Source organism: Maribacter aquivivus, from assembly GCF_900142175.1.
GTDB classification, from domain to species: Bacteria; Bacteroidota; Bacteroidia; order Flavobacteriales; family Flavobacteriaceae; genus Maribacter; species Maribacter aquivivus.
Window position 1 is genome coordinate 1,384,113 of the sequence record NZ_FQZX01000001.1, and the last position, 57,671, is coordinate 1,441,783.

At 32.9% G+C, this 57,671-nt stretch carries 41 protein-coding genes and 1 tRNA gene; 17 read left to right on the forward strand and 25 right to left on the reverse strand.

Annotated features, from left to right (window positions below):
• The first annotated feature begins 33 nt into the window (after positions 1 to 33).
• From BUC31_RS05845 to BUC31_RS05875, 7 genes are all read left to right on the forward strand, one after another.
• On the forward strand, positions 34 to 726 hold the full coding sequence (locus BUC31_RS05845; RefSeq protein WP_073242104.1) for a 4'-phosphopantetheinyl transferase family protein: 693 nt from the start codon (positions 34 to 36) through the stop codon (positions 724 to 726).
• A 203-nt stretch (positions 727 to 929) separates the two neighbouring features.
• Complete coding sequence (locus tag BUC31_RS05850; protein WP_073243782.1) at positions 930 to 1,721, forward strand: polysaccharide biosynthesis/export family protein; 792 nt, start codon at positions 930 to 932, stop codon at positions 1,719 to 1,721.
• 111 nt (positions 1,722 to 1,832) lie between these two features.
• Complete coding sequence (locus tag BUC31_RS05855; RefSeq protein ID WP_073242114.1) at positions 1,833 to 4,151, forward strand: GumC family protein; 2,319 nt, start codon at positions 1,833 to 1,835, stop codon at positions 4,149 to 4,151.
• Between the two features lie 382 nt (positions 4,152 to 4,533).
• Entirely contained in the window at positions 4,534 to 5,451 is a 918-nt protein-coding gene (locus BUC31_RS05860) for a hypothetical protein (RefSeq protein ID WP_139251899.1), read from the forward strand.
• A 6-nt stretch (positions 5,452 to 5,457) separates the two neighbouring features.
• Positions 5,458 to 6,825 (forward strand): oligosaccharide flippase family protein, encoded by a 1,368-nt coding sequence (locus BUC31_RS05865; RefSeq protein WP_073242118.1) that lies wholly within the window; start codon positions 5,458 to 5,460, stop codon positions 6,823 to 6,825.
• 23 nt (positions 6,826 to 6,848) lie between these two features.
• Positions 6,849 to 7,733 carry a glycosyltransferase family 2 protein gene (locus BUC31_RS05870; RefSeq protein ID WP_073242120.1) on the forward strand — a complete coding sequence of 295 codons (885 nt, stop codon included), beginning with the start codon at positions 6,849 to 6,851 and terminating at the stop codon, positions 7,731 to 7,733.
• A gap of 74 nt (positions 7,734 to 7,807) precedes the next feature.
• Positions 7,808 to 8,665: a nucleotide-diphospho-sugar transferase gene (locus BUC31_RS05875; protein WP_211573847.1), complete on the forward strand. Its 858-nt coding sequence runs from the start codon at positions 7,808 to 7,810 to the stop codon at positions 8,663 to 8,665.
• A 41-nt stretch (positions 8,666 to 8,706) separates the two neighbouring features.
• Here the strand turns inward: BUC31_RS05875 and BUC31_RS05880 are convergent, their stop codons facing one another.
• Entirely contained in the window at positions 8,707 to 10,161 is a 1,455-nt protein-coding gene (locus BUC31_RS05880) for a right-handed parallel beta-helix repeat-containing protein (RefSeq protein WP_073242124.1), read from the reverse strand.
• Between the two features lie 429 nt (positions 10,162 to 10,590).
• On the opposite strand from BUC31_RS05880, the gene BUC31_RS05885 reads away from it, so the two are divergent.
• Positions 10,591 to 11,349: a WecB/TagA/CpsF family glycosyltransferase gene (locus BUC31_RS05885; protein ID WP_211573848.1), complete on the forward strand. Its 759-nt coding sequence runs from the start codon at positions 10,591 to 10,593 to the stop codon at positions 11,347 to 11,349.
• Positions 11,350 to 11,455: 106 nt separating this feature from the next.
• Here BUC31_RS05885 and BUC31_RS05890 read toward each other — a convergent pair whose 3' ends face one another.
• From BUC31_RS05890 to BUC31_RS05975, 18 genes are all read right to left on the reverse strand, one after another.
• The gene (locus BUC31_RS05890; protein WP_139251900.1) at positions 11,456 to 13,576 is read right to left on the reverse strand and encodes an Ig-like domain-containing protein; all 2,121 of its coding nucleotides are present in this window, start codon (positions 13,574 to 13,576) and stop codon (positions 11,456 to 11,458) included.
• Between the two features lie 823 nt (positions 13,577 to 14,399).
• A complete protein-coding gene (locus tag BUC31_RS05895) occupies positions 14,400 to 16,127 on the reverse strand; it encodes a PQQ-dependent sugar dehydrogenase (RefSeq protein ID WP_073242128.1) in 1,728 nt (575 codons plus the stop codon).
• Positions 16,128 to 16,160: 33 nt separating this feature from the next.
• The gene (locus BUC31_RS05900) at positions 16,161 to 17,126 is read right to left on the reverse strand and encodes a glycosyltransferase family 2 protein (RefSeq protein ID WP_211573849.1); all 966 of its coding nucleotides are present in this window, start codon (positions 17,124 to 17,126) and stop codon (positions 16,161 to 16,163) included.
• Positions 17,066 to 17,617, reverse strand: coding sequence for an LbetaH domain-containing protein (locus BUC31_RS05905; protein WP_073242132.1), 552 nt, complete (start codon positions 17,615 to 17,617; stop codon positions 17,066 to 17,068). The genes BUC31_RS05900 and BUC31_RS05905 overlap by 61 nt, the downstream gene beginning before the upstream one ends.
• Before the next feature lie 19 nt (positions 17,618 to 17,636).
• Positions 17,637 to 18,422 (reverse strand): glycosyltransferase family 2 protein, encoded by a 786-nt coding sequence (locus BUC31_RS05910; protein WP_073242134.1) that lies wholly within the window; start codon positions 18,420 to 18,422, stop codon positions 17,637 to 17,639.
• Between the two features lie 5 nt (positions 18,423 to 18,427).
• Positions 18,428 to 19,600: a glycosyltransferase gene (locus BUC31_RS05915; RefSeq protein ID WP_073242136.1), complete on the reverse strand. Its 1,173-nt coding sequence runs from the start codon at positions 19,598 to 19,600 to the stop codon at positions 18,428 to 18,430.
• Positions 19,597 to 20,586, reverse strand: a complete 990-nt coding sequence (locus BUC31_RS05920; RefSeq protein WP_073242138.1) for a glycosyltransferase family 4 protein — start codon at positions 20,584 to 20,586, stop codon at positions 19,597 to 19,599. The genes BUC31_RS05915 and BUC31_RS05920 overlap by 4 nt, the downstream gene beginning before the upstream one ends.
• Positions 20,587 to 20,597: 11 nt before the next feature.
• A complete protein-coding gene (locus BUC31_RS05925) occupies positions 20,598 to 21,968 on the reverse strand; it encodes a phenylacetate--CoA ligase family protein (protein WP_073242140.1) in 1,371 nt (456 codons plus the stop codon).
• Positions 21,969 to 22,071: 103 nt separating this feature from the next.
• A complete protein-coding gene (locus BUC31_RS05930; protein WP_073242142.1) occupies positions 22,072 to 23,331 on the reverse strand; it encodes a WcaI family glycosyltransferase in 1,260 nt (419 codons plus the stop codon).
• 392 nt (positions 23,332 to 23,723) lie between these two features.
• The gene (locus BUC31_RS05935) at positions 23,724 to 24,845 is read right to left on the reverse strand and encodes a glycosyltransferase (protein WP_084134953.1); all 1,122 of its coding nucleotides are present in this window, start codon (positions 24,843 to 24,845) and stop codon (positions 23,724 to 23,726) included.
• 90 nt (positions 24,846 to 24,935) lie between these two features.
• Positions 24,936 to 26,510, reverse strand: a complete 1,575-nt coding sequence (locus BUC31_RS05940; protein ID WP_073242146.1) for a hypothetical protein — start codon at positions 26,508 to 26,510, stop codon at positions 24,936 to 24,938.
• A complete protein-coding gene (locus BUC31_RS05945; protein WP_073242148.1) occupies positions 26,503 to 27,540 on the reverse strand; it encodes a CgeB family protein in 1,038 nt (345 codons plus the stop codon). The genes BUC31_RS05940 and BUC31_RS05945 overlap by 8 nt, the downstream gene beginning before the upstream one ends.
• Position 27,541: 1 nt before the next feature.
• A complete protein-coding gene (locus BUC31_RS05950) occupies positions 27,542 to 28,915 on the reverse strand; it encodes a lipopolysaccharide biosynthesis protein (protein WP_073242150.1) in 1,374 nt (457 codons plus the stop codon).
• 229 nt (positions 28,916 to 29,144) lie between these two features.
• Positions 29,145 to 31,343, reverse strand: a complete 2,199-nt coding sequence (locus BUC31_RS05955) for a GumC family protein (RefSeq protein ID WP_073242152.1) — start codon at positions 31,341 to 31,343, stop codon at positions 29,145 to 29,147.
• Between the two features lie 179 nt (positions 31,344 to 31,522).
• The gene (locus BUC31_RS05960) at positions 31,523 to 38,653 is read right to left on the reverse strand and encodes a beta/gamma crystallin-related protein (protein WP_073242154.1); all 7,131 of its coding nucleotides are present in this window, start codon (positions 38,651 to 38,653) and stop codon (positions 31,523 to 31,525) included.
• A gap of 151 nt (positions 38,654 to 38,804) precedes the next feature.
• Complete coding sequence (locus BUC31_RS05965; protein ID WP_244534007.1) at positions 38,805 to 40,088, reverse strand: exopolysaccharide biosynthesis polyprenyl glycosylphosphotransferase; 1,284 nt, start codon at positions 40,086 to 40,088, stop codon at positions 38,805 to 38,807.
• A gap of 251 nt (positions 40,089 to 40,339) precedes the next feature.
• The gene (gene gmd / locus BUC31_RS05970; RefSeq protein WP_073242158.1) at positions 40,340 to 41,452 is read right to left on the reverse strand and encodes a GDP-mannose 4,6-dehydratase; all 1,113 of its coding nucleotides are present in this window, start codon (positions 41,450 to 41,452) and stop codon (positions 40,340 to 40,342) included.
• 494 nt (positions 41,453 to 41,946) lie between these two features.
• Positions 41,947 to 42,426: a UpxY family transcription antiterminator gene (locus BUC31_RS05975; protein ID WP_073242160.1), complete on the reverse strand. Its 480-nt coding sequence runs from the start codon at positions 42,424 to 42,426 to the stop codon at positions 41,947 to 41,949.
• Between the two features lie 246 nt (positions 42,427 to 42,672).
• Here BUC31_RS05975 and BUC31_RS05980 point away from each other — a divergent pair, with 246 nt between their 5' ends.
• Positions 42,673 to 42,942: a hypothetical protein gene (locus BUC31_RS05980; RefSeq protein ID WP_073242161.1), complete on the forward strand. Its 270-nt coding sequence runs from the start codon at positions 42,673 to 42,675 to the stop codon at positions 42,940 to 42,942.
• A 170-nt stretch (positions 42,943 to 43,112) separates the two neighbouring features.
• Here the strand turns inward: BUC31_RS05980 and BUC31_RS05985 are convergent, their stop codons facing one another.
• The 5 genes from BUC31_RS05985 to dnaE all read right to left on the reverse strand — a co-directional run bounded on the left by BUC31_RS05985 (position 43,113) and on the right by dnaE (position 49,584).
• Positions 43,113 to 43,376, reverse strand: coding sequence for a GIY-YIG nuclease family protein (locus BUC31_RS05985; RefSeq protein WP_073242163.1), 264 nt, complete (start codon positions 43,374 to 43,376; stop codon positions 43,113 to 43,115).
• Positions 43,377 to 43,425: 49 nt separating this feature from the next.
• Positions 43,426 to 43,499 (reverse strand) — tRNA-Asp (locus BUC31_RS05990).
• Between the two features lie 73 nt (positions 43,500 to 43,572).
• Positions 43,573 to 44,502 (reverse strand): DUF58 domain-containing protein, encoded by a 930-nt coding sequence (locus BUC31_RS05995; protein WP_073242164.1) that lies wholly within the window; start codon positions 44,500 to 44,502, stop codon positions 43,573 to 43,575.
• A 117-nt stretch (positions 44,503 to 44,619) separates the two neighbouring features.
• Positions 44,620 to 44,937, reverse strand: a complete 318-nt coding sequence (trxA, locus tag BUC31_RS06000; RefSeq protein WP_024481982.1) for a thioredoxin — start codon at positions 44,935 to 44,937, stop codon at positions 44,620 to 44,622.
• A 210-nt stretch (positions 44,938 to 45,147) separates the two neighbouring features.
• The gene (gene dnaE / locus BUC31_RS06005; protein WP_073243786.1) at positions 45,148 to 49,584 is read right to left on the reverse strand and encodes a DNA polymerase III subunit alpha; all 4,437 of its coding nucleotides are present in this window, start codon (positions 49,582 to 49,584) and stop codon (positions 45,148 to 45,150) included.
• Positions 49,585 to 49,770: 186 nt separating this feature from the next.
• On the opposite strand from dnaE, the gene BUC31_RS06010 reads away from it, so the two are divergent.
• The 8 genes from BUC31_RS06010 (at position 49,771) to BUC31_RS06050 (ending at position 56,168) form a co-directional block, all read left to right on the forward strand.
• On the forward strand, positions 49,771 to 50,628 hold the full coding sequence (locus tag BUC31_RS06010; protein WP_139251901.1) for a hypothetical protein: 858 nt from the start codon (positions 49,771 to 49,773) through the stop codon (positions 50,626 to 50,628).
• Between the two features lies 1 nt (position 50,629).
• A complete protein-coding gene (locus tag BUC31_RS06015; protein WP_139251902.1) occupies positions 50,630 to 50,851 on the forward strand; it encodes a hypothetical protein in 222 nt (73 codons plus the stop codon).
• A gap of 331 nt (positions 50,852 to 51,182) precedes the next feature.
• Positions 51,183 to 51,758 (forward strand): 30S ribosomal protein S16, encoded by a 576-nt coding sequence (locus BUC31_RS06025; protein WP_073242169.1) that lies wholly within the window; start codon positions 51,183 to 51,185, stop codon positions 51,756 to 51,758.
• Between the two features lie 13 nt (positions 51,759 to 51,771).
• Positions 51,772 to 52,299, forward strand: a complete 528-nt coding sequence (rimM, locus tag BUC31_RS06030) for a ribosome maturation factor RimM (RefSeq protein WP_073242171.1) — start codon at positions 51,772 to 51,774, stop codon at positions 52,297 to 52,299.
• 115 nt (positions 52,300 to 52,414) lie between these two features.
• Entirely contained in the window at positions 52,415 to 53,500 is a 1,086-nt protein-coding gene (locus BUC31_RS06035) for a sensor histidine kinase (protein WP_084134956.1), read from the forward strand.
• Positions 53,497 to 54,210 carry a LytR/AlgR family response regulator transcription factor gene (locus tag BUC31_RS06040; protein WP_073242173.1) on the forward strand — a complete coding sequence of 238 codons (714 nt, stop codon included), beginning with the start codon at positions 53,497 to 53,499 and terminating at the stop codon, positions 54,208 to 54,210. The genes BUC31_RS06035 and BUC31_RS06040 overlap by 4 nt, the downstream gene beginning before the upstream one ends.
• Before the next feature lie 10 nt (positions 54,211 to 54,220).
• Positions 54,221 to 54,934 carry a tRNA1(Val) (adenine(37)-N6)-methyltransferase gene (locus tag BUC31_RS06045; RefSeq protein WP_073242175.1) on the forward strand — a complete coding sequence of 238 codons (714 nt, stop codon included), beginning with the start codon at positions 54,221 to 54,223 and terminating at the stop codon, positions 54,932 to 54,934.
• Positions 54,935 to 54,989: 55 nt separating this feature from the next.
• Positions 54,990 to 56,168 (forward strand): acyl-CoA dehydrogenase family protein, encoded by a 1,179-nt coding sequence (locus BUC31_RS06050; protein WP_073242177.1) that lies wholly within the window; start codon positions 54,990 to 54,992, stop codon positions 56,166 to 56,168.
• A 133-nt stretch (positions 56,169 to 56,301) separates the two neighbouring features.
• Here BUC31_RS06050 and BUC31_RS06055 read toward each other — a convergent pair whose 3' ends face one another.
• Positions 56,302 to 57,639, reverse strand: coding sequence for a GH1 family beta-glucosidase (locus BUC31_RS06055; protein ID WP_139251903.1), 1,338 nt, complete (start codon positions 57,637 to 57,639; stop codon positions 56,302 to 56,304).
• Positions 57,640 to 57,671 lie beyond the last annotated feature (32 nt).

A 57,671-nucleotide genomic window follows, 5' to 3' on the forward strand; every position in this document is an offset into this window, starting at 1 on the left:
AGAAAGATTTAGAAAATAGATATGACTATTTAGATGACACATTTATTGTTTACTTATTTAACCGATGAAGGCAACGATTCTTTTTTTGCTGAAGCAAAGCATCGTTTCTCGACGGAGTTTGTAAACAAGTTTTCTAAATATAAACGTTGGCAAGATGCAAAATCTACCATTCTTGGTAGGTTGTTATTAGCTTACGGATTAAAGAATTTGTATCAAGTAGATATAAATAACCTCAAGATGAATTTCTCTAAGGATAAAAAACCCTTTTTAGAAAATTCATCTATTCAATTCAACATTTCACACTCCAATGATGTAATTGTTTGCGCAATTACATCGGTGGGTGATATAGGCGTTGATATTGAGAAAATCAGTGATATCAATATTCATGATTTTATAGATCAATTCTCTCAGTCAGAATACGAAGCAATCATAAGTTCGTCAAATGTACAGGAGCAGTTTTATAGATTTTGGACCCAAAAAGAGGCTATTGTTAAGGCAAATGGTTCTGGTTTGCATATACCTTTGAATTCATTTGAAATAAATAACCATCAAGCAACAGTTGCGGATCAATGTTATTTTTTGAAGGAAATACCTCTCAATCCCCAGTATATATGCAATGTAGCCACCCAAAATATAATATCCGATAACGTAATGACGTTAACAAGTCTTAATACGGAATTAATTACAGGTTTTGGGTCATGTAACAATTTTAAATCTTTTTGCTAATAGCGGTGTATGCCTTGTATGGCCGTTAAAGTGCTTTCGTTTATATCTAATCTGCTTAGGCGGTAATTGTGATATAGATAGATTTCTTAATTACGACGATTATATAAACGATGACGTCGGAATTTATAAGCAATCAATTTTTGTTTGATTTAATTTTGACCCTTACCATGTACAATAACTATAAGCTACAAACTTTACTATTTATGAAAGCTGATATTTCCCCATTTAATTTTAAGAACATAAGAAATTCATTGTTTAGATTTTCTTTACTATTACTAGTTGCATTACAAATTTCATCTTGTGGTAGTGCAAAAAAGTCTTCTTACTTTAATGAAGTAGGTAACAATTCATTTGCTACTTATTTTGAACCATTAGAACCAATATTACAGAAGAATGATTTGTTGAGCATAAACATTACCAGTTTAAATGCAGAAGTAACAGAGATGTTCAACCTAGCCAATAACGCTGGTGGTGCGCAACCTACAGGGTATTTAATTGATCAAGATGGTTTCATACGTTTTCCGGTTTTAGGTAAAATAGAAGTTTCTGGGTTGACCAAAAAAGAGCTAAGAGAGTATATTAGAGGAGAATTAATTTCGAAAAAGTTATTAATGGAGCCCATTGTAGATATTCGATTCATGAACTTTAAGGTTTCTGTTTTAGGCGAAGTAAATCAGCCTGCAGTTTTTACCATTCCAAATGAAAAGGTAACATTACTTGAGGCTTTAGGGATGGCAGGTGATATGACCATTTATGCACAGAGAAATAATGTTTTGTTGATTAGTGAAGAAGATGGAGTTAAGAGTACAAAAAGAATTGATTTGACATCAGACGAATTATTTACCTCTCCGAACTACTACTTAAGACCAAATGACATCGTTTATGTTCAGCCTAACGATAGAAAGGTTAGAAACACCTCTAATGCTGCCCAGTGGTTTTCAGTAATACTAGGTTCTTTATCATTAGCGGTTATTTCTATTTCTACTTTTAAGTAAACTCAACAATATATCTTTAAAAAAAAAACAGTTTACTTAAGTCTTAATGTTTTATAACCACCATAACCTGGTTATGTATACTGAAGCTTAATTACCCTAAAATTGAATGTAATGACTGAAAAGGAATATTTCGATTCACAAATGTCTTCCAAAGAAAATGGAGAAAATTTTGATTTGAAAGCACTGTTTGCCAAATACCTTAAATCGTGGAAACTTTTTCTGATTTCTCTGATTGTATTTTTGGCTTTAGCTGTGGCTGCCTTACAATTTGTTCGTACGTCTTATAATGTTACTAGTAAAATACTATTAAAGAACGAAACAGCTACTATTGATGCATCAGGTAATAACTTGGTGAACAATAACCCTTTTAGTAACTCTGAAAAGGTAAACAACGAAATTGAAGTACTTACTTCTGTGCATTTAATGCGGTCGGTGTTAGATAGTTTGTCGTTACAAGGCAAGGTTATAGCTCCTGATGTTTTTCCTGAGACAGAATTATATGGTTCTGAACTGCCTTTTAAGATTGTAGTTGATACCCTATTTCCACTTGCTTATGAAACTACTTTAAAAATTAAAATTGAAGGTGCAGATAGCTTTAGTATTACTGAAGAGTTTGAAGATGCTTTAACAGACTCTAGTACTTCAAGTTCTTCTTATGGCTATAATACCTATAATTATGGTTATAAAATTGAAAAACCATACGGTATTTTTCATATTGTTGAGAATGAAAAAACGACTTCAAAAGATGCTGAGTTCGTTGTTGAATTTAGAGATATTGATGAATTAGCACATGACTATGTAAAAAAGGTATTAAATATTTATGTAGTTAATAAAGATGCTTCGGTTATAAATATTGAATTGAAAGAATCAAATCCAGAAAAGGGTGAAGATATTATTAATGGTCTAGTTGAAATGTACGGTTATAAAGCATTTTTAGAAAAGAATGCTGTAGCATTAGAAAATGTAAAATTTATTGATAATCGTTTAAATACGCTTTCCGTAGAGCTTAGTGAAGTAGAAATGAACGTGGCACAGTTTAAAACAGAAAATGAACTTGCCAATGTTGAGTTTGATGCCAATTCTTTTGCTGCACAAGAAATAGATTATGGTAGAAAATTGACCGAGTCTGAAATCGAATTAAAGGTTCTTAGTGCTATCGAGCGTAATTTAAAAAGAGGAGATAGTGAATCTACCATAAATTCGTTGAGTGTTACAAGCGCAAATTTAATCTACCTAATTGATAGTTATAATAAATTATTAATAGATAAGAAAAGTCTACAAAGAACCGTACCTGAGAACAATCCTAGAATGATTGATATTAGGGGTCAATTAGAACAGCTTAGGAGAAATATACTTGGTAGTCTTTCTACATCTAAGCAAAGCTTGAGAACTACTATTAATAGTATTAAAGGTAGGTCGGATCAATTTGTTGAAAAGAAGCAACGTATACCGAATATGCAAAGGCAGTTATTAGAAATTAGCAGAGAGCAGGGTATTAAAGAGAATTTATTTTTATATCTATTGCAAAAAAGAGAAGAAGCAGCTTTAATGGTTGGTGTTAGAAATGATAATTTCACAATCATTGATAGAGCAATAACCGATTTTGAATCTGGCTCGCCTAGTAAAAAATCATTTCTTTTAATTTCCTTTTTAATGGGACTTATAGTTCCAATAGGTTTTATACATTTAAAAGATGCACTTAACTCTAAAGTCACTAATAAGAAAGATGTCGAGGCAAAGTTAAATGTGCCGGTTATAGGCGAGATTGTACATAATAAATCTAAAAATAACCTAATAGAAAAAGGGGAAGAAGAAAGTGCATTAGGACAGAGTTTTAGAATGATGAGAATGAATCTAGACTTTATGCTCTCTAAAAAGAAAGTGCAAACGGTTCTAGTAACTTCGGCAATTAAAGGTGAGGGAAAAACTTTTTTCTCTTCAAACATGGGTGTCGCTTTGGCTTCATCAAGTGCTAAGGTTTTAATACTAGAATTAGACAAACACAATCCTGAATTGATTGAAGCTTTGGGAGAAACCAAAAAAGAGTATGGTATTTCTAATTATTTAAACCAAAATCATAATACTATAACCGTTAATGATCTTCTAATTCCGGTAAATAATAATCCAAATCTTTTCGCAATTGGTTTGGGGTCTGAAAATATTGACGGGCTAGAGTTTTTCAATTCGAATAGAATGGAAATATTAATGAATAATTTAAAACAAGAATTCGATTATATATTAATTGATTCAGCACCAATAGGTAAATTGGCAGATACTTTTGCACTTTCGAGATTTACAGACTGTTGTATTTGTATGGTTAGGGAAAATCACTCTAATCTAGAAGATTTAGCGATAATAGAAGATCTTAAGGTGAACAAAAAGTTTAAAAACCCAATGGTGGTTTTAAACGATGTAACTTCTAACGAATAGGTGATTTATTTCACACAAAATTACTACACAGGATAAAACAACAATGAATATATATTATATTATTACTTTGTTTTTTTTACTATTTGCTTCTAAAGCCAATTTTTTAGTTCAATCTAATTTAGCGTGGTTTGGTTTTGAAGTGTGTATGATATTTGTTGCCTTTTATTTTAAAAGGGTGAAGAAAAAAGATGTGCAGTTTTTTTTAATAAGTGCTGGAGTTTATTTTGTTTACATTTTATTTCGATTCAAATTAAATCAGTTACCCAGCGATTATTTTAAGAGTGATGTATTTTACTTTTTCAAATTTGTACTTACTTCTTATTTGTTCTGTTTGATATTAAAAGAGAAGACTCTTTATTATTTAGTGAAAGTCATTTCACATTTGGCACTGATATCCATTGTTTTTTATGTCATTCAATTTTATCAAAACGGGGCTATAGTTAAAGCGATAGGCAATACGTTCGAAAGCCTAACGGTCAATGATGAATCATCTAGGTATACTAATTTTTTAATATTTACCTATGATACTATTCATTACTACAGGAACTCGGGATTTTGTTGGGAACCAGGGGCTTTTGGTTCATTTTTGACTTTAGCACTTTTGTTCAATTTTTTAATGAATGATTTTAAGTTAAATAAAGAAGCATTTATTATTACACTTGCTATTTTAACAACGGTATCCACTACTGCCTATTTGGGTGTATTTCTATTATTTTTCTTGAGATATCGTGTTTTAAACAAGGGTAGTAAAGTAGCTATTATCGCCTTTGCTATAATTTTTGCATTAGCAATACCTAATGTACCATTTTTAGGAGACAAAATAGTTGAGATTTATGATCAGGATATTAAGGATCTTAAAAGAATTGAGCAATTGTCTACTTATTATGATGATGTGCAAAGACAAATTCCTTTGAATAGATTTGCTAGTGCAATATTTCTATATGAACAATTTGATTGGAAATTGTTTTTAGGTGTTAGTAACCAATATGATGAATATTACATACATGAATATAATATTAATATTTCTAATGGAATCATGGACTTTATTACCAAATTTGGAGTCGTAGGTCTTTTTGTTTTGTTGTATCGTTATGGAGCTGTGTGTAAGGTGTATCTCCGTAAAACGGAATATGTGATCTATTCCATATTAATTTTAATAATTCTAAGTTTTGGGGAACCTATATTGATGCTGCCTATTTGTGTCATATTCATGTTTTTACCCAAATTTAAGAATCAGGATTTTTCGGCATTATCTTATGCTTATAAAACTAAATATTTAAAAGTAGCAAATACCCAATAACCGATAATGATAAAAGCATACAATACAGTAAGGGTATTTATTAAATCTTATTTCGAAGGAAATTCAAGAACTAATTTGTTGGTTAAGAATGTGTTTTCTTCTTTGATATTAAGAGGTTTGGGGACTGCCATTAACTTTCTCTTTGTTCCTTTGGTTATTAATTTTGTGAATGCTGAACGTTATGGAATTTGGTTAACATTAAGTTCAGTATTAACCTGGTTTACACTTTTGGATATAGGTTTTGGAAATGGATTGCGAAATAAGTTTTCTGAGGCGGTCGCATTAGATGATATTAAAGAACAACGAAAGTTAGTACATACTACAGCAGCTGTTTTAATACTTATTTCAGCCCTCATCTTTATCCTTAATATCATATTTACCGATCAAATAAAATGGGATGAGTTTTTAGGTGTTGATGCTTCGTACAGAACGGAGTTGCAGCAGCTTGTATTTTTACTGATTTCCTTTTTTAGCTTACAGTTTATATTTCAAATTTATAATCCTATACAGTACGCATTACAAAAACCGGCAATGATTGCGAGAACAATTTTGGTAGGTAACGCGCTGGGTTTAATAGGTATTCTGTATTTAAGAGAATTTTCTGAGCCTTCATTGTTTAATTTGGGTTTTGTAGTTATGGGTAGTAATGTGCTTTCCATATTTTTATTTACAGCATATTTCTTTATCGTTCAAAGACGAGATTTAATTCAAAAAATAGAAAGACCTACACTAGATACTTTAGGGTCTATTTTTTCTCTTGGTATAAAGTTTTTCTTTTTAAACATTGCATATATGGTGCAATTTCAAACAAGTAACTTTTTAATCAGTAAATATTTTACACCAGAAAAGGTTACGGAGTTCAATATCGCTTTTAAGCTGTTTAGCGTGGCTTCTCTAGTTTTTGGTATCATACTTAGTCCGGTGTGGAGTTCGGTTACCAATGCCCAGGTAAATAACGATTATACCTGGATCAAGAAGTTAATTAAGAAGTTGCTACTAATCTGGGGTATTATTGCTGTAGGAAGTATTATTGTTTTAATGATTGCACCTACCATTTATCACTTATGGATTGGTGATATTATTACGATACCGTTCATAACATCATTAGGTGTGTTGCTTATTGTACTATCTAATTGTTTTTCTTCAATTTTTATTAGTGTCCTAAACGGTATGGGTAAAGTAAACCTGCAATTTTACATTTCCATTTTTGTTATCATATTTTTTGTACCCATAGCTTATTTTCTATCGGTAGAGATGAGTTACGGTATTTTTGGAATATGTATGGCAATTGTCATTACAAATGTGAACGGTTTAATAGTAGCACCATATCAGGTGTACGTAGAAATGAGAAAAAATCGAAAATTACCAGCTTAAAAAGTTGTAATAAACTAGAGATGATGTCAACTAATGAAAAGAAATTAATTACTGTTTTACTTACGGTTCACAATCGTAAGATGAAAACGTATAGCTGTTTGCAAGCATTATCTAAATGTATTTTAGATGATGGTTTCGAGTTGAATATATTCTTGGTAGATGATGGTAGTACTGATGGTACGACCGCGTATTTGCAGGATAAGTTTGATAATCTTCGGATTATACAAGGGTCAGGAAGTTTATTCTGGGCCGGTGGTATGCGAGCTGCCTGGAAATATGCCAATGAGCATGAAAAAAATACAAATTACTATTTGCTATTAAATGATGATACCATTGTTTTTGAAGATACTATTACCAGATTGTTCAGTGATTTGAAAGCTACTAATGAGCCGAAGAGTATTATAGTGGGACCAACTATGGATCCAGATACAAAAAAGATATCCTATGGCGGACATCAACTATTAAATAGACTGACTTTTAAAAGTAAAATGTTAATACCTAATAATGAGTTTCCTCAAAAATGTGAGTTAGGTAATGCCAATATAATGTTGGTACCTAAAGAGGTATTTGTCGAAATTGGATCACTAACAGAAAATTATACACATGGTATAGCGGATTTTGACTACACTCTGAAAGCTTTAAAAAATGGTATCAATACCTATATTTCTAGTTCTTACTGTGGCTATTGTATTAATGACCACGGAGTAAGTTGGTTAAGTCAAAAAAGTAATTTAAAAGATCGTTTAAAGTATTTGTATAGTCCTACAGGATTATCATATAAAGAATATTTACAATTTGTAAAAACACATTTTCCATTACATCTACCACAAGCCTTTTTATTGTTGTGGTTTAAAACCTTATTTCCTATTGTTTGGCAATTATTTAAAAATGAAGAATATTTAAAATGAATACGGATTTGTCCATATCCCCCTTACTTTTTATTATTTTTAATAGACCGGAACAAACAAGAAAGGTCTTTGAAATGATAAAAAAGGCTAGACCTAAAAAACTGTATGTTGCAGCAGATGGACCTAGACAAAATAGTACTGATGAGCAACGTTGTAAAGAGACTAGAGCTATCATAGATTTAGTGGATTGGGACTGCGAGGTTAAAACACTTTTTAGAGAAGAAAATATTGGTTGCGGCTTAGGACCAAAAAAAGCAATTGATTGGTTCTTTGAAAATGAAGAAGAAGGTATCATTTTAGAAGATGATTGTTTGCCTTCAGAAAGCTTTTTTAAATTCTGTTCAGAACTGTTAGAAAAATATCGAGATAATAGCCAGATAATGCATATTGGAGGTTCTAATTTTCAGAACGGATATGTTTCAGATTCTGATTACTCGTACTACTTCTCTTATTTCAGTCATGAATGGGGTTGGGCTAGTTGGAGAAGAGCTTGGAAACATTATGATTATGAAGTGTCAACGTATCCGGAGTTAAAAAAGAAAGGATATTTCGATAAGTACTTTTCTAATTTTATTGAAAAGAAATACCGACTTAGCAAGATTGAAAAAACAATTAATGCAGAAGAAGTTACTTGGTGGGATTATCAGTGGGATTATACCAAATTAATCAATTCAGGATTATCTATAATTCCGCATCAAAACATGATTAAGAATTTAGGTTTTGGTGAAGATGCTACACATACTTTAAGTGCTAATGATGAAAGGCAAAAAAATGAAGCTCATGAATTAAAATTTCCCTTAGCACATCCTAGTTTTGTAATTAGAGACATAAAAGCAGATAAGAAATATTTTAATTGGTTTTTTAAAACCACAGTTCTACGTAGAAAAATATTAAGCTTCTTGCGATTTCCAGGATATTCAAGCTTAGGCTAATTTTAAACGAATTGGGTCAATGGTATTGATTTTGTTGCAGATTAGTTATCAGAATTACAGTTGAAATCAAGTAAAATAGGTTCTCTCGGTTCAAAATCGATATCATCTCTATAGTCTACAACTTCAAAACTATATTCTGGCCAAATGATATTGGTAGGATTACATGATTCATAAACTAGGCAGTCAGTTATTTTATTGCCACCAGAAGTATCAAAAGCTGCAAATATTAATGAGTTAGATGCTGGTAGCCCTCTGTCTTGTCCTAACTCTCCACATATAATTTGCTTCGCACGTAATCTGTTAAAAGTTACATTCCCAGAACCTTCAACTGAAGATGCAACACCATTTCCCATCTCTAAAAAGTCAACATCTTCAACAAGTCCGCCCGTACCTCCACGTGCACCTTCAGTATTTTGATCTTCAAACATTACACCAACACCCCTAGGGCTATTGTTGCCAACTATCAAACCTTTTTTAATCTGTTGTCCCGCACTTTTGTAAATACTAATATTGTCTTCGGTCCATGCAATTTCTCGGTCATTTATTACTGAAAAATTCTCCAATAATCCTCCAATACATTTATCGTATTGTACTAATTGTCCTCTAGGAAAAGGACCTCTCATATTGTGACCTTCAATATAGGTCAATACAGACTCATCGCATTGATCTAATCGAATACCGGTAGAGCCATCTTCTACTTTTACATGGGTAATTACTAAATTCTCAGTATCAAATCCCTCAATACAATTTCTGGTAGCATCTGGTAAAGGACCACTAGAAGGGGCATCTGTATATTTAATGGAACAGTTTTCTATCGTTAAATTATCTGCCTTAGCAAATTTAATACCCATATACGCACCGGTGTAATCAATAATACAATTTGATATGACGACGCCTGTAAATCCATTAATTTCTATACCATGCTGATTTAATGTTTTAATATGCAGGTTTTCTATGCGCTGGTTATTTTCAGTGACAATTATTGGACCTGAATCTTGACGAATGCTTGTGCATGGGGCTTCGACAATCTCAGGTTCTACTGTTTCAGGTTCAGCAATTGTTGGTACTACGGTATAGTTTTCTTCCGTTCCATTTTCAGAAGTTACAGTATAGGTAACTTCCTCGCTAAAATCTTGTGGAGTAGTGGTATCTGGTATTACGGTTGCAGCCGAATCAACGGTAATGGTAGGTTTTAGTTGAAGCGTAGATATGCTACTGGTATCAATGTCAACATATATAAGATTTTGTTCTTCATCAATAACACCTATAATATCTGTGTTCAAACCTATATTATCAATTGATTGTATGCTGAAATTAGAAATTCTAAGCGTTGGGATAAAAACAGCTTCTTCCGTTGAGGTATCTTTAATTATAGATTCGCTAAGAATATCATGGTCAGACGAACAAGACCCTAATTGTAAAAACGGGAATGTTAGTACAAGTAAAATAAATACTGTAGTGTTGAAGTACATGGGTTTAAATGTGATTCTTGCCATAACGTTTATTTATATCATTGGGCCATGAATAAATATTGAAGCGTTTAGTCTGTATTGTCTAGTCTCTATGAATAACTGATTTTTCCGTTGAATGTTGTTCTTGAATAATAAACAGGTTAATTTATGGAGTGAATATTGATAATTTGTAAAAAAAAATATTACAGATGAAGAGATGTAATTTTTATAAGATGGTTAAATAATTAAAATAGATCTAGAAAAAATGGATTTATATGAGATAGTACATTTACTAAATACTCTTAAATTGAAAATAAACTTACCTTTTCTGCAGATAAACGTAATTTTAGTGTTAATAATTTAGAATTCGATATCTTTGGTTTTAAATTCTAATAACCCCCGGAGTAATTGCTATTCCTAAATTATAGCTGTTAATATTTAACGGTTAGTTGGTTTTAAGAGAATGTATTTACTATGATTTTAGATGATTATATGATTGCTACTGATGTTAATTCAGAAGTTTTATGTCTTGGTTACCCTATTTATAATTCTTCACTTAATGATTTACCTAATAAATCAAAATTGTTGGTGAATACCATCAATCAATATTCATATTGTATTTCAGAAGAAGATGCTACTTTTAAAGAAGCACTTTTGAATAGTGATGTTATTTTGCCCGATGGTGTTGGTATTGTATTTGCATCAAAGTGGTTGAATGATGTTAAGGTAAAAAAAATAGCTGGAGCAGATTTTCATGAGTTTCAATTAAAACGTTTAAATAGTATTAATGGTTCTTGTTTTTACTTGGGTGCTTCAAACGAAACTTTAGGTAAGATAGAAACCAGGTTGAAAAAAGAATACCCAAATGTGAAATTTGGTAGTTACTCGCCACCCTATAAACCAAGCTTTACAGAAGAAGATAACGTAAAAATGATACAAGAGGTGAACAATTTTAGTCCAGATGTATTATTTGTGGGTATGACTGCTCCAAAACAAGAAAAATGGAGCTATGCGCATAAAGGTGAACTTGAAGCTAAAATTATCTGCTCTATAGGTGCTGTATTTGATTTTTATGCAGGGACCGTAGAAAGACCTAATAAAATTTGGCAAGATTTAGGTTTAGAGTGGTTAGGTCGTCTTTTTAAAGAACCTAAAAGAATGTGGAGACGATATATTTATTATGGTGGCATTTTTGCTAAGCATATGGTAAAGGCTAAATTTAATCGCTTATAGTTAAATGGAACTGATACAACTTTAATATTCTGGTATTCTAAATTTATTTTAATTAGTCCTAACTTCAAGTGATTTCTAAATAAAATAAAATTTTAGTTACTAAATATTAATTACATAAGTTGAGACTTGAATTTTCTATAACATTATTTGTTCCTCTTAGCCTAAAACACCCCGGACTTGTGGTAATAACTTCAACTCCCGATAATGAAACGTTTTCTCCGTCTGCACTATCCAAAGGATAGACAGTAGAGGTAAGTGAATTATCTTTGAGTACCATATTTTCGAAAATTACATTATCTAGATTTCCTACAAATCTTAAGGTGTTAAATTTGTGACGATCTTGGAATATACCGGTTTCGCTTTCGGCATACATATTTTTGAATGTTCCATTAGAAATATCTTGAATGTCAGCGAGCCCATCTCGTCTATAAGAAGAGTATCCATCTACTGTTACGTTGGTAATATGATCTGTGAGTTTAAGAGAATTGCAATATCCACCACCTGATCTTACATTAGGTGAACCAACATAATTACCATTATCAATTACGTCAGAAATATGTACCTCTCGAGAATCGTTCGGTTGACCATCTTTGTTGATGTAAAACAAATGAGGTGGAGGTGACCAAGTACCACCATTTCCGCCAATATCACCTCCAGCGGAATTTTGAATATCAGTATACCTATGCGAACGTACTGTCTCAACATTAAAATTTGACACATTACCTTGTATGCCCATAATTGTGCCATCTAAAGTCAATCTTCTTAATGTAACGTTTGAAGTTTGAGTTTTAGGGTCAGTACTTTCGTTCGTTACACTGGTATTTTCGTTAAACTCTGTCGTTAACTTCATGAAATAAGGGCAGAATTGTTGTGCATTTGCACCATCTGGCACTCTTAATGAAACATCTTCTAGTAGAATATTTGAGGCGCCTCTAATGTTAAAAACTGCCCAAAAGGAAATTGCTCCCGACCATGCAGGGTCAGCGCCAGAAAAAGACATTCCTTTATTAGCAATTAACCAGTTTTCTACCTGTAATTGATTGGCGGCATTTGTTTGCGAATCAATCGGTAAGGTAGAATAGGTTTGATCCCATACCATATTTATATTTTTAAAGGTAACATTATCGGCAAGTGCTATTATAAATGCTGGTGAACGTAAGTTGTTGATAATTAATTCTGATTCAGATGTACCCTCTATCCAATCATTATCATTCAAGAAAATTGACTTTGTACCAGTAGCCGAAACATCAATAAACATTTTTCCATCGATCAAAATTTTGGCATTTGTATTATTTGCTTGTTTAAGGGTCTCTACAAGATAGTCTCTGTCATCGGTCGAACCGTTCATGTAAGCGCCAAACCATTGAGGCTTAATAAACTCTGTGCCAAGGGTTCCAGCTAAATTAATTGATTCAAAAATACGTTGGTTGTCTTCAGTTTGAATTATTGTATTGTTGAAGGATATGGTACCATTAACTAGGGTGCCACCTTTAAAAATTAAGGTAATATTTTCCGGTAATATTATTTCTTGACCACTAAGCTCAAAACGGTCAAAAATCTCCCATGAAGCATTACCCATATTTGCAGGAATATTACTCCAATCAAAATTGCTTGGGATTACAAAATTCGTACTACTTATGTCGTCGGTACCACTAGTATTATCAGTTTCCTCGTTTCCTTCTGGTTCTATTGTTACAGTGCCTTCTTCAGTTGTAGTAGAACCATCTTCCTCTTCTACTTCAATGACATAATCAAAGGTGTCTGTTTCTTGATTGTTTTGTTCTTCAGTTTCAGAATCGTCGGATGATGATTCTGAAGTTTCAGTTGATGTTTCTGATTCTTCTGATTCATTGGAAGAAGAATCAGAAGAATCTTCATGTGGCGTTTCTGCTGTATTGGAATCAACTTCATTATCAGAAGTATCTGTAGGAGTATAAATAATTTTTTGATTTTCACTAATCTCTATAGCTCCATTTTCTGGATTAGAAGTTTGAATAATTTTCACATTTTGCCCTGCTGCAAATGTATCATTGGCTAGTACATCTAAAATTATAGGGTCGTACCCGTTAATTATAAAAGCATCATCTACTGCATATTGATTATTGTTTTCATTAATGTTGGTAACATATTCTGAGAGAATATCCGTATCCTTACTACAAGAAAAGTGAAGTGAAAATATTGCTAATAAAAAAAGTATATTAATCTTCTTGAAAATTAATCGTTGCATAAATAGGTTCATATTGTAGATGTAATTTTGGGGTGGGTGGTACTTAAACAATTACTTTGGGGTTGTATTTGTTTAAATAATTAACTATGTTCTTTATTTGTTTTTTGTTTATATTTTTGATATACGTATACAATTAAGGTTTTGGTTGTCCAAGACATTGATTATTAGACAATTGTTTTTTAAAATGTTGTGAAAACCTCATTTAGGATAAGTATAATTTTGGTTTTTTGTTGTAAAGAAATATTTAATAATTTTTTTACAAAAATATTTAAATAAATAAAATAATCGATGAAATATTCAAATAATCGATGAAATACACTTGATAATTTTTTAATCTATTTTTTATTCAACTTTCTTAAGCAAAACTTGAATAAAATGTAATTAATAGTTGAATTACGTAGTTTTTGGAAAAACTTAATAAACAATATTTTATTTAGAGGATCTATTAAGAATGTAGAAATACAGACTTGGGTAAGATTAGAATTTGTCTGTTTTAGGACGTATAGTAAGTACAATTAAGAATATATCTTAATTAAATTCTTACTATAGAATAGGTAAAACTGCATAGAACAGATGTACCTCGATTTAAAAATGAATCTAATTATTTTTATATTTTATAAAGACTATTCTCGTAGTTTTTATAAAATTAATAAGGTATAATAAAATACTAGGTTTAAATTCTGACATACCATAGTAAATTACGGTAATCGGAAAAATTCTGTTTTCTTGAATGGTATTAATCTTGATACTTTGTATTTTTTTTTTGCTTTTATCAGTCGAATTGTAGAGTTATGATTTTTAAGGAAAATTTAAATATTTTATTTTATTGTTTCAATGATAGAACATAGTTGGAAACTTCTATTATTTCGTCATTTGAAAGTTTATTTTTCCAAGCGGGCATAGCGCCGTTTGCCGATCCATTTTTGATAATAAATTTCAAATTTTCTTTTCCCTTTGCTTCTTTATCGTTAATTAAATTGGGTGCTATGGCTCCTTGTCCCTCTCTTCCGTGGCATGTTTGACAATTTTGTTGGAAGATAGTTTTTCCAGTTTTTAATCTTTTATTAAATTCTTCATTGGTTGATGATAAGATTTTAAAATTTTCTTTTCTAATGGGTTTAAATAAGGTAATGGTCAAATTATTAAACCCAGATACGTAAATATTACCATTTATTGGGTTCTCTATAAGATCTAGAGGACCGCCATCTAAAACTAAGCCCATATCAGAACCTAGATAATCTTGAACTATATCCTTTTTTGACCCACCAGGTCTTAGAATAATAATGTCATTGTATTGCATTCTTGTCACTAGAATACAGTTTTGCAATTTTCCATTGAATACTTTGCTTTTATATTCAATAATACCAGTGGGGGCAACGTGTGGTCCAAAATCATAAGAAAATCCTCTAAAATTGGTATCTGCTTCTATTCCGTTATATTCAAAATTTTCAACATCTATATCACCTCGATTGAGAACGTATTCTGCTCTTAAAGGGTTTGGGTGTCCATAATAACCGCCTTGCTCTACACGAACCATAAAATCATTTTGATCAGGCTGAGCTCCTATAATTGCTCGAATATTTTTTGGTCCTTTATAGTTTATCGATGATAGAGGCGGGACGTAGTAGGGAGATTTTGGGTTAGAGGTTGGTGTGTTTTCATTTCCTCCAGAACCATTAATGGTTGTGTATAACTGACCATTGCTATGCCAAACTAAATCATATGCATTTCTTACACCTGTAGCATAGATTTTTAATGGTGAATTATTTTGATATGGATCATAATTTCCGCCACCATCTTTTGTTTTAACATCTAGAGGTAGTTCATTTGGTAATTTATTGGTGTCTAAAATTAAAATAGTAGCGGATAATGATGCCTCTTGAAAAGGTTTTTGCTTTTTCTCACAATCACACCATCCCATACCTGTGTTGGCTCCTTGACTAAAATATAGTTTACCATTCTCGTCAAAAACAATAGAGTTTGCAAAATTTTCTTGATTTGGACCAAAACGGGGCAAACCTTTTATTATTATTTCATTTCTCAGGACCTCATCTGTTTCGCTGCTTAATTGTAAACGTGTTATACTACCAGCCCAATCTATTTTATCTTGATTCATAGAAGAATTTGAGAACTTTACCCAATCACTATCGGTTTCTGAGTTTGAAGTCCAAATAATTAAACTATCGGAACTGGATATGGGGTCGAAAGCTAAACCTATTGTGAATTTTGATAAGTCGCCATATGGTTTAAAGGTGTGTTCTAATTGTAATTCTCCAGTCGGCTGAATGTTAAACCGTAAAATCTGTCCATTAATTTCACTTGCATATAGCTTGTGGTCAGGTCCGATAACTAAACTGGTAAATTGTCCTTTAATAGTTTTGTCTAAATTGACTTTTTGGAAGAGAATACCATCTAATTCATTGTTAGGCATTGTGTTGTATATGCGTATTTGTCTATTTATATATCTATTGATTCGATTTGGATAAAACACAAGAATTAGTAATAATCCTAAAGTAAATAGCATTGCGACTTTTTTTGATTTACCATTCATACAAATCATTAAATAGATGAATTTTTTTAAAATTTAAAGCCTTATTTGATAATTCTGCAGTATAAACAACTTCATTTTTTCTTTATCGCCTCCGCAATGCTTTTTTATTTCATAAATTTTGGCATCTACTAAGGTTCTATACCACCAACCTTGTAAAAAATGCCATAAAAATCCTTCTTTACCTTGTGTAAAGCCAAGTTTTAAAAAATAACGGTAAATAAAATATATAAAGGATCGCCAAAAGAGGGGCATATTAGCGTATTTTTTTTTCTTGTCTCGTTTGGACAAGGCGTCTTTTGACATCTCATATTGCAATACTTCTGAAGATTTCGGTTTTATAAAGTTGTATTCTAAATTTAATAAATCTATCGCCTCTCTAATAGAATATCCATCATGTTTTTGAATCCACCAACCAAGGGGGTTTAAATTATGGTCTACAAAGTATCCTTCAAAATGGATGCTTTTTCCCTTTGTCAATACTATATGCTCATCCATCCATCTTTCCTCACAAAATCCATGCTTATTTTTAAATAATCTTAGCATGTTCATTTGTAACATTCCCTTGGTCATTAATGTATTAAGAAAATACATTTTTCGTTCGAATACTATTCCTGATATATTTTTTTCTAAACGTGGTAGTTTTCGATTGATTTCGGAAATCAAGTCTGCCATTAAATATTCATCGGCATCTAGACGAAAAACCCACTCGGTAGTAATTGGCAAGTTGTTCAAGCCCCAATTTAGCTGTTTGGCATAATTATTTTCCCATTTATTTTGGTATACTTTTGCACCTAACGATTCTGCAATGTGAATTGTATTGTCGGTAGAAAATGAATCTACCAAAAAGATTTCTTCAGAAAATTTTTGAGCATTTTTTATACAGCGTTCTATATGCTTTTCTTCATTATAAGTTAGAATGATTGTAGATATGGTATCCATTAGCTTTTTATTTCTCTGATTTTTATAAATTTTGCAGGATTTCCGCCAACTACTGTCCAAGAATCTATTTTCTTAAACACAGCCGATCTTGCTCCAACAACGGCTCCATCTTCAATTATAACCCCTGGTCCTATAAATGCATCTGCGCATACCCAAACTTGATTTTTTATATATATAGGAGCTGCGTACCATTCTAAAGATGGTGTTGTGTGGTAGTGAGAACTAGCGCAGATATAACTTTTCTGAGAAATTATAGTGTTTGACCCTATGCAGACCAAGCCTTGGTTATAGATATCTACATTGCGCCCTATTGCACTAAACGAGCCCATTTCTAAGTTCCAGGGTGCCCAAATTTTTACACTTGCATATATTAAACTATTGTTACCTATTTTGGCACCAAATAGTCTTAAGATGAAGTTTCGCCATGTACGAAAAATGTTAAGAAAAAAGACGCGAAAGAATAAAATATAAGTAATTGACCAAATAACCCTTTTTATCCTACTTTTTAATGTAAAAGGATCATGATATTTAGACATGTCAATTCTATTCATTAAATATACTATTAGATTGTTATTGAACTTTTAAAGATTGAAATCTCATTAGATTATAAACTGGTTTTAAGTTTTTGGCTATAAAATGAGAAGAAGTAATTAACTTTTCTATCATCCAAATCTTAACTGAACTATAATTTAAAATTTCTTTACGAATCTTATTTGCTTCTGCTAGACCCTGTTTTTTATTTACACTGGAAACTCCATCTAAGTTGAACAGGCAAATCCAATTATCGATGTATTGAATATTTGATGCCTTGCTCAAAAATTCAATTGTGAATTTATAATCAGCAGAAATAGGATAGTTATGTTGATCAAAAGATAAATTATTTTCTTTTATAATTTTGAGTGAGTATATCATGGCTTGATGATTTGTAAACATACCATACCATGAATACTTGTGGTTTCTAGCTTTCTTGTAGTTTAGGTCATTTGAATTATGTTGTTTTACAACGGCATTGCCATAAATGAAGTCAGACTCTTTGGTTTTAACATCTTCAAATATAGAAGATAGTGTGTGCTTGTTAAATAAAGAGTCTCCACTGTTTATAAAGATCACATAATCTCCCGTAGATAGGCTTAAACCTTTATTCATTGCATCGTACAATCCTTTATCAGGTTCAGAAATAAAAACATTTATCTTTTCATTGTATTTATTTATTATATCTGTAGTTCCATCATTAGAAGCTCCATCTATTATAATATATTCTTGGTTTAAATATGTTTGATTTATACAGCTAAGAATCGTCTTTTCAATTGTTTTCACTTCATTATAGGAGATAGTTATAATGGATATTTTTTTCATAGTCGTTAATTTTTTAGCAAACCATTTAGAAAAGTATTCGCAGTGATTTCTATAGAGAAATATTCTTTGTAAACATTTATAGCAGATTGGGCAAAATTTTCTTTTACTTGAAAATCGAAATCATACCATTTTCTTAGTAAAGCTTCTGTGCCTATCATGGTATCTTGTTCAATAATACCGGCATTACCTTGTTCTATTTCACGCCAAATATTAACCTTGTTACTTATAAGCACAGGTTTTCTACAAGCCAATGCTTCAACAACAGCGATACCAAAATTTTCTTGATGGCTTGGAAGAATAAAGACATCACTTTCGTAAAATGCCCCCCATTTAGAAAGCCCTTTTAACATACCCGGAAATATGATGTTATTTGATGTTGAGGCTAGTTGTTGCATCGCTATTCCATAAGACTCTTCCAAACCTGGTCCGGCGATTATTAATTGGGGCAAGTTTTGTATTTCTTTTTCTAGTTTTAAATAAGCCATGATCAAAAGATCAACTCCTTTTTTAGGATGTACCCTACTTAGAAAGATAATATGAGGTTTCCCGTTCCATTGGGGTACTTGTTTTGAAAAAGCATTTCGCATTGAAGAATGCTTTTTTGGGGGTGGTTGAATACCATAGCCAACATTTATTTCTGTTTTAGGATTGTAGTTGGGGAAGGTAGTCCTTGCCAATAGCAACTCTTCTTCACAGGTAAATAAAATTCCATTTGCATTGTTCACTACTTTTTTCTCAATTAATTTCCAGTAAATATCATTCCGCAGTGCTTTTAGTTTGCGTGTTGTTGCTTTTTGGAAATATGGGTCTAACATGCCATGTGGCATAACATATACTTTTGGTGATGTTTTATAATTTTTTCTATGTGTTAAAATAGATTTGATACCTGCATAACTAGAAAAAAGCCATAGCCCATGTATTATGACAATATCAAATTTATTATAGTTGTCAAGTAGCCATGGAATTAGTTTTTTATTGTATTTCCAAGGCGTTTTAGCTTCACCTAATGTATGAATAGGAAAGATATCTTGACCTAGATAATCTGCGTTTGGGCTGTCCAAACAAACTACTTCGTTATGAACATTTGATTTTTGTAGCTCGGGAATTGCGTTTCTGATTCCTTGGCAAGGCCCTCCCTGTTTAGGATCCATACTTGGAATAATACGTAGAATGTTCATGTTTTGGCTAAATTTTGATATAGTTCAACATATTGTTTGGCTATGTTCTTAACAGAAAATCTTTTTGCGTTCACTAATCCTTTTTCAATAATATCCAAGCGATAAACATTATCGGTAATTACCTTTTTATATGCTCTTGAAATTGACTTTTCACTAGTTGGATCAACAAATACAGCTCCATTTCCAGCAACTTCAATAATAGGCTCTATTTTTGAAGTAATAACTATTCGACCAGTTTGTTGACCTTCAATTACGGGCATTCCAAACCCTTCATATAATGAAGGAAAATTAATTATATCACTATTAATATACTCTAATCTTATTTCTTCGTCCGTAAGATTAAACCTGTTGGAATAATCAATGTTATACATTTTTAAAAGCTGTAGTTGTAACTCGTTTAAAGTACCTATAATGCGAAGATGACAGGGTATTTCTTCTAGCGCTTTTATCGTTTTGTCTAAATTTTTATTCCAACCTGTGCCTATATGTAGAATAACCGGTCTTTCTTGATTGAAAGACTTCTTGGAAAATTTAAATATCGGGTCAACGGCGTTGTGTATAACTTCTAGTTTGTCGGTTTTAATTTTACTGAGGATATTATTTTTGGTTTGATCAGAAATGCATACTACTTTATCGGCAATTTTTAATGGTAAATACAACCAAAACAACCATTTGTAGCAACGCTTAAAAGGGTTTTTTACATTGTCCAAAAATACAAGGTCATGTATAGTTAATACGGTTTTAACACCAATTAAAGCTATTAATACATCATGAATATGTCCTGTAATATGATGTATGGCATGTTTATTCTTTTTTTTATAAGTAAAAATATTATTTTTCAGAACGTCTATTGGCATAGAGCCTACGCAAGAAACTTCATAAATGGTTATATCTAATGTGGTATCCAACTCTTTTATCAATGTTCTGAATACTCGATGTATGGAATGACCTACTTTTGGGTTTCTAAAGAAATAGTTGATTTTCATTCGAGGTTTTTTTAAATATTAGATGTTACATTACTAATAATTAATGGGGTTTTGTTCCCTACTTGACGTATTTTATTGGTTTTTGTATATCTAATTTTAATTTCAGAACGAGATCGTTTTTTTAATAAGTCCACCATTTTTTCTGCGCTGATTTTACAACCTTCTTTTATTCTAGGCACAAAATTTATTGATACTGAGAAGTCAACTTGTTGTATTAATTGGAGTTCTTTAAACATACCCATATGTTCATTGAACATTGCCATTATATGCTCTCCTTTAATATGAAGTCCAGAAGGTGTGACAATATGAGTTGACTGTCGCCCATGTATATTATTCATTAAAGGTAAAGGAATGCCACATGTGCACTTCATTTCTTTGTATTGACCTTCATCCCCAATTTCATAACGTATTAATGGAAAAGCATAGTTGGTTAAATCTGTCAGCAAAATTTTACCTGTTGTATTCGGTGGTATTGGCTGATTAAATTCATCTACAAATTCAATATGAACAGTGTCTTGCATAATGTGTAGACCTTCTTTATTTGGGCATTCTGCGGCAATCAACATTATTTCGGTATTTCCATATTGATCGCATACAGGTGCACCAAAGGCTTTTTCCATTAGTATTCTTTGTTCTTCAAATAATGGTGCAGATGTTACCCATACCATTTTGGGAGCATGTATTTTTATATTGTTATCTAATAAATACAAGGCAAATTCGAAAACAACATCTACATATCCTTGTAATAAAGTAGGCTTAATTCTATTAAAATCCCTAACATATTTTTCTAGCTGTTTTTTCTGGGGATTAGCTGCCGCCAAGAAAATTCTTTTAGTAGGCCACCATAGAATTGTGTTAAGTATTTGTTTAAAAAATGACTTTTTAAAACGATAAATAAATGCTTGGTTTTCCCAAGGGTTAATGCCCCACCAACTTAAAATACGCCATCTAATTGGTGTTTCTGGATGTCTATTGTCATGAATTACCGAAACAGGAAGGCTGGTACTGCCAGATGTGCTAACCTTGTCACAATAAGATGGTGATACATTATTTACCTTTATAGAATGAAAATTATTACGTATTTCTTCTCTGGTTAAAGGTGGTATTTTTAAAAATTCTTCTGTTGTTAGATTACCTGTTTCATTGATTTTCAAATCTGCATATTTCTTTTTGTAGAAATCAGAATGTTCTTTTGCATGTTGAAAAATTGCATTACGCTTTTTAATATTGATACTTGAAATATTTTGATTCTTCAGCGCATCATCTGTTTTTCTATGTAATCGATCTAGCTTGGGACGTAGAATTTTTGTCTTCAATAAAAATATCAATTTTGAAAAACTGCCACGTGCTGTTAATACATTTTTAGGGGGTGTAATTTGCATAAACGTTTTAGTTAATATTTAAATTCTAATCAACTATAATTTAACTGGATATTATTTCTAAAGCCTAGGTATTTCATTTATTAATGGGTTTAATGTCACTATTTTATTCGTGTAAAAGTCGATTGTTAAAGGAGTGCATAATGTTGTCAATAGCCAAATGTTCTTCGGCATAGGTTCTTGCAGCTTGTTTTATATTATGATTGTTTGTATTAAGATATGCCTCTAAAATACCGGTGTTTAAAGCTTCTTGATTTTCCGCAGATACTAAAAGCCCCATACGATATTTACAGACCACTTTGTGTAATGTAGATTTGGCATTTGCAGTAATTAGTGCTAAGCCTCCTACGGCCAAAATAGTAGTAAGTTTGGATGGCATGACCAAATCACTAGCTTTTTCTTTTTGAATAATTAAATGCATATCTGCCATGTTTAAAAAGGTATTAAATTCTTCTTTAGGCTGTAATGGCATAAAACTTACATTATCTAATTCCATAAGTTCGGCTTTGTTTTTTAGAATTTCTTTGTAAGGTCCTGTACCGCAAATTATAAATTGAAGATTGCGATGAGCGTTTAGTGCTTTTGCAGTTTCTAGTATAGCTTCTAGTCCTTGTTTTTCGCCGATTGCACCAGAATATAACACTACGTAATCACTCAATTTAAAACCGAACTTCTCTTTTAATAGACCCTTTTCCTTTATTGGAAAAAAGTTATTTGTTTCTGTCCAATTAGGAAAGAGACTTATAGGCTTATGGGCTTTTTTACCTATTCGATCAATCATTCCTTCAGAAATACTACTTATAACGTCTGTATTTTGAAATATATAATGTTCTACTTTATATAACATTTTCAATAAATTATTAGACTTAATTATTCCCAAGTCTTGAGCAGCTTCAATTTGCATATCCTGAATGTGATATAAATGTTTGGCACCTCGAATCTTTTTTTGAAATACACCAATTAATCCTAGTTGAAAAGAAGGTGCGACCGTAATAACCCAATCGAATTTCTTTTGAAATAGAATAGGGGTACTACCCAAAAGTGCCGATATCGAAAAAGAGGTGTCTAAAAGCATACGTTTTAAGCCATTTGGTTTATTAGGTACGTACATAGGACATCTAATAATATTTAACCTACCACCTGATTCGTAATGTTTGGTTTCTTTCTTATACCAAAATCTATTTTTTCGATAAGGTTCCTGAACTTTCCAATAAGGATAATATGGATATGCGGTAAATACACAACAATGGTGTCCTTCTTGAGCCAACCAATGCATCATTTCTCCAGAATATTTGCCTATTCCGGTCAATTCGGGTGAAAAATTATACCCAATGAATAAAATACGTTTAGTGTTTTTTAGTTCCATTTCGTGTTCGTTTTTAAGCGTTATTTAATTAACCAAATCTTATAAGTCTGGGTTAAAACTATTTTTAGCTTTCATTATCTATCAGACCATATTTCAAGTGTTTTTGGTATGGAGAGAATGTGCTATTTATGTTATAACAATATGCTCAAGTTGATTTTAAGGCAATCTTACAGATCAAAATGTTTTTAAATGAGTTATATGCGGTCTCAAAAGGCTCGCATTTGTCATTTAAAAATAATGGGAGAACACGGGGGAAGTTTACATGATAATAATGTTGAAATAAAAATTAAAAATTATAGGTTTTATAAACCTTAGAGTGTATTCTAATTGAACGTTAGATAATATTTCTAATTATGCTTTATTGCTTCTATTCTATATTCATTAATTGAAGGTCAAGCAACCTTATTGGCCAAAACATCTATATAAATCTCTTCAAGATGATTTAGTATAATGCTCTGGTCAAACTTACTGATGTTATCTAGCCCTTTATGAATTAAATTACTTCGCTCTTCATCGTTCAATTGAAGTGTGTCTTCAAGAACCTTAGCGGATTGAAGTGCCCAAAAAAGTAATTTTTTATGATTTGGACTACGTTTTAAATATATTGCGGCACTACCTCCAACTTCATTCATTGGAGCTTTATTTGTTGTAATGACAGGGCAGCCGGCTGCCATAGCTTCAATAATAGGAAAACCAAAGCCTTCTTCTAATGATGGAAAGACAAATACACTCGCTCCTTGATACGCATAAGATAAAAGATTATCATTGGCGTCTTCTATAAAATAGATATCTTCTTTGTAGGGGGACCGTTCATAATAAGTTCTTATATTAGTTGATGGTTTATAACCAATCATTATTAACGGTAAAACTTTTTCAGAAATGTCTCTCCAGGCGTTGTATAGTGTAATAACCCCAATTCTGTTTTTGTAAAAAGTATTACCCCCAACATGTAATACATAACCATGCTTTAAATCTAATCTCAGATGCTTTCCTACAACGACTCTCGCATTTTCCATATTACCGGGTACAAATATTGAATCTAATGCATTGTATACTTGTTCAACACGTATAGGTTTTTTCTTTAAAAAAAATAATAAATCCTTTTTGGTGTTATTGGAGATACATACAAAATTATCAGCCATAGATAGACCTCTAAGAATTAGTTTTTGGTATATTTTCCCTGAAGTACTTGTTGGGTTTTCCTTTATAGTGCCCAATGCGGATTTTAATGCGATAAAATCATGGCAATGTACAATATGTTTTTTTTTTCGAATCAGTGGCATCCATATACTTAATGCTTGGTCAATTAAAACAAATAATACATTTTTATCCAAGACTTTACTTTTCTTTTTGAAGTATATTGGAAATATTATGTATTGATCTATATATCTTAACCACTTATTAATACCCTCAGGGAATTTATATTTTGATAGATAAAGTTTTGGACCCCAGACTTCAATATTATGCCCCTTTTTACACATCCCTTCACGTATAAAATTTTCATACCTTTTCATACTATATCCTAAGGTGTTCTCGTGATGAATTAAGAGTATAATTTTCAACTTCAATTTGAATTTATAAGTAGTAAGTTAACCTTACTTAATTTAGTTCTTTTTATAGCCTAATTCTCTTTTATTTGAACTATTGGCAGAAATTAAATTTATAGCCAATCTTACTATGTGAAAAATTACGAGATATGTAAATATGCCTTCCAAATAGCCTCTTATGATATAACTGAAATCTCTTGTTATACCATTTGCATTTCTAAACATACCTAAAAATATAAAAACATTCATAAGTGCAAAAGGAGCATATTGTAAACCTTTTTCGCCGAAAAAGACAAAGGAATTAAGTAGTTTGAAAATAATGAAGAATACAATAAATTGTATTGGGAAATACCAGAATCCGAAGGTAGCTAAACCATCTCCTATATGACTTGTTATTCGATAGCCGCCAAAACCAGAACCATATAAAAAATCTCCTCGCGAGAACTCCATTTTGCTTTTATCGATATGAATGTTTAAAAAACGTAATAACGGAGTTGGAAATAATGATAAAAGATTAGTTTTAAATAACTCTCGCATTAATGGATTCGAATAACCTTTTTTTTCGGCATAATATAAGGTCTCATCTGTAATTCTTAAATTGGCATATCTAGCCATCATGAAATTATCAAGGTAATCTTCTGTCCAGCCTTCATTATATTTAGTGGAATTTTTATCTTTTTTTTTGAATTTGACCGATTTTATTCGATTCATTAATGATTCGTTCTGCAATGTGTTTACAGTTTGTTCAAATAGCTCTAACTTATCTACCTTGGCTCTCACTTTTCTTGTATGCAGCATGGCTAAAGAAACATTAGATAGAAGGCCAATTATGAACCATAAGGTAACACCAAGGCAAATTGTTTTAAAGGGAGATAAATAGTTGTAAATTTTAATATCATTTAAGACTATGTACAAAAAAGTAAGAATAGCCATTATTGCGATAGGACTTATAATACTTTCTCTACTATTAGACGCAATGTTTATTATGAAAATAATACCAGTGTATAATAGAACACTTTTAAGATGAGTATATTTTATATGTAATAGCGAGGGGTAAAACAAACATAAAGGGGCATACATTAAATAGTCTAGACCTGCTAAAAATTTACCGGTTACATCGCCGTACTCCACACCGCCTGCGCTAAAGTTGTAGATTCTTATCATTAAGCCAATAATGCCAAGCCCCCAAATTATTGTAGGTGTGATTTCAAAAAAGCGTAGTTTGAAAAGGGTTTCCTGTATAAAGTTATTCTTAAGCTTTTTAGATGAATTTTGGCATGCCAAATAGAAAGCCAAAGATGAAATTAAAAATAATATTATTTCATATAAAAAAGTTTCGAAAGGGCGTTCAAATCCATAAGATATTGGCTTACATTCTGTTAATGTTCCTATTAATGGTAAATACCTGTACATAAACATTGATAAATACATTAAAAAGGCAAAAGGGAAAAAACGAATATATTTTTCTTGTAAAAAATAAGAAAACACGCTAAAACTTATTACCGCCATAATACAACCATAAACGTTTGCCAAGGACGGAAAAATTGATAATTCTATCAGAATGCCGATTATTAAAAACCATCTTAGACCAATTTTAAAATTAGTTAAAATATGAATTGATGTTTTACCCATTTGCTGCAATGATGTCTAGCATTTTTTTAATGCTTTTATTATTGGAATAGCCAGATGTTTGACATCTTTCTAAACCTGCCAATGCTATTTTTTTTCGTTCATCTTCATTGATTAAATAATATTTACAGTGCTCTAAGAGTTCTTTGTTAGATGAAAAATAGACTGCTTCCTTTCCTTCTTCAAAAAGGTTTAAATGTTCATTTGTGCGTTCCGCTAACATAAAACCACCACAAGCAGGAATTTCCATTGTTCTAGTAGTTTGTTGGTCATAGTTTTTTTTACGTAAAAAGCATAGTGATATTTTAAAGGCTTGTAAAGCTTTTGAATAATCTTCTGAAAATATGGCCGGTAATATTGTTAAATAGGGTGAAGTACCTTTATAATTATTCCATTTTCCGTCTCCAAATACTTTAACTGGGATATTATTTTTAACAAGAAACAGAATGCTTTCACAACGCTCTTTTTCCCATGATCCTACAAATCCTACTTCTCCACCTAACCTTTTGATATCGATGTCAGCTAATATTCTAGGGAAGTGAAAAGAGTCTTCGTACATATTATCTATAAACTTTATGTTTTTTGCTCCAAGATTTTTCATCTCATTCAAAATGTATGATTTATTAGTAAAAATATAATCGTAATGAGGAATACATTGAAGATAGTTTAGACTTTGATTATGACGCAAGGCCATATTATCTGGTGAGTAACTTATAATACTGGTTTTTGGAGATTTACATTTTATAAAGGTTAAGGTAGATTTGTTAATAGTTACCCCCTTATCTATCCAAACAATATCATATGTATTATGAGATACTAATTCTTTGATTTTCTTATTTGCATTGGTACCATCGGGAAGTTTTATCGGAATTCCTTTTTGAAATAAATGATAAGCTATTCTATGCCACAAATTGATGTTTGGCAATCCAGCTTCAATTTTATCTATAGTATCTGAATTATTTTGTAATGCCCAATGTCTATGTAATGATGTACTACTTAAACTTCTGAACCAACCAATAGATAAAATCTTCATTTTAGTTTTTGAATTCTTGAAATTTATAGTTTATCTGAGATAGAAGTTCTTGTAATTCTTGCAAACCTTTTAAAAACAAATCTTTTACTGACATTTGCATTAATCTACATGCATAAGGAATTACTAATAACACTAAAATAAAATCTAGGGAAATACTGCCTATTGCAGCACCAACTAAACCATATTGTTTTGATAAAAAATATGATAGCAAAACAGATATTATTGCAACAATTACGCCGTATAATGCCATTTTATATGGCTTGTTCACAACACCAAAAACCATTTCTGCGGTCCACCAAAGTGCATTGAAAACCATGCCAGCTGTAAAGATGTACCACATAGCTTTTGGTATTTCCAATTCATTTTGTGTCCATATATTATAGAACCATAATCCAAATATTGCTAAGAAAATAAAGCTTATAATTGAAAGAGATAAAATTCCAGTTACAGATACACGAAAAACTCTTTGTGCTGTTTTCCAATTACCTCTGCCAATTTCAAATTGTAGTTCTGGAAATACCGCAGTTTTTACCATGAATAATAGTTGGTTTAAAGACCTACTTAAGGTTCTAACGGTATTAAATGCAGCAACTGCTTCGGGTCCTAGAACAATTCTTACCACAAAGGTAGTTCCTTGAAAATAGACGACCTGCCAAACTGGCGACATAAGATAACCTAATCCTTTTCGGGTAATGGACTTTAAAATGATTTTATCTTTTTTTCCGCGAAATGTTTTAAATAGACCCAGAATCTGCCTCCCTTTTATCCAATAAAAAATATTAAAGAGAATGGTTACAGTAAGTTGTGAAAGTGCAAATTCAATCACACCATACCCAAGTAGTAAAACACATAAACCTGCCAATAGGTTTAAAGTTGATTTTATGGTTAAAAAATTAATATTCAAAGCAGCTTTTTGAGCAGACCTAAAATACGATTCTATTAATTGATCGTAAAAATTTAATAGTCTTACAAAAATTAGTATGCTAACAGCTATTTTAGCATCTTGACTATTTATCAGCGATTTGTCAAAAATTTGAAAATGGTCTAAAACTAATATCCCTACAAAACTTAAAAGCATTGCTGCGACAATCATATTTGTAATAACATACATGCCTGTTTTGCTAATGTCAGCAGCCTTTTGCTTGTCTCCGGCAGCAAAACTAAGTACAAAACTATTTGCCGCTGCAGTACCAAACCCCAAATCAGAGAATGCTATTACACTTGGTATTATTGTAAGTGTCAACCATTCACCATAATAGGCAGAACCCCATGAGGTAATGAAAAAAGGCACTAATAATAGTTGATCTAATATACGTACACCTTTTTGGAAAACAGATGCAATACCGTTTTTTAGAAGTCTTTTTCTTAATGACATTTGATGCTTTTTTTTACTATATATTGGTAGTTGTCAATTTTTTTTCTGCTTTACTAAACTAGTCATCATAATGCTTTAAAACTTGGTATGCTAGATTGTGTGGTATGTCAATGGTTGTTAAATAAAACCTCGGTACCCTTAATAATTTTATATAAACTTTATTCTACTAATATTAAAGTAGCTTTTAGATATTATATTTAATCTTTTTTTTTAATATATGTAAAGTAAATTAACTGTGGTCATGACCATATGACGGACCTTCTTTAGTATCATTCAATAAAACCATTGTGTTTTTTAATTTCTCATTTTTGTAAACAGTTTCAATTGTCTTTAAATGTTCTTTATTGGTTACATCTTTTCTAACCACATAAATTGTACTGTCTATAAATTTATTTAATGCAAAAGCATCTGAAACTAAACCTATCGGTGGGGTATCTATGATGATACGGTCATAATTTTCTTTCAAATTTTTTAATAAACCATCAATACGTTTACTCAACATTAGGCGTCCAATATTAGAATTCACAACTCCTGACCCTATCAGCGATAAATTTTCTATAGAAGGATGTTTTTGTATTATAATATTACTTGTTAATCCTTTTTTGATTATGAAGTCAGAAACACCAGGGGAGTTATCCATATTAAAATCAGCCATTAATTGCGGTTCTCTTAAATCAAAAGCTATCAGTATTACTTTTTCGCCTAAAGAAGCCAATGTGACTGCTAAATTAGATGCTATAAAGGTTTTTCCCTCACCTTTTACAGTTGATGTAACCAATAAGGTTTGATTTTTTTCAGTCTTCTTAAGATAATCTAAATTGAAATGTAAAAGCTGAAAAAGTTCAGTAGTTGGTGATGTTCCTCTACTTTCATTATGAAGCAGAATTCCCTTTTTCTTACTTCTAGAAATTTCACCTAAAAAAGGAACTGATAAGCTTGTTGTTAGGTCTTCAACAGAAGTTACTTTGTTGTCCCAAGCATCCTTCACAAAAACCATAGAAAATGGCACTAATAATCCAAATAGTACACCAGTGAGGTAAAGTATTTTTTTGTTCGGACTTATTGGGAATTTTCCCGCTTGAGGATAGCTGACAATTCTTGTAGAGGATACTGGTGTGGCTAGTGATAATACCTCTTCTTCTCTTTTCTGCAACAAGAAAAGATATAAACCCTCTTTAGTACTCTTATCTCTGCTTATTTCTAATAATTTTTTTTCCATTCCAGGAACTCTAGCAATTCGAGCATCATAACGATTCGCATTGCTTAATAAGTTCTGACGGGCTATAGAGTACCCATTTTTAACGCTTCTTATATTTTGTAGAATTGATTCTCGTAAGTTGTTCAGTTTATCATTTAGATTCACTAAAACAGGATTGGAGGTAACAGCAGATTGTGATAATTGATTGCGTTCTAAAAGAGTAGTGTTATAGTTGTTTATTAGACTTGTCAAACTAGAATTATTTATAGAAAATGATCCTCCTATGGTAGATTCAGTAGTTCTACTCAATAATGATGTTTCAATATTGTCCAAAACCTTAATTTGGGTCTGATATTCTGCAACTTGTTTTTTGTATTCATTAGACTGCTGAATATAACTATCAGCATTTCTTGCTACATCGGTAACAACATTTTCAGATTTAAAATCTGCGACTGATGTTTCTACATCTTCAATTTCTCCTGATAATAGCTTTAAACGCTCATCGATCATCTTAATCGTGTTCTCAGCCAATTCATTTTCGTATTTAATAGTTTTGTCAATATATGTTTCTACTAAACCTAAAAGAATGTCTTCACCTTTTTTCTGATGTCCGGCGATAAAATTTATGTTTAAAAGACTTCCTGTTTCATTATCTGGATGTACACTTAAGTTTTGCAAGAAGTTTGTAATAAGATCTTTCTTTTTTCCAACCACAAAATATAGCGGCTCTAAGTTGTCAATATCGGTAACTTCGTTTTTTAAAACAATAGTGAAAGTACCATAAGGTAAGGTTATCAATTCACCAAAATCATGCTTGGAATACAACTTTTTATCATTGTAGTCTGTATTTAATTCAAAGGTTTCCGAATCTAGAAAATTAACTGAAATTTGAAGACCATAAGCTAGACTGTCAGAAGTTTCATCGACTAAAATACGAACTGGTACATCCTCTCCATATATCTCAATATCTCTTATTTTCCCTTCTTTATAATAAGTTATATTAAATGTGTTTTTTGTTATAACCTCTTCCATAACTCCGGTCGAGGTTAGAATACCTATTTCGTCTTCAAGGCTGTTTGCAGTTTTTACTAATCCAAACTTTCCAAAATTGTTGTTTTCAACAAACCCCTGTCTAGATTCTGTATTTTTAATCAGAATTTTACCTTGAATTTCATATTCGGTTTGTGACCAGTACCTTATGTACATAAAGACTGTTACTACTGCCAACATTATGCAGATTGTAAAAAAAGACCAATACCTACTATATTTTGAGAATAAACTTCTAATATTCCATTGTTCCATATATTACTTTATTTTTTGTTAGCTATATAATATTTAGGTAACCTATTATATAGCTTTTACAAGTTCTTAATTTTCAATAATGAATTTTAGGATTGATTTTTTTAATATCAATTTTTAAACATTTTAATCGTAGTTGTTTTACCATAGTCGTCCACCGTCATAATGGTATAAATTCCACTAGATAAATCATCGATGTAAATTTCTACATCATTAGTATTTTCAAAATCAATCTCCAATTTTTTTACTAACAATCCATTTGCGGAATAGATAAAAACCTTCTGACAAACCGTATTTATATCGTCTGAATGAAGCGTAAATAAATCATTTACCGGATTTGGGTATAATGAGAGTTGAGAATCCTGAATTATTTTTGCTTTTAAAGCAGTGCTTTTGCTTGTAGTACCATTGTTAGGGCATAGCTTTACAAAATCTAACAGGTTTGAAGAATCAATGTCTCCGTCAGATGCTTGTACAGGCGTAATTGTAAATTGAATTTCATTAACTCCGTTAGGTACTTGAAATTGTCCGGAATGTACTATCCATGATTGAGAAGAAGATACCGTTGCAATAACTGTTTGATTTCCGATTGGTCCTGCTGAAATACTAATGATATCAGTACCTTCTCGACCTTGATGCGAGAGCTCCCAGTCAAGTAATTGACCTGGTGTTACCGAAACTATTTGATTATGATGATTGGCATCCATTTCTACGAATACATCTCCATCTGGGGCTATACGACCTAAAAAACCACTTTGACCTAGTTCTAAACTGCCTCCTTGAGAGATTCCACCTTGTTGCAGTATTATACCACCTGTAGTAAACCATCCAGGAAAGTCGTTATCTGTGTGTGTGTCAATAAATTTAACCCCATTATTAACAGTTCCTAAATCTTCTATTAAATCATATGCATTATTGTATGATGGATTGCTGGTTTCTTCAAAACTTCCATTTATCAATAGACTAAATTCTCCCGATGCACATTGACATGCACATGAATCTGCATTAGATCTATAAATTTTAATAGACTCGGTATCATCATAATTTGAATATGATAATAAATCGACGGTATTGGTTATTAGTATAAAAGGTGTACCTCCAAAGTCTAATTCTGGATATAGTTCAACGGTGTAACCTTCTTCAATTTGAACAGAACCGATATCATCTGGAAGAATACCTGACAGCGACATATTAGCATAATTGCCTATGCCAAAAGACCATGAAGAACCCATATAATCTTGATTTCGAAATAATGTAGCTATAGTTGGCTCTACAGTTGTCGAGCTTTCAAATATTCTTACAGATGATGCTAAATCATTAAAGCCTGTAGAAACCAAATTAGGTCCATTTTCTTCAAGTGTAAATTTATCACCTCCAAAATCTTTTTCAGAATAAAGTTCAATGATATAACCATTCTCTAGTTGCACCGATGAAGCATCATTCTCATTAATACCCAGTAATTCTAAGTCGGGATAATCTCCTGCTTCCATTTGCCAAGAACTACCCCCATAGTTGATGTCTTGAAATAATGTTGCAATAGTTGGACCAGCAATTGCCATATGCTCGTATATTTTTACTGAAGATGTAAGATCGTCAAAACCTGAAGTAACCAAATTTGTATTACTTTCATTTAGTATAAATACATCACCTCCAAAATCCCTTTCAGAATAAAGTTCAATGATATAACCTTCCGCAACCTGTACAGATGAAGCATCATTATCGTTTATTCCGTAAAAGGCTAGGTCTGGGTAATCTCCTGCGCCAAGTTGCCAAGATGATCCATTATAACCTGTATTTTGAAATAAAGTTGCTATGGTTGGTCCCGTAGGTGTTGAACTTTTATATATTTTAATAGATGAGGTTTGGTCATTGAACTCTTCGGATACTAAGTCTGGTGAGTTTTCCTCTAAGACGAATATGTTACCTTCAAAATCTTTTTCAGAATATAATTCAATAATATAGCCTTCTAGAATCTGAACCGAAGATGCATCATTATCGTTAATTCCTTGCAGGGTTATGTCGCGATATTCTCCAGCTTCCATTTCCCATGCTGTTCCGCTGTAATTGATATTCTGAAATAAGGTTGCAACTTTTGGTCCAGTTGCTATCATGGATTGATACACTTTTACTGATGATGTTTGATCGTCAAAACTTGCGGTAACCAAATTTGAATTGTTTGCCTCCAATATGAATAAATCCCCTTCAAAATTCTTTTCGGAATACAATTCAATAGTGTAGCCTATTTCAATTTGAACTGATGAGGCATCATTATCGATAATGCCTAGTTGTGTAATATCTGGAAATTCTCCTACAGCAATTTTCCATGCTGAACCACCGTAATTTGTATTTTGAAAAAGTGTGGACACCGTTGGTCCTGAACTTGTAACACTTGGGTATATTCTAATGGATGATGTCTGGTCGTTAAATCCGGAAGAAATAAGGTTAGTTGCGTTTTCCTCTAAAACGAATACATCGCCTCCAAAGTCTTTCTCAGAATATAGCTCAATGGTATAACCTTCTGTGATTTGTATAGATGAAGCATCGTTATCATTAATTCCTTGAATAGTAATATCACGATATTCACCAGCTCTCATTTCCCATGAAGTTCCGGTATAGTTGATATTCTGGAACAAGGTTGCTATTACAGGATTAGTTGTTACTATTGATTCATATATTTTAACAGACGATGTACGATCGTCAAAACCAGCGGCGACTAGATTAGTATTGTTTGCCTCCATAATGAATACATCACCTTCAAAATTCTTTTCGGAATATAATTCAATTGTATAGCCTACTTCGATTTGTACCGATGAGGCATCGTTATCGTTAATTCCTTGCAATGAAATGTCTTCATAATTACCAGCAGAAAGTTGCCATGCAGAACCACCATAATTTGTATTTTGAAAAAGTGTTGCAACTATTGGTCCAGAAGGCACTACACTTTTATATATCTTAACAGATGATGCTTGGTCGTTAAAGCCTGTTGAAACCAAATTGGGTCCATTTTCCTCAAGAATAAATACATCACCGCCAAAATCTTTTTCAGAATACAGTTCAATAATATAGCCTTCAGTTATCTGTACCGATGATGCATCATTATCACTTATTCCTTGTAAAGTTAAGTCGGTATATTCCCCTGCCTCCATAGCCCATGAAGTACCTGTATAATTGACATTTTGGAAAAGTGTGGCAACAACATCTAATTCTGGCTCAAATACAATGATTTTAATTGATTCTGTGTCGTTATCAATGCCAAGTGATGTAAGGTTTTCAGAATCTGATGATAATATCACAGGAGTACCTCCAAAGTTTAATTCCGGGTATAATTCTACTGAAAAACCTTCTTCGATTTGCACCGAACTTATCGCATTCATTGTTAAGTCTTGAAGTGAAATATCAGCATATTCTCCTTCTTCTAGTTCCCAAGAATTGCCGCTATAATCGCTATCTTGATAAAATGTTGCCACTGTTGGTCCCGAAGGCACTACACTTTGATATATCTTAGCAGATGATGCTTGGTCGTTAAAGCCTGTTGAAACCAAGTTGGGTCCATTTTGCTTAAGAACGAATACATTTCCACCAAAATCTTTTTCTGAAAACAGCTCAATTACATAACCTTCTAATATCTGTACCGATGAGGCATCATTATCATTTATTCCCTGTAAGGTTAGGTCAGGATATTCACCCTCTTCTATACCCCATGAGATGCCGTTGTAGTCGACATCTTGGTAAAGTGTGGCAACGACTTCTAATTCTTGCTCGACCACACTAATTTTGACTGATTCTATATCATCGTCTATGCCAAGGGTAACAAGATCGTCAGAATCTGATGTTATTATTACGGGTATACCTCGATAATTTAAATCTGGATATAATTCTATAGAAAAACCTTCTTCTACCTTTACTGAACTTACCTCGTTCAACGTTATGCCTTCTGTCGAAATGTCTGGGTATTCTCCTTCTTGAAGAGGCCAAGAGTCGCCAACATAATTATTGTTTTGATAAAAGGTCGCTACCATAGGTGCTGAGGGTATTTCTGATGGATAGATTTTTATTGAAGATAACTTATCATTAAAATCGTAATGACCTAAAAAATTTGAATTTCCATTTAGGACTACCACTTCTCCTTCATAATCAATCTCTGAATACAATTCAACAATATAACCTTCATCTAACTGTAGTGAAGAGGCTTCATTATTTGGTATATTCTCATAGGTAATCACTGGATAATTTCCTTCGCTAAGTTCCCAGCTAGTTCCATTGTAATCCGCATGTTGAAAAAGGGTTAGGACCGGAACGGCAAGTTCTCCATTAATAGCGTTAATATTTATTTCAATATTGAACTGGTACGTTCTATTTAAATGCGGTACAATAGAGTTTCCTTGAGGAATATATCCCATTACCAAATGGGGGTTAGAATTGGCATTGGCTTCATAAGATTGCCAAATATCATCGGTAGAACCTGATGTTATGGCAGGTATTAAACTATTATCGGTAGTTGAGCCAGACCCATCAGGATAAGCATCCATAAAACCTGGAGCTATACTTTCGCCAGGTTGTAAAATAACCGCATCATTAGAATGGTCACTGAAATTGAAAGTGTTATTGCCAATACCATACTCAGAAGGGGTTCGTGTTTGACCAATTGATACAACTTTAAAATCGTTTTCACCAAGAACTTTAACTATAAAAGGTGTTACTGGGTTGCCCAATCTACTGGCATAAAAGTTAAAATTTTCAAGGCATATACTTACGGAAATATCTTCGTTATTGGTGTATGACCCTGTTCTGCTTACATTTATATGAGGGCTATGGGCATCTAGAAAGTTGCCATCAGTTAAATTATCACTACCTAACAAGGCAGTATTTTCTTCGTTACAGTTTCCATTCAAGCTATTAATCCATGCTTCTACTAATTGTATAGCCTCGGTGTCTACCCTACCTTTTGCCAATGGTGGCATCATTGTAGAAAGGTCTAAAGAATTCAATCTAAAATGCACGTTTGACTGCGTAACCTCTCCGGGTACAATGGCTTTATTGCTTCCTGTCAAATCTTCTATAATATCGCCTTGTATTAATGCTTGTTCTGATAATGGTGTGCTGAAACGCAAATCAAAACTCGCCCTAGTATTTCCCGGTAGATGACAATATGCGCAATTAGAGTCAAAATATGATCTTGCTCTAACTTCTAAAGATTGATTGTTATCATCAATACTAACTAGGGTGGGAACGTTTTCTAAATCTACTTCGGGAATAAAGCCTAATGCTGTCAAAGTTTCCAGTTGGTTAGATGTTCTACCAGTAGATGGATACAATATTTTTTTATTTAATTGCCTAGTATTAAAACCCAATACCCATCCGGCACTAGGGTTGTGACATTGAATACAAGTATTTGAAGCAGGATATTCATAGCCAAATGTGTCGCCGTCAATCGTAATATTTTCATTATCACCAAGCAAAAGTAAATCAGCTTCCAAACCGTTACTTCTCCATTTGTAAGTGCTACCAAACCACTCACCATCTTCACTATGAATCCACAAACGTGTTTCTAATTTGGTGCCGTTTGTATTATTGAATTGTTTAATGAATGTTGTGCCAATAGGAAAAGTCCAATGCCCTTCTTCATTATATCCAATTTGTTCAATAGTACTATTAACATTACCATCTTGTGGAATTGAAACCCAACGTTGTTTTTCTGTACCAGAAGACCAAAGAGGATTGTTAACCTCATAAGGTATTACACCTTCCGTAGGAGTTAAATTTTGTAAATCAGAAAAGATTCCTGTTTCTGATAAAAGTGAGGGTAGAGGCTCATTTTGATTATCTTGATTATTTATAATTTTAAAAATTTTACCACCACCCGGAACGCCATTAGAAAGTTTAAGGACCATTAATTCGTTAGCATGATTATACCCTAAGGATGATATTCCATTAAATACAGATCCACCAATATTACTGATAACATCTACTTCGCCGAAAGTATTACCACCTGTGTGTGTTAGCGCATATACAGATCCGTTTGCATTATCACCAAATATATATTTTCCATATAGACTGGGGATTGCAGTACCCCTGTATACATACCCACCAATAACTGCGCTTCCTACAGATCCATCATATGCATAAAGGGGTTCTCTTTCTGTACCATATAGCGGATTGGGCATATTTGTTGAGTTTCGGTATCCATCTACAAAACCTTCTTTAATATTCCATTGAAAATTTAGACCAGGTTGATCTATTATATTTACTTCTTCCCATTTTGAAGCTCCTACATCACCTAACCAGAAATTGCCAGTAGGTGGGTCATAGGTCATTCTAAAGGGTTGTCTAAGACCAATGGCGTAAAATTCTTCTAAAAACTCACCGGTTCCAGTGACCCAAGGGTTATCATTTGGTATATAATAACCTTGAGTATAAGATTGATCTAAATTTATAGGTGTATTACTATTATCAGGTTGCCTTTCTATGGGATGACTTATTGTTCCTCCTTGCATGTCCACATCTATTCGCCATACACCACTTCTAAAACGATCATTCAGTAATTGAGTATGTGGAGTGGCCTCAACGCTATGAGTACCTTCATCACCAACCGAAACATATAAAAACCCATCTCCGTCAAAGGCAAGTCCGCTACCATCGTGACCTTTTGTAGTATCATACTGATTAATCATAATTAGTTCGCTACTAGGGTCAAAAGTAGTTCCTGTCCAAGTAAACCTACTTAATCTATCATAATAAGGTTCAGTCCAATCTGAATCTTCATTTTCCGTTTTATGTACATAATAAACATAGATATAATCTTTACCTAAACTTTTTCCGAAATCGGGGTGAAAGATTACATTTTGAAATCCACCATGTTTTTGACCAGTATTGCCACTATAAGTATAGTACCAACAACGGTCCTGAATATCCATAACCAAAGTACGTTCAGTAGATTGGGCATTATCATTGTCTGGTATGGTGTAAAAACGACCGTCCATCTCAACTATCAATAATTTGTTCGTTTCTGGAAACGGTAAAATTGCTTGTGGTGATTCCCATTCGATATTAGTATGTATTTCTACTAGGTCAATATCTTCACTCGGTTTTGAATTAGGAAGATTACCGTTCATAAAAGGAGTAATAGCTTGAATGCTATCTAGACCGGGTTGAAAATAAATTACCGCCTTAAAACTTAAAAACGCTAAAGGTAAAAGCAATAATAACCATGATTTTTTCTGTGGGATAAATGATGTTCTCATAATTTTAGTGAGGTTATAATTAATGAAATACTAAAATGAAATTGGGAGAACTGATTTTTTATTGTTATAACTGTTTTTGGGGTACTTTTTTGTTTTGCCTTATTTACAATAATGGATAATATTAAAAATTTTATATTACTGTGGTCAATATTTAATATGCTTTTTCTTCACCTTTAATAGCATTATAGACCGTGTAATAAATAATGGATAGATCTAGTTTTAATGACCATTTTTCCATGTAAAAAATATCGTATCGAACTCTATTTATAATGTCTGATTGCTCTATTATTTCGCCTCTATAGCCTTTTATTTGAGCCAATCCTGTAATGCCAGGTTTAAGAAAGTGCCTTACTAAATATTTGTCTACCGAATTTTGATATTTTTCAGTATGTAAATGCATGTGTGGTCGTGGGCCAACTACGCTCATATGGCCTAAAAAAACATTTATGAACTGCGGTAGTTCGTCTATGCTTGTTCTTCTTAATATGCGCCCTAACTTAGTTACTCTCATATCGTTTTTACAGGCCATAAGAGTATCACAATCATTTGATCTTGTCATTGATCTATACTTATAGCATAAAAAAGTTTTTTTATTTAAGCCATGTCTGCTTTGTGTAAAGAATACGGGACCAGGAGAATCAAATTTTTGTAAAATATAAATTAGAGGTGATAGCCAAGAAAGAATAAAAACAATGACAAGACTAGAGAAAAATATATCGAAGCCACGCTTAACTAAATTCGCATACTCTAATTCTAAAGGTGAAGCTCTTAGGTCTAAAACAGGAACATTGCCGTATAGCTCTACTGACATCGCTCTTGTGAAAAACTCTTTATTGTCAGGTATAATTTTGATATGTTTAAAGGTATTATCGGTAATTCTTATTAGTTCTTTTATTTCGTTTTTAGTTAGTTGAGATGCAATACAGAATACTTCAGTAATATCATTTTCAAAAATATATTTGTAACACCTTTCTATGGACCCTAAGTATGTAGGGCTTTTTGAAATTTTATTGTCAAAAAAACCGACATACTCAAAGTTGTGGTCTTTATTGTCAAAAATTGCTCTTACTTTTTTTAGATTTTTATCCCAACCTACAACTACGACTTTGTTTGGCTTAGAGATTGAAGAATAATAGATTTTTTTTATCCAATAAAAAAATATTTTAAAAACTGATAATTGTAGGCAAATAAATCCATAAACACTAAAAAGATATACTATACTATAGGTTTTTGGTCCTAAAAAAGTAAATGAAGAAAAAAATACCAACCCGTATAATACAAAAACTCGTAAAAAATTAAACGTTTTAGATGTACTAGCTTTTCGTTTTGCCCTTGAATAAAATTTAATACTATGAGTTACAAATAACCATCCCAAATTATAGTAAATAACCCCGGTAATACCATATCTATATGTCTCAGCTGTAAAATAATACAAAGTAGCATTTATGGCAACTAGATGAATTAACAAAGAAAGAGGTATTCCAAAATAGGATTTTTTCATGTTATTAAATTATATATCAATGAACTAGTTAAACATGGTTAGTGAATACTATTTAAAAAAGTTTCAAAAAGTCAAATTGTATTTTTTGGATAGTAAAATCTAAGATTTAATAGGGATGTTTTTTTGAAATTAAATGGGTTTTATTATTTGATTAAATTGTTGAATCTGAATTAGATATAAAATTTTTATTCAAAGTAGTTATAGGTTGTATAACCACCATTTTTCAGATATTGATCCTTTTGCATTAATTTCAAATCACTATTAACCATATCTTTTACCAAATCTTTCAGTTCATATTCAGGAGTCCAACCTAGTTTAGTATTGGCTTTAGTTGCATCGCCTATAAGTAGTTCTACCTCGGTAGGTCTAAAATATTTTGGATCTACGTTTAGTACTTCTTTGCCAGTTTCTATTTTTAATTCTTTATTTGAGCATGATTTGACATATGCCTTTTCTTCGATACCTTGACCTTTAAATTCTAATGTGATACCCAGTTCATCAAAGGCCATGCGAACAAACTCTCTGACAGGTGTGGTTACTCCAGTGGCGATAACCCAATCTTCAGGTTCTTCTGCTTGTAAAATCATCCACATCATTCTTACGTAGTCTTTTGCGTGTCCCCAATCTCTTTGAGCATCTAGATTTCCTAAATAGAGTTTATTTTGTAAACCTAAAGCAATTCGAGCAGCAGCCCTGGTAATTTTTCTAGTTACGAATGTTTCTCCTCGAATAGGGGATTCATGATTAAACAATATACCATTACAGGCATACATGTTATATGCTTCACGGTAATTCACTGTAATCCAAAATGCGTACATTTTTGCCACTGCATAAGGACTTCTTGGGTAAAATGGTGTTGTTTCAGATTGTGGCACTTCTTGTACTTTTCCGTACAGTTCTGATGTTGAAGCCTGATAAATCCTGGTTTTTTTTTCAAGTCCTAATAAGCGAACTGCATCTAAAATCCGAAGTGTTCCTAAACCATCGGCATTACCTGTATATTCAGGAACTTCAAAAGATACTTGTACATGACTCATCGCCGCTAGATTGTATATTTCGTCGGGTTGAATTTCTTGAATTAAACGTATCAAGTTGGTACTATCAGTCATGTCTCCATAATGTAGAATGAAATTTCGATGTTCAACATGTGGATCTTGATATAAATGGTCTATACGATCTGTATTAAATAAAGATGCTCTTCTTTTTATACCATGTACTTGATACCCTTTTTTAAGTAAAAATTCACTTAAATAGGCTCCATCTTGTCCAGTAATTCCAGTAATTAATGCTATTTTCATTGGTAAGGATTTAGAAATATTCTTAAAAAGAAAGTTTGTTGGTTTTGGAAATTTAACACAGCGCTCCGCATCGTAAGTCACAAAAATGTAGATTCACGGTAATTATAATGTCAAATTCGAAGTGTATATATTACTTCTGAAAAAAATATCTGGGGGAAGTTTAAATGTCAATGATTTCAAACAACTAAAAGGGAGAATTAAATAACAAAACAAACATATGTTGCTAAGGGATACATTCCAAAATAAAATGTTAACAAATCTAAAAATTACGGAATATGTATTTTTGGCAAATCTTTTAAAGTATATCGACAAATATTAGCGGTAAAATCTATCAATAAAATATAGCTAACTATTTGATATTTAAATTGGTAGAATTTTGAAATAGATTAAAGGTAGAATTAATCGATTATCTGCACAGTTAATTTTACAAAATGAATTTTCATTCGTTTTTTTTTGCTTTTAGGTTACCAATATAATAGATAAGCCAGTGAAAATTATACAATATCCCTCAATTTCATATTAAGAACAACACCCATACCTTCTAAAATTAATCGTACTCGGGTTTTTCCTATTTCAATAATCTCTGCTTTCTGGTCTTTTAAAGCTCCATATTTTATTGAAATTTTATCGCCAGATTCTAGTTTGGTTAGACTATAATTTTCAACCGTATCGTTAGTTAACCACTTTTTTAAAGTTTGCATCTCAATATCACGCACAATAGCGGGGTTTCCCAACCAATATAAATATCGTACAACACCAGGAACTTCAAAAACCCTTTGTCTTTCTGATTCTGAGATATTTACAAAAACATAAGATTTAAACAAAGGAACTTCAATAGTCTTTTTTCTGTCACTCCATTGTTTTAACTCCTTTATCATAGGACAATAAATATCAATCTTGTGGTCCAATAATCTTTGGGAAACCTTCTTTTCGTTTTTGGGTTTTACATAAATGACATACCAGTTTGTGGACATATGATAAATTATAAGATTCTATAATAAGGTAATAATTTTTTTGCTTTTCAAGTATTTAATAGTGTTTTATAAAATTAATATCAAAAGTGCTAATGCTATTTTATCAACCTAGAAGGTTTTGGATATAGTAGTTTGATTTGTATTCGTAATTATTTCAAATAGTTTTCTGTAAGAAAAGGACTGCATAGTTTATACTATTATCATATTAAGTTCGTTTTGTATAAAACCTCAAATTCTTATCGTGTTATGATTTTAAATCTATTTAAGTCTAGTTCTAAACAGAAGAAAACGAAATCTCTTTATAAAAATTCAGTTACTCATGAATTAAATTCTTTATTAAATGATTTAACCATTGTTACTACAAAGAATCCCAAAGATGATAAAGCAGATAATTCTATTAAAGAAAAAGCTTCATCGCTTGTTTCTTCTTTAGAAAGACAAATAGAGGAGAATCAGATTCTATACGCGAAAATAATGCAAGAGCGCATGATGAGAACTAGAAGGAAATTAATGTAACAGATATTGTGTATAGCACTAATTAAAAATTCAATAAAGTAAAATATTTGCATATAAAAAAAGTTCTCAATTTCTTGAGGGCTTTTTTAGTTTTGGTTCTCGGCTGATCAGATACAGGCAGGAACTCGAACCCGCACCCCTCTCGACTGAGCCGAGACATGTATTCTAAGCTATTTTATAAGGTTCGTTTTTTGCTTGAAAAGCCAGAGTAGATATTGCCTATGTTGCCTTTTCAACATTTTCTCTTTTATAAGAGCTTCTTTTTTGGAATTTAATTTTTCTGCATAGACTAGTTTCCACGGTCCTTTGTTTTTGGTGTATGTTGTTTTGCCTTGATTATGTTGATCCAATCGCATTATATAATCTGTGGAATATCCTTTGTAATAGACATCATGCGAAGTAGAATAAATAATGTAAACGTAGTGGTGGGTCATAAAACAGTTTGTAAACGAAAAAAGCTCTCAATTTCTTGAGAGCTTTTAGCGGTCTGGACGGGACTCGAACCCGCGACCCCCTGCGTGACAGGCAGGTATTCTAACCAACTGAACTACCAGACCGTGGCGTTTAGCGAGTGCAAATATATGTAGTTATTTGTATTGCGCAAACATTTTTTTTACTTTTTTTTTCTGTCTAGAGAAATTTATTTCTTTCTACGAGAAAAGTATTGAGAACAGTAGAGAAATCTCGCTGTATATCAATGTCAACATATTTGATTTTATACTGGGCGCATTTCATTTTTATGTCAGATAAATACTCAGTAATACGTTCATTATAAGCTTCTTTGATATTGTCAGCATACAAATCTAAATGTTTGCCGGTTTCAACATCGACAAATCTCTTCGGTGTATTTTCGAAATTAAAGAATAATTCGCGCTGTTTATCCATCGGGTGAAAAAGTACAACATCATGCTTATTATATTTCAAATGACGGAGTGCTTCGAACAATTCTTCATCATTTTTTTCAGTTTGAAACATATCGGTAAATAGAAATATAAGGCTTCTACGTTTTATATTTTCAGCAATTTGATGCAAATAGGTATAAGTATTTGTCTCTTTTGGCGGATTCTTTGCCATGCTAACTGCACTTAATTGCGCCAATAGCATTTGAAAATGACGCTCGCTGCCTTTTTCTGGTGCGTAATAATTATAAGTATCAGAGTAAATACTTAAACCGACCGCATCACGCTGCCTTTTAAGCACGTTCATTAATGCAGCAATGGCTAAGACGCTAAATCCTATTTTGTTTAAAGAATCGATACTTAAATTATCTACCTGAGGATAATACATAGATGCAGAATTATCTAGTATCATATGACACCTTAAATTGGTCTCTTCTTCGTATCGCTTTGTGTATAGTTTGTCAGTTTTTGCAAAGAGCTTCCAATCTATATGTTTAGTGCTTTCGCCATTGTTATAGATTTTATGTTCGGCAAACTCTGCAGAGAACCCATGAAACGGACTGCGGTGTATTCCGCTAATAAAACCTTCTACTACTTGGTTGGCAAGCAGCTCTAGGTTAGAGAATAGCGATGATTTGTTTAATTCTGATTGTAGATTCACACTTCTAAAGATAATAAAGACATATGAACTAACTGTATTGGTCTAATTAAAATTGTGCCAAATAAAAAGAGCTGACATATGCCAGCTCTTTTTATCTTTTATATAAGTGTGTTGTGCTTACAAAGCTGCATCAATAGCATCTGTATAAACTTTCTTAGGTGATACACCTACTTGTCTGCTTACAATTTCACCGCCTTTAAATACTAATACTGTAGGTATATTACGTACCCCGTACTTGGCTGCGAATTCTTGATTTGCATCAACATCAACTTTACCAACAACAGCTTTGCCGTCATATTCAGTACTAACTTCGTCAATGATAGGACCTACCATACGACAAGGACCGCACCATGCTGCCCAAAAATCTACTACTACTGGTTTATCGCTTTTTAAAACTACCTCGTCAAAAGTAGCATCTGTTATTTCTAATGCCATCTTAATATCTTTTATTGATTATGCAAATTTAGTCAATTATTCTTCTGTTTCCTTACAGGCTAACAATTCGTTTTGCCTATAAAGGTATCAAGCTAATTTATCAATTTATATAGTTCTTTTCTTACATTGTAGCAATAAATAAAAGGTAAGATTAATTACCGTCTAATGCGAAAATTACTTTTTCACTTGTTATAAATGATGCATATTGCTTTAATTCAGTTTAAAGTGAACGTCTTGTTTTTCTAAAAGTTGTAATAACTCGGTCGAAATATTTACTTTTTGTTTCCTGCTATTTAAAGTTACCTTAATCTTTTCTTGCATTTCATAAACGATAAAGTTGACATTATGCTCTCCTTTATGATTGGTGAAGGTCTCTTTTAATGTGCGCACATTCTCTTCTTTTAGATTGGCAATGTTTAGTTTTATGGTAAGCTTTCTGGCGTATGTTTCCATGACTTCTTGTAATAGCATGAAGCTATTGAACTGTACTCTGGGGTCTCCTTTTTTACCGGTATCCTTATTCATCCATCCGTCACGAACAAATAGTTTTACGTAAGCAAAGGAATTGATCATTAAGAAATGTCTGAATTTTAGATACTCTTCTCCAAAAATCCGGAATTCATAGGAGTCCGTATAATCTTCCATGGTAAATGCTGCCCAGCCTTTTCCATTTTTAGAAACTCTGTGCTGCACATCTGTAATTACGGCGGCAAACGTAAGTTCTCTATTTACGTAAGATGGTAAATCGTGCACACAAGCTATGTTGGCATTGCAAAATGCCTTAACTTCTGTTTTAAAATCATCTAACGGGTGACCAGATATGTAAATACCTACTACTTCTTTCTCTCGACGTAATTTTTCCATCGTACCCCATTCTTCACATGGTGGTACCTCAGGTTCTGGTATTTGCACTTCGCTGGCATCACCAAATAGACTTACTTGACTAGAGTTCTCGCTTTCTTGAAACTTAGCACCATACTTTATGGTCTTCTCTAAAAAGGTGACTCCGTCTCCCTCATTATGAAAATATTGAGCTCTATGTGTATCACCGAAAGAGTCAAAACCACCGGCAACGGCTAAACTTTCAAATGCTTTTTTATTGGCGGCACGAAGATCTATTCGTTTCGCAAAATCAAAAACTGATTTGTATTCTCCTTCTTCTTTTCTATTTTCTACTATGGTTTCAACAGCACCACGACCAACACCTTTTACGGCGCCCATTCCAAAACGGACAGCACCAGCATCGTTCACTGCAAATTTATAGTACGATTCATTTACATCTGGACCCAATACTTCTAAGCCCATTCGCTTACATTCTTCCATGAAGAAGGTTACCTGTTTAATATCATTCATATTATTACTCAATACCGCGGCCATATATTCGGCAGGGTAGTGGGCTTTGCAATATGCGGTTTGGTACGCGATCCAAGCGTAGCAGGTGGAGTGAGATTTGTTAAAGGCGTAGGCTGCAAATGCTTCCCAATCTTTCCAAATTTTTTCTAATTTATCAACGGCATGTCCTTTTTCTGAAGCTTGTTCAATGAACTTTGGCTTCATCTTATCTAGTACATGCTTTTGTTTTTTACCCATCGCCTTACGCAAGACATCGGCTTCACCTTTTGTAAAGTCAGCCAACTTTTGCGATAACAGCATCACTTGCTCTTGGTATACCGTAATACCATAGGTTTCTGCTAAGTATTCTTCGTTAGCATCAAGGTCATATACAATTTCTTCGGTACCATGTTTACGGGCAATGAAACTTGGTATGTATTCCATTGGACCAGGACGATACAAAGCGTTCATGGCAATTAAATCTGCAAAAACGGTAGGTTTTAACGCCCTCATGTGTTTCTGCATACCAGGAGATTCATATTGGAACACCCCAACAGTTTCTCCTCTTTGAAAGAGCTCGTATGTTTTTATATCATCTAGTGGAAAATTCTCTGGGTCTAAAACAACACCATGTTTGGCTTTTACAATTTTAACGGTATCCTTAATTAAAGTCAGTGTTTTTAATCCCAAGAAATCCATCTTCAACAATCCTGCATCTTCCACAACGGAGTTGTCGAACTGAGTACAGTACATCTCAGAATCTTTAGCAAGTGCTACGGGTACGAACTTGGTAATATCATCTGGAGTAATAATTACCCCGCAGGCATGAATACCGGTGTTACGTACAGATCCCTCTAGAATATATGCTTGGTTTAAGGTTTCTGCTTCAAGACCATCGCCTTCAGAAATCGCTAAAAGTTCATTTATTTTTTCTAAATCTTCTGACCTGAATTTCGTTCTTAAGATTTTTTCATCTACCCCAATAATCTTTTTTAGCTTAGACATATCGGGTATCAACTTCGCCATTCGATCTGAATCTTGTAAAGGCAAATCTAAGGCGCGAGCCGTATCTCTAATGGCAGATTTGGCAGCCATGGTACCATAGGTGATAATCTGTGCTACTTGATTTGAACCATATTTATCGATTACATAATCCATAACACGACCACGCCCTTCATCATCAAAGTCAATATCAATATCGGGCATACTTACACGATCCGGATTTAAGAAACGCTCAAAAAGCAAATCGTACTTAATAGGATCTAAATTCGTAATCCATAAACAGTAGGCAACGGCAGATCCGGCAGCAGATCCACGACCGGGACCTACAGATACATCCATAGCCCTTGCGGCCCTTATGAAATCTTCTACAATTAAGAAGTAACCTGGGTAACCGGTTTTCTCAATTACTTTAAGCTCAAAGTCTAGTCGCTCATCAATTGCGGGAGTAATTTCGCCATATCTTTTCTTCGCGCCTTCATAGGTAATATGACGTAGAAATTTATTCTCGCCACGTTTGCCATTATCTAGTTTGTCTTCTTCAAATTGAAATTCCTCAGGAATATCAAAGGCGGGTAATAATACATCACGTGCTAATGTGAAAGTTTCTACCTTATCTACAATTTCTTGAATATTGATGATAGCTTCAGGAATATCCTTAAAAAGCTCTTTCATCTCATCAGATGATTTAAAGTAGTATTCTTGGTTGGGTAGACCGTAGCGATAGCCGCGACCACGACCTATTGGTGTAGCTTGTTTTTCACCATCCTTAACACATAGTAGAATATCATGCGCATGTGCATTTTCTTTCTCTGCGTAATAGGTATTGTTAGTGGCAACTAGTTTTACATTGTGTTTTTTTGCAAACTGAATTAACACTTGGTTTACACGATCTTCATCTTCTTGACCATGTCGCATGATTTCAATGTAAAGATCATCGCCAAAAGTCTCTTTCCACCAAATTAGAGCTTCTTCTGCCTGTTTTTCACCAACATTTAAAACCTTGCTGGGTACTTCTCCATACAAGTTTCCCGTCAATACCATGACATCTTCTTTGTATTGCTCTACAACTTTCTTGTCTATACGTGGTACATAATATTTACCCGAAACAAAGGCGATCGAAGACATTTTTGCCAAGTTCAAATAGCCCTTCTTGCTTTTGGCTAGCATCACTATTTGATACCCATTGTCTTTTTGTGATTTATTCGTGTGATCCTCGCAGACTTGAAATTCACAACCTATAATTGGTGTAATTTCCTGTTCTGGTTCCGGTAATTCAGTTAAAGGTTCTTGACCTTCTTCTAAAGTGCCGTTTTGTGTTGCTTCATATCGTTTTTGGTTTGCTTCATTTCTAGATACTACACCTTTATTATGGTTTAGTACTCCGTTTACGAAGTGAAAAGCACCCATCATATTCGCATGATCCGTCATCGCAACCGCAGGCATTTTAGCTTTTGCGGCAGCTGCAACTAAAGCAGGTACACTTATAGTTGATTGAAGGATAGAAAACTGTGTGTGATTATGTAAATGTGCAAAACTTGCATTTTCTAATGTTGCTAAGTTCTCTTGAATTTCTTCTTGAGAAACTCCGCCAGTATCTTTTGCCCAAAGTGCATCGGCTATTTTCTTCGATGCCTTTTTTAAGTTAATGTGTTTAAGACCAATAAGTTCAATCTCTTTCGGATTCGCCTCAGAGAAATTCTTGAAATAATCTGGCTGAACATCTAATTGTTCTTTTGTATACTCTTGCTTACGTATTAGCTCTAGAAAACAACGCGTGGTTGCTTCAACATCGGCAGTTGCGTTATGCGCTTCGCCAAATGGCTCGCCAAATAAATATTGATGCAGTTCTGTTAATGTTGGTAGTTTAAATTTACCACCTCTACCACCAGGAATTTGACAAAGTTTTGCAGTGTGCTCTGTACAGGTATCTAAAATGGGTAATTCTTGTAGTGGATTTTCAACACCCAAACGGTGAAATTCGGCACCCATAATATTTAAATCGAACCCCACATTCTGCCCAACAACAAATTTTGTTTTAGACATTGCAATATTGAATTTCTCTAACACCTCAGATAGAGATATACCTTTTTGTTCTGCTAACTCCGTAGAAATACCGTGAATTTGTTCTGCATCATAGGGAATGTTGAATCCGTCTGGGCGCACCAAATAGTCTTCATGCTCAATGCATTTTCCCATTTCGTCATGCAACTGCCAAGCTATTTGTATACAACGAGGCCAGTTGTCAGTGTCGGTAATAGGGGCATTCCATTTTTTAGGAAGACCAGTGGTTTCGGTGTCAAAGATGAGGTACATAACGAATTTTCTGTGTGTTAAAAAGTGGTCAGTTACTTGACCTAAAAAGTGCATATAAAATTACAAAAAAGCAGTTGTTCGAAAAAGTAGAATTACTAAGAGTTATTAACTAGACTTTGAAATCGAAATTTTAATTTTTTGGCTTAATAGTTGATGAATGAAGTTAAGCCTAAAAATCAGCCTTTTATGAACCAACGTATTATTTTATTTATTCTTTTGATTTTTTGTTTAGCTGAAGTAAAATCTCAGAATAATGATACTCAGGCTGGTCTATATAATATTTTGTCAGGCTCATTGATAGGTGGGGTTGGTGCAATGATAAATAAGAAGCCTAATGAAAAAACGGGTAAAGTTTTTTTGAAAGGATTAGGGCAGGGAGCACTTGGTGGTTATATGACTTTTGAGAGTAAAAGGTTAATTAGAGATTTTTCTGATACTGGAAACTACGCCTATGTTTGGCCATCTCGTTTGTTGAATTCATTAGGCAACTCGATAATATTAAACGCCTCATCAAATAGAAAATTTTGGGAGCGGTATTATTTAAATATTGGTTTTAGTCATTTTGAATATGATATAAAAAGAGAGAATTCCTTTCAGGTTAAATTATTGCCATTCTCTTTATTGAGCACTTTTTATGGATTTAGTCAAGGGGAAATAGATTTTCGGCGAAGTTTTTATACTGGAAATTTGTTTTTTGAATCTTATAAAAACACAGAAAATTATAATGGAAAAGCCATTCTTAACGTAGTTATTTTAAATAAAGGATTGCTGGATAATCGTAGTAATACTATAGGTCACGAGTTAATACACACTTTTCAATATGAAGGGTTTATAGGTTTTAATTCATATTTAGATAAAAAGATGAATAATATAAAGAGGGAAGGTGATTTTTGGACCAAATTCAATTTTATTCTTTATCCAGATTGGAACGCTCTGATTTTTTCAAGTGCTTATAATATTTCTGCGCCATTTGCTAATTCGTATGAAAATAGATTTTATGAAAAGGAAGCATACTATTATACAGGTTCTTTATTAAATGAATGAAATGAGAAATAAACTATTGTTATTTTTAAGTTGTATAATATTTTTAGGGTGTTATGAAGAAGATATTGAATTGCCATTACCAAATGATGAAGGTTTGATAATTGGAGAATGGGAATCTTTTTATCCAGTATTAGTTTTAGATGATGGGAGTGAGGTTGATTGGTACGATGAAGCGCCTTGTTTTGGATTGATATTATATTTTTTTGATGATAGTAGATTATGAGTTTGTTTTATTTAAAAGTGAGAATAAATTAGAAGTTCAAATTAAGCCAAGGCAAATTCAATTTAATGAAAATACTGATGGTAATTATACAATGAGAATAATTTATAATGGTCCTCCAGATAATGTCCCTGAAGATGTTGAATTTTACTATATAGATTTTTATAAGAGATGATTTTGTCATATAATAAATAACTTTATATGATGCTTGCCATTTCGGTATTTTGAATTATATTTGCACCCGCTTTCAGATTAGCTTTGCTTACTGATGGCGAACGAGTTAAAAAACTAGAATTAATAATCAAGGGTCGGGCACCCTACAAATTAATGTGATATGCCAGTAAAAATTAGATTACAAAGACACGGTAAAAAAGGAAAACCATTCTATTGGGTAGTTGCTGCAGATGCAAGAGCTAAAAGAGATGGTAAATTCTTAGAGAAATTAGGTATCTACAATCCTAATACAAACCCTGCAACAATTGAACTTAACATAGATAGTTCAGTACAATGGTTGCAAAACGGTGCACAACCTACAGATACAGCTAAAGCTATTCTTTCTTATAGAGGTGTTCTTTTAAAGCATCACTTATTAGGTGGTGTTCGTAAAGGTGCATTGACTGAAGAGCAAGCAGAAGAAAAATTCAATGCTTGGGTTGTTGAAAAAGAAGCTTCTATTGCTAACAAAGTTGGTGGTTTAGATAAAGTAAAAGCTGATGCTAGAGCAGCTGCTTTGAAATTAGAAAAAGAAGTAAACGATAAGCGTGCTGCTGATGCTGCCGCTGCTGCTTTACCAGAAGTTGCTGAAGGTGAAAACGCTGAAGCTGAAGTAGAAGCTGTTGAAGCTGCTGGCGAGCCAGAACAAGTTGTTGAAACTCCAGAAGCTCCGGCTGCTGAAGAAGATAAAGCATAATTTTTAAGAGACGATGCGCAAGGAAGATTGTTTCTACCTAGGTAATATCGTTTCAAAATATAGTTTCAAAGGGGAGGTGCTAGTAAAACTAGATACCGATGATCCCGAGATTTACGAAAACATGGAATCAGTATTCGTTTCTTTAGGAAACAATCTGGTTCCATTTTTTATTAAAAGATGCCGCCTTCATAAATCAAACTTACTTCGTATAGATTTTGAAGAAGTGAAATCAGAATCTGATGCAGATCGCATTATGAAATCTGGACTCTATTTACCTCTTACCATGTTGCCAAAACTTACGGGTAACAAGTTTTATTACCACGAAATTATCGGTTTCTCTATGATAGATTCTGTTCATGGTGATATTGGTATTGTACAAAGTGTAAACGATACTACAGCTCAAGCCTTGTTCGAAGTTGAGAAAGAAGATAAGCAACTGCTTATACCTGTTAGTGATGACATTATTACCAAAATAGACCGCGAGAACAAAAGTATTTTTGTGAAGACCCCAGAGGGACTTGTAGATTTATACCTTTCTTAAATTTTCTTAACTTTTTTTAAGCTACTCTTTAGTTGATAATTGTACTATAGCGTAAAAAATAATAAAGATCGATATCAATAGTAATTAATAGTAGAAATAGTATTAATTTTTCATCATGGATATTAGATTGATGAAGTTTTTACGAAAGCCTAAGTTTTTCGGAACAAATGAAATCAAACCATGGCATCATTTTTTGTTCTGGTCTGTTTATTTCATCTTTAATACTTTTCGATGGTCATTTATTCATAATGATTTTTTACTTTCTCTACAGACTAATTTAATCGGCTTTCCTATCCATATGTTTTTGGCGTATTTAAATGCATATTATTTAATGCCTGTGTTTATTTATACTCAAAAGTATGTTCAATATGTCATCTATATACTCTTGGCATTATTTATAATGTTATTGATTAAGTATAATCTAACTTATTATTTGGTAAGTACAGATGTGATGCCAGAAAGTTTAGATGTAATTGATAGCTTAACAGTGGGTTATGCTGTGCAGACAATGATAGGTGAGGTATATGTAATATCGTTTTTTACAGCCATTAAATTAACGATTGATTGGCTTAGAGAGAGTAGTAAACTTCATGATTTAGAAAAGCGACAATTAAAAACCGAACTCCGTTTTTTACGTTCTCAGATTTCTCCACATTTCTTTTTCAATACATTAAATAATATATATTCTTTAACGCTAGAAAAATCTGATCAGGCACCTGAGGTTATTTTAAAATTGTCTGAACTGATGCGGTATTTATTGTATGCAACAAAAAAGCAACGACAAGATTTAACAAGTGAGATCAATTGTATTAGAAATTATATAGATTTGGAGCGTATTCGATTCGATGATTCTTTGAAAATAGATATGAATATATCAGGTAATCTTGATGACTGTAGTATATCGCCCATGTTATTGATTCCGCTAATTGAAAATTGCTTTAAGCATGGGGCAAGTAAGAATATAGGGGAAATGAAGATTAAAATTGACGTAAAGGTAGAGGATGGTTTTATGGATTTTAAAGTTTCTAATTCCATACCTAATGTCAATAAAGAGTATGTTTATCCAATAAAAAGAGGTGGTATTGGTCTATCGAATGTGAAGAAGCGTTTAGAGCTAGGCTATGGTAAAAATGATTATGATTTAAAGATATTCGAAGAGAATAAAATGTTCAATGTTTTTTTAAAGCTTAAGGTGATATGATTTTGAAAGTGATAGTTGTAGATGATGAACCGTTGGCAGTAAATGTGCTTAAAAACTATATAGAAAGAGTTAAAGAGTTGCAATTAGAAGGCACCTTTTTAAATGCTTTAGATGCGTCCACTTTTTTAAGAGACAACCAAGTTGATATTATGTTCTTGGACATTAATATGCCTTTTCTTGACGGATTAGAATTCTTGAGTACGCTAGATAAAAAACCATTTGTTATCATGACTACGGCACATGAAGAGCATGCATTAAAGAGTTTTGAACTTGAGGCTATAGATTATTTAGTAAAACCAATTTCATTACCACGTTTTTTTAAGTCTGTAGATAGAGTTATAAAACTAAAAAAAGGTTCTGATAATGGTTCGTCAGATAAAGACGATAAACCATCTATTTTTGTGAAGGTCGATAAAAAGAAGCTTCAGAAAATTTACCTTGAAGAGATTATGGTAATAGAAAGCCTAAAAGATTATATCAGAATTATTACTCCAACCGCTAAATATATCATTCATAGAACGCTAAGTAGTTTTACCGATGAGTTACCAGGCGATAATTTTCTTAGAATTCATAGATCGTATACTATTGCTGTGGATAAGGTGAGTGTGGTTGAAGGTAATAGTGTTGAAATTGGCGGTATTAGATATACCATTGGTAGAAGCTACTTAACAGATGCCAAAAGTAGAATATTGAATGATTTAACCCATTAAGATCTTTCCTGTGAACGAGCCTTTTAAATTTAAACAATTCAGTGTTAATCAAGATCGCTGTGCCATGAAAATTGGTACTGACGGTGTTCTGCTAGGTGCATGGACAAATATTGAAAACAATCCAGAATCTATTCTTGATATTGGTGCTGGCACAGGTGTTATTTCGTTGATGCTGGCACAACGATGCTTTGCGGAAGTAATGGATGCCATAGAGATTGATGCAGATGCCTATGAGCAATGTGTGGAAAATTTTGAATTATCACCATGGGGCGATCGCTTATATTGCTACCATGCCGGTCTAGACGAGTTTGTAGATGAAATTGAAGACCAATATGAATTGATTATTTGTAACCCACCATTTTATTCTGAGACAGTAACTTCTGGAAATTTGCAACGTGATCAGGCGCGACAAAATGAGTTTCTTCCTTTCAACGAGCTTTTAGAGGGAGTTTCGAAATTGTTAACCGAAAACGGATTGTTCACTACAATTTTACCTTTTAAAGAAAAAGAGTCTTTTATACATATGGCAGCAGACTTAGGTTTGTTTCCAAAAGAATGTCTTCATGTAAAAGGCAACCCAACGGCAGAAATAAAGCGTGTACTTTTAGCGTTCTCTAGAGAAGAGCAAGAATGTAAGACTGCCGAGTTGGGCATTGAAACAGACAGGCATGTCTATACTGCTGAGTATGTGGACTTGACTAAAGAGTTTTATTTAAAAATGTAACTTTAGTCTTGCATATTGTTATATTTCTTTATTTATCTTTGATGAAAGCATTGTTATGAGACCAGATTTATTTGAAGCACCAGATTACTACAATTTAGATGATTTACTTTCTGAAGAGCATCTGTTAGTTCGTGATGCCGCACGCCAGTGGGTGAAGAGAGATGTATCTCCAATTATTGAAGAATATGCCCAAAAAGCAGAATTTCCAAAACAGATTATAAAAGGTCTTGCCGAGATAGGTGCTTTTGGTCCATATATTCCTGAGGAGTATGGTGGTGCCGGATTGGATCAAATCAGTTACGGACTCATCATGCAAGAAATTGAGAGAGGTGATAGTGGTGTTCGTTCTACGGCATCGGTACAATCGTCTTTAGTTATGTACCCTATATTCACCTATGGAACAGAAGAACAACGAAAAAAATACTTACCCAAATTAGCTTCTGGTGAATGGATGGGGTCTTTCGGATTAACCGAGCCTAACCATGGTTCTAACCCTAGCGGTATGGAAACCAAGTATAAAGATATGGGTGATCATTATCTTTTAAACGGAGCTAAACTTTGGATATCAAATTCACCTTTCTGTGATATTGCCGTTGTATGGGCAAAGAATGAAGAAGGTCGTATACACGGTTTAATTGTAGAGCGTGGTATGGAAGGTTTTACAACGCCAGAAACGCATAACAAGTGGTCTTTAAGAGCTTCTGCAACGGGAGAATTGATCTTTGATAATGTAAAAGTGCCTAAAGAAAATCTTTTGCCAAATAAATCTGGATTAGGTGCGCCATTAGGTTGTTTAGATTCAGCAAGATTCGGTATTGCTTGGGGTGCAATCGGTGCAGCTATGGATTGTTATGATACGGCATTAAGATATGCAAAAGAACGTGTGCAATTTGGTAAACCTATTGCCGCTACGCAATTACAGCAAAAGAAATTGGCAGAAATGATTACCGAAATTACTAAGGCGCAATTATTGGCGTTTAGATTGGGGCAATTAAAGAATCAAGGTAAAGCAACCTCTGCTCAGATCTCCATGGCGAAAAGGAACAATGTTGAAATGGCCATTAACATTGCTCGCGAAGCTAGACAAGTATTAGGTGGTATGGGTATTACTGGCGAATACAGTATTATGCGCCATATGATGAACTTAGAAAGTGTTATTACGTATGAGGGTACTCATGATATTCATTTGCTAATTACTGGTGCAGATATTACAGGAATGCCAGCTTTTCAATAAGGTAACATTTTGGTAGTATAGCCATAACATGTAACAAAAAAACGACAACTACCTTTGTCTTGCGCGTGTAAGATGTGTGCATGTTTTTTGGATAAAAGCTTAAGCCGATGGGAGCATCGGCTTTTTTATGCGCTTAACTCTTGTGAGATAAAAACTGAGAAAACCATTTTCCTGATTCTTTGATTGTTCTTTTAAGTGTTTTAAAATCGATATGTACCAACCCGAATCTGGGGAAGTAGCCTTCTGCCCATTCAAAGTTGTCAGTAAACGTCCACACGAAATACCCGTGAATATTTAAACCTTCTTGTTTTGCTTTTAGAACTTCACTCAAATAACGTTTTAGAAAATTTAATCGGTCTAAATCGGTTATAATTTCTCCGTCAATGGTGTCTTTAAATGCAGCGCCATTCTCTGTGATAATTATTTTTTTAATCTGAGAATACTCACCGAATTTCTTGATCATATTGTAAATACTAGGTGGGTACACCTCCCAATCCATCAAGGTGATTTCTACATTTCGTTTGCTGGCTTTTACAATTTTAGCTCTTATATATGGTACTAAAAGACTGTATTTTACCTTTTCACGAGTATAGTTTTGAATTCCGATAAAATCAAAATCGAACTTACAGTCTTCCATGTCGGTCGGCTGAATGTAGGGTTGCAATTTTTTTAGAATTGGAGCTTCAATTGTGGGGTAACCTAAGCCTAGAGCGGGTTCAATAAATAGACGATTGAGCAAAGCATCGACCATTATTGCAGTTTTTTTATCTCGCTTATTCTGTCTGTACGGGGTAATTTGTGAGCATGAAAATGTAGTGCCTATTTGTGCGCCAGGTACTAATTTTCTGAGTATTCTGCCACCTTCCGACTGACAAAGAACTGCGTGGTGTGCAGCGGGTAGAAAATTCTTTAATCCCTTTTTTCCGGGTGCATGTACGCCTAAAAAATATCCAGCTCCTGTGAATACCATGGGTTCATTTAAAACCATCCAATGTTTTACCCGGTCGCCAAAGGCATTGGCACAGACTTGCGTAAATTCTGAGAACCATGTTACAATCTGTCTATTTGTCCATCCTCCTTTATTTTCCAATATTTGTGGTAGATCCCAATGGTAGAGCGTAACCCAAGGTGTAATTTCGTTTTCTAGGCAAAAGTCTATTACCTTATTATAGAAATCTAATCCTGCCGCATTTATGGTTCCTATACCATAGGGTAAAATTCTGGTCCACGATAATGAGAATCGATAGTTGTCAATATTCATAGACTTCATCAAAAGAATATCTTCTTTATACTTATGATAAAAATCGCAAGAGACATTTGCATTGTCTTCATTATGAATCATTTTCGGGGTGTCGGTAAACTTGTCCCAAATGGATCGACCTTTGCCATCTGCATCATGACCACCTTCAATTTGATATGCTGCCGTTGATACGCCCCATGTAAAATCTTCACCAAAATCTGATGCGTTCAAAAAGGGTACTTTTTGTTCTTTCAATTGAATTG

What these genes read in the sequence shown, in the direction of transcription:
- BUC31_RS05845 (WP_073242104.1), top strand. Translation starts at nt 34, where the DNA reads ATGACACATTTATTGTTTACTTATTTAACCGATGAAGGCAACGATTCT.
- BUC31_RS05850 (WP_073243782.1), top strand. Translation starts at nt 930, where the DNA reads ATGAAAGCTGATATTTCCCCATTTAATTTTAAGAACATAAGAAATTCA.
- BUC31_RS05855 (WP_073242114.1), top strand. Translation starts at nt 1,833, where the DNA reads ATGACTGAAAAGGAATATTTCGATTCACAAATGTCTTCCAAAGAAAAT.
- BUC31_RS05865 (WP_073242118.1), top strand. Translation starts at nt 5,458, where the DNA reads ATGATAAAAGCATACAATACAGTAAGGGTATTTATTAAATCTTATTTC.
- BUC31_RS05870 (WP_073242120.1), top strand. Translation starts at nt 6,849, where the DNA reads ATGTCAACTAATGAAAAGAAATTAATTACTGTTTTACTTACGGTTCAC.
- BUC31_RS05875 (WP_211573847.1), top strand. Translation starts at nt 7,808, where the DNA reads ATGATAAAAAAGGCTAGACCTAAAAAACTGTATGTTGCAGCAGATGGA.
- BUC31_RS05880 (WP_073242124.1), bottom strand. Translation starts at nt 10,161, where the DNA reads ATGGCAAGAATCACATTTAAACCCATGTACTTCAACACTACAGTATTT.
- BUC31_RS05885 (WP_211573848.1), top strand. Translation starts at nt 10,591, where the DNA reads ATGATTTTAGATGATTATATGATTGCTACTGATGTTAATTCAGAAGTT.
- BUC31_RS05890 (WP_139251900.1), bottom strand. Translation starts at nt 13,576, where the DNA reads ATGCAACGATTAATTTTCAAGAAGATTAATATACTTTTTTTATTAGCA.
- BUC31_RS05895 (WP_073242128.1), bottom strand. Translation starts at nt 16,127, where the DNA reads ATGAATGGTAAATCAAAAAAAGTCGCAATGCTATTTACTTTAGGATTA.
- BUC31_RS05905 (WP_073242132.1), bottom strand. Translation starts at nt 17,617, where the DNA reads ATGAATAGAATTGACATGTCTAAATATCATGATCCTTTTACATTAAAA.
- BUC31_RS05910 (WP_073242134.1), bottom strand. Translation starts at nt 18,422, where the DNA reads ATGAAAAAAATATCCATTATAACTATCTCCTATAATGAAGTGAAAACA.
- BUC31_RS05915 (WP_073242136.1), bottom strand. Translation starts at nt 19,600, where the DNA reads ATGAACATTCTACGTATTATTCCAAGTATGGATCCTAAACAGGGAGGG.
- BUC31_RS05920 (WP_073242138.1), bottom strand. Translation starts at nt 20,586, where the DNA reads ATGAAAATCAACTATTTCTTTAGAAACCCAAAAGTAGGTCATTCCATA.
- BUC31_RS05925 (WP_073242140.1), bottom strand. Translation starts at nt 21,968, where the DNA reads ATGCAAATTACACCCCCTAAAAATGTATTAACAGCACGTGGCAGTTTT.
- BUC31_RS05930 (WP_073242142.1), bottom strand. Translation starts at nt 23,331, where the DNA reads ATGGAACTAAAAAACACTAAACGTATTTTATTCATTGGGTATAATTTT.
- BUC31_RS05935 (WP_084134953.1), bottom strand. Translation starts at nt 24,845, where the DNA reads ATGAAAAGGTATGAAAATTTTATACGTGAAGGGATGTGTAAAAAGGGG.
- BUC31_RS05940 (WP_073242146.1), bottom strand. Translation starts at nt 26,510, where the DNA reads ATGGGTAAAACATCAATTCATATTTTAACTAATTTTAAAATTGGTCTA.
- BUC31_RS05945 (WP_073242148.1), bottom strand. Translation starts at nt 27,540, where the DNA reads ATGAAGATTTTATCTATTGGTTGGTTCAGAAGTTTAAGTAGTACATCA.
- BUC31_RS05950 (WP_073242150.1), bottom strand. Translation starts at nt 28,915, where the DNA reads ATGTCATTAAGAAAAAGACTTCTAAAAAACGGTATTGCATCTGTTTTC.
- BUC31_RS05955 (WP_073242152.1), bottom strand. Translation starts at nt 31,343, where the DNA reads ATGTTGGCAGTAGTAACAGTCTTTATGTACATAAGGTACTGGTCACAA.
- BUC31_RS05960 (WP_073242154.1), bottom strand. Translation starts at nt 38,653, where the DNA reads ATGAGAACATCATTTATCCCACAGAAAAAATCATGGTTATTATTGCTT.
- gmd (WP_073242158.1), bottom strand. Translation starts at nt 41,452, where the DNA reads ATGAAAATAGCATTAATTACTGGAATTACTGGACAAGATGGAGCCTAT.
- BUC31_RS05975 (WP_073242160.1), bottom strand. Translation starts at nt 42,426, where the DNA reads ATGTCCACAAACTGGTATGTCATTTATGTAAAACCCAAAAACGAAAAG.
- BUC31_RS05980 (WP_073242161.1), top strand. Translation starts at nt 42,673, where the DNA reads ATGATTTTAAATCTATTTAAGTCTAGTTCTAAACAGAAGAAAACGAAA.
- BUC31_RS05985 (WP_073242163.1), bottom strand. Translation starts at nt 43,376, where the DNA reads ATGACCCACCACTACGTTTACATTATTTATTCTACTTCGCATGATGTC.
- trxA (WP_024481982.1), bottom strand. Translation starts at nt 44,937, where the DNA reads ATGGCATTAGAAATAACAGATGCTACTTTTGACGAGGTAGTTTTAAAA.
- dnaE (WP_073243786.1), bottom strand. Translation starts at nt 49,584, where the DNA reads ATGTACCTCATCTTTGACACCGAAACCACTGGTCTTCCTAAAAAATGG.
- BUC31_RS06010 (WP_139251901.1), top strand. Translation starts at nt 49,771, where the DNA reads ATGAACCAACGTATTATTTTATTTATTCTTTTGATTTTTTGTTTAGCT.
- BUC31_RS06015 (WP_139251902.1), top strand. Translation starts at nt 50,630, where the DNA reads ATGAGAAATAAACTATTGTTATTTTTAAGTTGTATAATATTTTTAGGG.
- BUC31_RS06025 (WP_073242169.1), top strand. Translation starts at nt 51,183, where the DNA reads ATGCCAGTAAAAATTAGATTACAAAGACACGGTAAAAAAGGAAAACCA.
- rimM (WP_073242171.1), top strand. Translation starts at nt 51,772, where the DNA reads ATGCGCAAGGAAGATTGTTTCTACCTAGGTAATATCGTTTCAAAATAT.
- BUC31_RS06035 (WP_084134956.1), top strand. Translation starts at nt 52,415, where the DNA reads ATGGATATTAGATTGATGAAGTTTTTACGAAAGCCTAAGTTTTTCGGA.
- BUC31_RS06040 (WP_073242173.1), top strand. Translation starts at nt 53,497, where the DNA reads ATGATTTTGAAAGTGATAGTTGTAGATGATGAACCGTTGGCAGTAAAT.
- BUC31_RS06050 (WP_073242177.1), top strand. Translation starts at nt 54,990, where the DNA reads ATGAGACCAGATTTATTTGAAGCACCAGATTACTACAATTTAGATGAT.